The 57,671-nt window shown below is 42.5% G+C and carries 46 protein-coding genes, 2 pseudogenes and 1 riboswitch (1 of these 49 running past the window's edge); of the genes and pseudogenes, 21 read left to right on the top strand and 27 right to left on the bottom strand.

The window, feature by feature from the left end; genetic code table 11:
* Positions 1 to 30, top strand: a riboswitch (SAM riboswitch) (it extends 92 nt beyond the left edge of the window).
* Positions 31 to 197: 167 nt separating this feature from the next.
* Together E3K36_01385 and E3K36_01380 are read left to right on the top strand one after the other, a co-directional pair.
* Complete coding sequence (locus tag E3K36_01385; protein ID MCF6153911.1) at positions 198 to 1,442, top strand: threonine synthase; 1,245 nt, start codon at positions 198 to 200, stop codon at positions 1,440 to 1,442.
* Between the two features lie 180 nt (positions 1,443 to 1,622).
* A complete protein-coding gene (locus E3K36_01380) occupies positions 1,623 to 1,901 on the top strand; it encodes a MoaD/ThiS family protein (protein ID MCF6153910.1) in 279 nt (92 codons plus the stop codon).
* Between the two features lie 196 nt (positions 1,902 to 2,097).
* Here E3K36_01380 and E3K36_01375 read toward each other — a convergent pair whose 3' ends face one another.
* From E3K36_01375 to E3K36_01350, 6 genes are all read right to left on the bottom strand, one after another.
* The gene (locus E3K36_01375) at positions 2,098 to 3,378 is read right to left on the bottom strand and encodes a PDZ domain-containing protein (protein ID MCF6153909.1); all 1,281 of its coding nucleotides are present in this window, start codon (positions 3,376 to 3,378) and stop codon (positions 2,098 to 2,100) included.
* A gap of 466 nt (positions 3,379 to 3,844) precedes the next feature.
* A complete protein-coding gene (locus E3K36_01370) occupies positions 3,845 to 6,289 on the bottom strand; it encodes a DUF4340 domain-containing protein (protein MCF6153908.1) in 2,445 nt (814 codons plus the stop codon).
* Positions 6,290 to 6,365: 76 nt separating this feature from the next.
* Positions 6,366 to 8,075 (bottom strand): hypothetical protein, encoded by a 1,710-nt coding sequence (locus tag E3K36_01365; protein MCF6153907.1) that lies wholly within the window; start codon positions 8,073 to 8,075, stop codon positions 6,366 to 6,368.
* Positions 8,066 to 8,776 carry a hypothetical protein gene (locus tag E3K36_01360; GenBank protein ID MCF6153906.1) on the bottom strand — a complete coding sequence of 237 codons (711 nt, stop codon included), beginning with the start codon at positions 8,774 to 8,776 and terminating at the stop codon, positions 8,066 to 8,068. The genes E3K36_01365 and E3K36_01360 overlap by 10 nt, the downstream gene beginning before the upstream one ends.
* Positions 8,777 to 9,721 (bottom strand): ATP-binding cassette domain-containing protein, encoded by a 945-nt coding sequence (locus E3K36_01355; protein ID MCF6153905.1) that lies wholly within the window; start codon positions 9,719 to 9,721, stop codon positions 8,777 to 8,779.
* Positions 9,722 to 10,055: 334 nt separating this feature from the next.
* Positions 10,056 to 10,316 (bottom strand): hypothetical protein, encoded by a 261-nt coding sequence (locus tag E3K36_01350; protein ID MCF6153904.1) that lies wholly within the window; start codon positions 10,314 to 10,316, stop codon positions 10,056 to 10,058.
* A 304-nt stretch (positions 10,317 to 10,620) separates the two neighbouring features.
* On the opposite strand from E3K36_01350, the gene cysK reads away from it, so the two are divergent.
* From cysK to mutM, 6 genes are all read left to right on the top strand, one after another.
* Positions 10,621 to 11,550 carry a cysteine synthase A gene (gene cysK, locus E3K36_01345; GenBank protein MCF6153903.1) on the top strand — a complete coding sequence of 310 codons (930 nt, stop codon included), beginning with the start codon at positions 10,621 to 10,623 and terminating at the stop codon, positions 11,548 to 11,550.
* Positions 11,550 to 12,287 carry a serine O-acetyltransferase gene (gene cysE, locus E3K36_01340; GenBank protein MCF6153902.1) on the top strand — a complete coding sequence of 246 codons (738 nt, stop codon included), beginning with the start codon at positions 11,550 to 11,552 and terminating at the stop codon, positions 12,285 to 12,287. Before cysK ends, cysE begins: the two co-directional genes overlap by 1 nt.
* A gap of 43 nt (positions 12,288 to 12,330) precedes the next feature.
* Complete coding sequence (locus E3K36_01335; protein MCF6153901.1) at positions 12,331 to 13,104, top strand: DUF72 domain-containing protein; 774 nt, start codon at positions 12,331 to 12,333, stop codon at positions 13,102 to 13,104.
* A 224-nt stretch (positions 13,105 to 13,328) separates the two neighbouring features.
* Positions 13,329 to 14,126 (top strand): 3-hydroxy-5-phosphonooxypentane-2,4-dione thiolase, encoded by a 798-nt coding sequence (gene lsrF, locus E3K36_01330; GenBank protein MCF6153900.1) that lies wholly within the window; start codon positions 13,329 to 13,331, stop codon positions 14,124 to 14,126.
* Between the two features lie 75 nt (positions 14,127 to 14,201).
* Positions 14,202 to 15,236, top strand: coding sequence for an alcohol dehydrogenase (locus E3K36_01325; GenBank protein ID MCF6153899.1), 1,035 nt, complete (start codon positions 14,202 to 14,204; stop codon positions 15,234 to 15,236).
* A gap of 319 nt (positions 15,237 to 15,555) precedes the next feature.
* Entirely contained in the window at positions 15,556 to 16,368 is an 813-nt protein-coding gene (gene mutM, locus E3K36_01320; GenBank protein ID MCF6153898.1) for a bifunctional DNA-formamidopyrimidine glycosylase/DNA-(apurinic or apyrimidinic site) lyase, read from the top strand.
* A 164-nt stretch (positions 16,369 to 16,532) separates the two neighbouring features.
* On the opposite strand, the pseudogene E3K36_01315 reads toward mutM, so the two are convergent.
* The 5 genes and pseudogenes from E3K36_01315 to E3K36_01295 all read right to left on the bottom strand — a co-directional run bounded on the left by E3K36_01315 (position 16,533) and on the right by E3K36_01295 (position 22,781).
* A pseudogene (locus tag E3K36_01315) lies at positions 16,533 to 16,875 on the bottom strand (nucleotidyltransferase).
* A gap of 185 nt (positions 16,876 to 17,060) precedes the next feature.
* The gene (locus E3K36_01310; GenBank protein MCF6153897.1) at positions 17,061 to 20,054 is read right to left on the bottom strand and encodes a type I restriction endonuclease subunit R; all 2,994 of its coding nucleotides are present in this window, start codon (positions 20,052 to 20,054) and stop codon (positions 17,061 to 17,063) included.
* Between the two features lie 297 nt (positions 20,055 to 20,351).
* Entirely contained in the window at positions 20,352 to 20,792 is a 441-nt protein-coding gene (locus tag E3K36_01305) for a DUF559 domain-containing protein (protein ID MCF6153896.1), read from the bottom strand.
* A 197-nt stretch (positions 20,793 to 20,989) separates the two neighbouring features.
* Positions 20,990 to 22,180, bottom strand: a pseudogene (locus E3K36_01300) (hypothetical protein).
* A gap of 307 nt (positions 22,181 to 22,487) precedes the next feature.
* A complete protein-coding gene (locus E3K36_01295) occupies positions 22,488 to 22,781 on the bottom strand; it encodes a type II toxin-antitoxin system prevent-host-death family antitoxin (protein MCF6153895.1) in 294 nt (97 codons plus the stop codon).
* A 211-nt stretch (positions 22,782 to 22,992) separates the two neighbouring features.
* Here E3K36_01295 and E3K36_01290 point away from each other — a divergent pair, with 211 nt between their 5' ends.
* Entirely contained in the window at positions 22,993 to 24,183 is a 1,191-nt protein-coding gene (locus E3K36_01290; GenBank protein ID MCF6153894.1) for a M20 family peptidase, read from the top strand.
* Between the two features lie 157 nt (positions 24,184 to 24,340).
* Positions 24,341 to 25,090 carry a polyprenol monophosphomannose synthase gene (locus E3K36_01285; protein ID MCF6153893.1) on the top strand — a complete coding sequence of 250 codons (750 nt, stop codon included), beginning with the start codon at positions 24,341 to 24,343 and terminating at the stop codon, positions 25,088 to 25,090.
* A 104-nt stretch (positions 25,091 to 25,194) separates the two neighbouring features.
* Here the strand turns inward: E3K36_01285 and E3K36_01280 are convergent, their stop codons facing one another.
* The 4 genes from E3K36_01280 to E3K36_01265 all read right to left on the bottom strand — a co-directional run bounded on the left by E3K36_01280 (position 25,195) and on the right by E3K36_01265 (position 28,718).
* Positions 25,195 to 25,536: a hypothetical protein gene (locus tag E3K36_01280; GenBank protein MCF6153892.1), complete on the bottom strand. Its 342-nt coding sequence runs from the start codon at positions 25,534 to 25,536 to the stop codon at positions 25,195 to 25,197.
* Positions 25,537 to 25,779: 243 nt separating this feature from the next.
* Positions 25,780 to 25,935, bottom strand: coding sequence for a P-II family nitrogen regulator (locus tag E3K36_01275; protein ID MCF6153891.1), 156 nt, complete (start codon positions 25,933 to 25,935; stop codon positions 25,780 to 25,782).
* 486 nt (positions 25,936 to 26,421) lie between these two features.
* Entirely contained in the window at positions 26,422 to 28,281 is a 1,860-nt protein-coding gene (locus tag E3K36_01270) for a hypothetical protein (protein ID MCF6153890.1), read from the bottom strand.
* A 236-nt stretch (positions 28,282 to 28,517) separates the two neighbouring features.
* Positions 28,518 to 28,718: a hypothetical protein gene (locus E3K36_01265; GenBank protein MCF6153889.1), complete on the bottom strand. Its 201-nt coding sequence runs from the start codon at positions 28,716 to 28,718 to the stop codon at positions 28,518 to 28,520.
* A gap of 694 nt (positions 28,719 to 29,412) precedes the next feature.
* Between E3K36_01265 and E3K36_01260 the strand changes: the two genes are divergently transcribed.
* The 3 genes from E3K36_01260 to E3K36_01250 are packed head-to-tail and all read left to right on the top strand — an operon-like array spanning position 29,413 to position 31,118.
* Entirely contained in the window at positions 29,413 to 30,186 is a 774-nt protein-coding gene (locus tag E3K36_01260) for a TIGR04255 family protein (protein ID MCF6153888.1), read from the top strand.
* Positions 30,179 to 30,541, top strand: a complete 363-nt coding sequence (locus tag E3K36_01255) for a hypothetical protein (protein ID MCF6153887.1) — start codon at positions 30,179 to 30,181, stop codon at positions 30,539 to 30,541. The genes E3K36_01260 and E3K36_01255 overlap by 8 nt, the downstream gene beginning before the upstream one ends.
* Positions 30,522 to 31,118 carry a hypothetical protein gene (locus tag E3K36_01250; GenBank protein MCF6153886.1) on the top strand — a complete coding sequence of 199 codons (597 nt, stop codon included), beginning with the start codon at positions 30,522 to 30,524 and terminating at the stop codon, positions 31,116 to 31,118. Before E3K36_01255 ends, E3K36_01250 begins: the two co-directional genes overlap by 20 nt.
* 143 nt (positions 31,119 to 31,261) lie before the next feature.
* Here E3K36_01250 and smc read toward each other — a convergent pair whose 3' ends face one another.
* The 10 genes from smc to E3K36_01200 form a co-directional block, all read right to left on the bottom strand.
* A complete protein-coding gene (gene smc / locus E3K36_01245) occupies positions 31,262 to 34,885 on the bottom strand; it encodes a chromosome segregation protein SMC (protein ID MCF6153885.1) in 3,624 nt (1,207 codons plus the stop codon).
* Positions 34,886 to 35,306: 421 nt separating this feature from the next.
* On the bottom strand, positions 35,307 to 36,089 hold the full coding sequence (locus E3K36_01240; GenBank protein MCF6153884.1) for an anaerobic ribonucleoside-triphosphate reductase activating protein: 783 nt from the start codon (positions 36,087 to 36,089) through the stop codon (positions 35,307 to 35,309).
* A gap of 246 nt (positions 36,090 to 36,335) precedes the next feature.
* Complete coding sequence (gene nrdD / locus E3K36_01235; protein MCF6153883.1) at positions 36,336 to 38,783, bottom strand: anaerobic ribonucleoside-triphosphate reductase; 2,448 nt, start codon at positions 38,781 to 38,783, stop codon at positions 36,336 to 36,338.
* A gap of 18 nt (positions 38,784 to 38,801) precedes the next feature.
* A complete protein-coding gene (nrdR, locus tag E3K36_01230) occupies positions 38,802 to 39,311 on the bottom strand; it encodes a transcriptional repressor NrdR (GenBank protein ID MCF6153882.1) in 510 nt (169 codons plus the stop codon).
* Positions 39,312 to 39,576: 265 nt separating this feature from the next.
* Positions 39,577 to 40,044 (bottom strand): cytidine deaminase, encoded by a 468-nt coding sequence (locus E3K36_01225; protein MCF6153881.1) that lies wholly within the window; start codon positions 40,042 to 40,044, stop codon positions 39,577 to 39,579.
* A gap of 1 nt (position 40,045) precedes the next feature.
* The gene (gene mnmE / locus E3K36_01220) at positions 40,046 to 41,452 is read right to left on the bottom strand and encodes a tRNA uridine-5-carboxymethylaminomethyl(34) synthesis GTPase MnmE (protein MCF6153880.1); all 1,407 of its coding nucleotides are present in this window, start codon (positions 41,450 to 41,452) and stop codon (positions 40,046 to 40,048) included.
* 13 nt (positions 41,453 to 41,465) lie between these two features.
* Positions 41,466 to 43,148 carry a membrane protein insertase YidC gene (locus tag E3K36_01215; GenBank protein ID MCF6153879.1) on the bottom strand — a complete coding sequence of 561 codons (1,683 nt, stop codon included), beginning with the start codon at positions 43,146 to 43,148 and terminating at the stop codon, positions 41,466 to 41,468.
* Positions 43,148 to 43,324, bottom strand: a complete 177-nt coding sequence (locus E3K36_01210; GenBank protein MCF6153878.1) for a Trm112 family protein — start codon at positions 43,322 to 43,324, stop codon at positions 43,148 to 43,150. Before E3K36_01210 ends, E3K36_01215 begins: the two co-directional genes overlap by 1 nt.
* Positions 43,325 to 43,514: 190 nt before the next feature.
* A complete protein-coding gene (locus E3K36_01205) occupies positions 43,515 to 44,261 on the bottom strand; it encodes a chromosome segregation protein ScpA (protein MCF6153877.1) in 747 nt (248 codons plus the stop codon).
* Between the two features lie 45 nt (positions 44,262 to 44,306).
* Positions 44,307 to 44,936: a site-2 protease family protein gene (locus E3K36_01200; protein MCF6153876.1), complete on the bottom strand. Its 630-nt coding sequence runs from the start codon at positions 44,934 to 44,936 to the stop codon at positions 44,307 to 44,309.
* A gap of 215 nt (positions 44,937 to 45,151) precedes the next feature.
* On the opposite strand from E3K36_01200, the gene E3K36_01195 reads away from it, so the two are divergent.
* The 7 genes from E3K36_01195 (at position 45,152) to cobA (ending at position 52,586) form a co-directional block, all read left to right on the top strand.
* Positions 45,152 to 46,126, top strand: coding sequence for a KpsF/GutQ family sugar-phosphate isomerase (locus tag E3K36_01195; GenBank protein ID MCF6153875.1), 975 nt, complete (start codon positions 45,152 to 45,154; stop codon positions 46,124 to 46,126).
* Complete coding sequence (locus E3K36_01190; protein MCF6153874.1) at positions 46,120 to 46,665, top strand: HAD-IIIA family hydrolase; 546 nt, start codon at positions 46,120 to 46,122, stop codon at positions 46,663 to 46,665. The genes E3K36_01195 and E3K36_01190 overlap by 7 nt, the downstream gene beginning before the upstream one ends.
* 11 nt (positions 46,666 to 46,676) lie before the next feature.
* Positions 46,677 to 46,916, top strand: coding sequence for a type II toxin-antitoxin system HicB family antitoxin (locus E3K36_01185; protein ID MCF6153873.1), 240 nt, complete (start codon positions 46,677 to 46,679; stop codon positions 46,914 to 46,916).
* Entirely contained in the window at positions 46,906 to 47,154 is a 249-nt protein-coding gene (locus tag E3K36_01180) for a type II toxin-antitoxin system HicA family toxin (GenBank protein MCF6153872.1), read from the top strand. Before E3K36_01185 ends, E3K36_01180 begins: the two co-directional genes overlap by 11 nt.
* A 41-nt stretch (positions 47,155 to 47,195) precedes the next feature.
* Complete coding sequence (gene lptC, locus E3K36_01175) at positions 47,196 to 49,163, top strand: LPS export ABC transporter periplasmic protein LptC (protein MCF6153871.1); 1,968 nt, start codon at positions 47,196 to 47,198, stop codon at positions 49,161 to 49,163.
* A 4-nt stretch (positions 49,164 to 49,167) separates the two neighbouring features.
* Positions 49,168 to 50,961, top strand: coding sequence for a hypothetical protein (locus E3K36_01170; protein MCF6153870.1), 1,794 nt, complete (start codon positions 49,168 to 49,170; stop codon positions 50,959 to 50,961).
* An 83-nt stretch (positions 50,962 to 51,044) separates the two neighbouring features.
* Positions 51,045 to 52,586 carry a uroporphyrinogen-III C-methyltransferase gene (gene cobA / locus E3K36_01165; protein ID MCF6153869.1) on the top strand — a complete coding sequence of 514 codons (1,542 nt, stop codon included), beginning with the start codon at positions 51,045 to 51,047 and terminating at the stop codon, positions 52,584 to 52,586.
* A gap of 292 nt (positions 52,587 to 52,878) precedes the next feature.
* Here cobA and E3K36_01160 read toward each other — a convergent pair whose 3' ends face one another.
* Together E3K36_01160 and E3K36_01155 are read right to left on the bottom strand one after the other, a co-directional pair.
* The gene (locus E3K36_01160) at positions 52,879 to 53,973 is read right to left on the bottom strand and encodes a glycosyltransferase family 2 protein (protein ID MCF6153868.1); all 1,095 of its coding nucleotides are present in this window, start codon (positions 53,971 to 53,973) and stop codon (positions 52,879 to 52,881) included.
* A gap of 48 nt (positions 53,974 to 54,021) precedes the next feature.
* Complete coding sequence (locus E3K36_01155; protein MCF6153867.1) at positions 54,022 to 55,704, bottom strand: IS1634 family transposase; 1,683 nt, start codon at positions 55,702 to 55,704, stop codon at positions 54,022 to 54,024.
* Between the two features lie 679 nt (positions 55,705 to 56,383).
* Between E3K36_01155 and E3K36_01150 the strand changes: the two genes are divergently transcribed.
* The gene (locus E3K36_01150) at positions 56,384 to 57,301 is read left to right on the top strand and encodes a glycosyltransferase family 2 protein (GenBank protein MCF6153866.1); all 918 of its coding nucleotides are present in this window, start codon (positions 56,384 to 56,386) and stop codon (positions 57,299 to 57,301) included.
* Positions 57,302 to 57,671: the final 370 nt, after the last annotated feature.

The raw sequence follows: 57,671 nt of genomic DNA, 5'->3' as shown, positions 1-57,671 counted from the left end.
CCTGTCTCGTGTTTTGGGAAAAGATAAGATAGGTACATAAAAAGGCCTCTTCCTATCTTATTTGAATAGAAAGAGGCCTTTTTATTTGCTTGATTGGACACAGATTAACACAGTTTATCAGGATGTAACGGGAGTATTTATTATCATGTATAGTTGCGGAAATCTGCGTCCTTATCAAAAATGAATGGAGGCAACAGATGGGATTTGTAAAAGGTCTAAAGTGTCGGGAGTGTGGAAAACCATATCCAAAAGAGCCACTTCATGTCTGCAGCTTTTGTTTTGGCCCTTTGGAAGTCGATTATGATTATGACGGAATTAAGAAGGTTTTGAACAGAAAACTGATCGAATCCCGCGGCAAAACAATGTGGCGTTATCAGGAACTGCTTCCGGTGGATGGTGAACCAACGGTTGGCGCTCAGGTAGGTTTCACGCCCCTTGTCAAGGCAAACAACCTTGCCAAGGTACTTGGAGTAAAAGAACTGTATGTGAAAAACGATTCCGTGAATTATCCCACGTTCTCCTTTAAAGACCGGGTTGTTTCGACGGCCCTGACAAAGGCAAAGGAATTTGGATATAAAACAGTCGGATGTGCCACAACAGGAAATCTGGGAAATGCAGTAGCAGCACAGGCCGTGCAGGCTGGGCTGGAAAGTTATATTATTATGCCTGCCGATCTTGAACAGGGTAAGATTATTGGCACCCTGATTTATGGTACGAATGTGATAAAAGTCAGAGGAAACTATGACAACGTAAACAAGCTTTGCTCTGAGATCGCTGATAAATATGGCTGGGCAATCGTGAATGTAAATCTGAGACCGTACTATGGAGAGGGTTCAAAGACCTATGGATATGAGATCATAGAACAACTAGGATGGAAAGCACCACAACATATTGTAGTTCCCATGGCAGGCGGGTCCTTGATTACGAAGATTGAAAAGGCTATTAAAGAATTCGTAAAACTAGGTCTTATCGATAAAGCAGATACCAGGCTCCATGGCGCCCAGGCAAGCGGCAGCTCACCGATAACCACAGCTGTTAAGCAGGTAACCGACGTGATAAAACCTGTAAAGCCCAGGACTATTGCCCAGTCAATAGCAATCGGCAATCCGGCTGACGGTTATTATTCTGTGAAGTCCATTAATGTGTCCGGAGGATGGGCAGAGGATGTAACCGACGATGAACTCGTAGAGGGTATTAAATTACTTGCCAGAACGGAAGGTATCTTCACAGAAACAGCGGGCGGTGTAACTGTGGCGGTTACAAAAAAACTTATCGAACAGGGCAAAATACCACAGGATGAGTCCATTGTAATCAGTGTTACGGGAAATGGCCTAAAAACCCAGGAGGCTGTACTGGACAAATTAGAAGTACCAAAAATCATCAACCCTTCCCTCTCTGAATTTGATGCGATTATGGAAGAGAAGATGGCAGCAGTACATTAAAAGTAATCAGCCTCTTAGCAAGGTGCTACCTCAGACCTTTATAAATCAAAACGTAAAATAGAAGAAATATTCTTTTGAACATTTTTTTAACAGTATGATAACTCTCTAATTTACATACATTTTGATATTTTTTAGTTACGATTTTATGATAATTTTTGAAAACCCGAAAGGAGCATAAATATGCCAGTAACGGTACGCATTCCAACACCACTAAGAACCCTTACCAAGGGTGCAGACGAGGTAAAGGCGGAGGGAAAAAATATTAAAGACATTATTGATAATCTTGAAACAAATTATAAGGGAATTAGAGAGAGAATTTGTGACAATGACGGTCAAATCAGGAGGTTTATTAATTTTTATCTCAATGATGAAGACATTCGGTTTATGGGTAATCTAAATACGTCTGTAAAAGATGGCGACTATATTTCCATAGTGCCTGCCATTGCTGGTGGCAATTAGAAATATACTATCTTTGCAAAAAACGTAATCAGAGGGAGTTGAATTGGTTGCAAAGGATAACGTGATAGGAAAAAACCATGTTGTTGACTTTGGCATTTTATGAAAACGAGGCAGCATTGAAGAAGAGAATTATTTTCTGAAATCATCCTAAACGTTATGATTTCATTTCATGAAGATTATAGTTACAGAAAAACGGTCAACGAACCTTTAGTCGGGCATATCCCTGATGGTCGCCGTATTTATCTGACCAGACAATACCAACCTCCCAGATGTCTCCTTTTTGCATGATCTTTAGTAAGGCACCAAGTTCTTCAATATTGTTAATTCGATATTGGCCGACATACACAAGCACGTGACCTGCCACAATCCCAACGCTCGCAGACGGGCTGTTTTTTTGCACCCCCGAAATTAACACCCCGCTCTTTAACCACCATAAATTTAATTGTTTTGCAAGTTGTGGTGTCAAATCTTGTACGAACAGCCCTAACTTTTCCAGGGCAAGCTTTTCCACGGATGGAAGTGGTGCCTTTTCTAGAGTGACATCCACCTTGAAATCTCGTCCGCCTCGTTTGACGTAAATATACAGTTTATCTCCTGCATTTTTCTTGAGTATGTATTTTTCAAAGTCAAGAATATCCTGAATTTGTTTAGAGTCTATTCTAGTAATATAGTCCCCATTTTTGATTCGCGCCTTGTCGGCAGGACTACCAGGATCAACAGAGGAAACCATGATACCTCTAAAAGCATCATCATTTTTCTCTTCTACCTGTACGCCAAACCATATCTTGTTGAGTTCCCTAAAATTAAAAAGCTTAACAAGGGTTTGTCTTACTTTATCGACCGGAATCGCAAACCCGATCCCCTGAGCCTGATTTACAATTGCAGCATTAATACCAATAAGTTCCCCATCAATATTGATGAGAGGACCACCGCTGTTTCCGGGATTGATCAATGCATCAGTTTGAATAAGGCCATCATACTTAATATCGCCATATTCACTGCTGAATGTCATGATGCGGTTCTTTGCGCTCAGCACCCCAGTGGTAACAGAGTTTTCCAAGCCAAAGGGATTGCCCAACGCTATTACAGTTTCCCCGATCATGAGATCCTTGGACGTGCCCATTTTGACATAGGGAAGAGGTCCGGGAGAATTTATTTTTAACACGGCGATGTCACTAATCGGGTCGGAACTGATCATGGTTGCCTCAAAGTCTCTACCGTCAGATAGTCTTACTTTGATTTTCGATGCGCGACTAACAACATGTTCATTCGTGACAATGTAGCCATCTTCATCAATAATAACTCCGGAGCCTAAAGGCCTTTCGACCATCTGCTTTTGGCTTTGGCCAAAAAAGTCGTTAAAAAATTGATCAAACAGTTCACTTCTCGATCCAAAAAATGGGTCTACATGTCGCTGGGTAATAAGCCTCTCTGTACTGATATTGGCTACAGCAGGCCCCACCTTCTCTACTGCCATAACAATAGGAGTCCTGCGATTAGAACTAGTTTCGAGGGCAGGCGCCTTATTGTACGCTAACGGAATGCAGACAAGTGTTGCAAAAATTGATAAAAAGATAAGTATTTTTTTCAAGGCATTTGCGGAAAAAATATGTCATATGTAATTTCAAAATTTTCAACTGTCACCGTGCCAATCTTGGCCACACAACTCTGTGTCATTTCCTGTGTCACATATAGGGCAAAAACTGCTGAAGCAGGAAGCATACTGCTTTATTCCCACATTGCTCTGCGCAAGAATAACGGAACACAACACAAATCATCACACCTTCACTATAAACCACATTTTGAATAATTACGTAAAATAATTCAATAAAAATATCCAAACAAGTAATTAAAATGGAAAATTGTTTTCAATTCAGATTCCTTGTTTGGATATTTCTTGTTATTACGTCTTTTTGTGCAGTTTGCTTACCAGAAAATACTTTTCAGTGAAACCCTCCGTGGGGAGGGTTAACAGAAGGCCTCCCGTGCGGAGTGGCACCTATAGGCATTTCATTGCCAAGAGCCTTTGCCGCCTCCTCCACCATTGATGAAGTTTCATGAACAATCGTAGTAAAATCCTCTTCGTTTTTCATCAACTTAGCGATCGACTCACTACCAACGACATAAATATACTCAGAATCACTTGCTTTCACATAATAGCTGCCAGCATCCTTCTTCTTGCCGATAGAAAGCACAACATCACCACTTTCCAAACTCATGACAATGGCAAGCTGAGGTTTATCCAAAGAAAATTGCGTTAAATTGGTTGCTTTGTATTGTTCGATGTAATTGCCCTTTAACTCGTCAAGATTACGGACAAAGTAATCTACTTCTCTTCCCTGTACGTCTTTTTGCTCATTATTTTTCAACTTCCACACATTGTTGATTTTCTTCAATAATACACTTCTCTTGTCATAGTTGAGTGCAAGCTCTTTCACTTCCGTCCTGTCAAAATTAAGAATTTTGGTTGGTACAAGTTCAGCATCAAAGTTTTTAATCTTTGGCCAGGAGAGTTCAAATACATGATCGTCATCACTAAACATGCAATATGAACTTACCTTATCACCTTCCTTCACTTTCTTGCCAACAAGCAAAGTCCTTGTTTCGACAATTTTTTCGACGGACTCTTTCGGTTTCATGGCAGGATCGGATACCTCTTCTTTCCTCTTCTTATCCGAACCTTCAGGCGTTTGCTCCAGGACTTTTTCGTAAGTTACAGAAACTTTGATCCTCGGATCATTTAACCCAAAGACATTCAAGTCTTTAGGTGCTTTTGTAACATAGCAATCTGCTTTTAAAAAGGATAAGTCCCACACAATCTGGTTTACCGCATGCACATCAGCTATCGTTTGAACAGGCTTTGAGAGTGCCCACTGGAATTGTCCTTCCGCATCCTTCTTATTTGTTATTTCACAAACGAAAGTACGATTTGGTTTTTCGATAACAATCTTTTTGACCAAATCCCTGTTAAAATCGCACACCAGCCTGTCCCGGAAGCGCAGGAGCGGATTCTCAATCTTGTCGTAGAATTCAGCCGTAGGGACTGTATAAACAGGATCTTCTCCAACACGTTTCACATAGCATTTGGTGCCATCGGGTAACTTGTTACCTACGTAAAATTTAGCCAGAGTCTTATCCTCTTCTTTGGTAACGGAGATCTCAAAGACGGGATCTTTCAAACCGTACACGGACAAATCAGTTGGTTTATCAGAAACAAAATCTTCTATTTCGAGGGATTTGATCTTCTCTATAAAGTTTTTAACAGTATCCTGGTCCGCATAAATATTAATCGGTTTTGTAAGTTTCCAATCCAGATCCAGGGATTTTTCGATAGCAATTACATCGGTTGGTGTTTTAATTTCCAATTTATTTATTCCATAGGTTCCTATAGATTCAAACCTGACCACTTTCTTGTCCCGCAAGTCATTTGGTTTTTTACTCAGGTCAGCAAGAATAGTATCCTTAAGAAAGAAGATCGTAGGCTCATCGGAGCGCTTTGCATAAACCTTATTATCCAGGGAATGCCCAAAGACAACAGACTGTTCAGCGCCTTTTTCGTTAATGACAACAGTGAATCGTGGAGAATCCAGGCCATATTTAACTAAATCACCTGATTCTTCGGTAACAAAGTCTGTCCGGTCAATTTGCAGGTTTTTGAATTTTCCAAGAATATCCTTAATTTTTTCCAGGTCGGCCAAATCATTGACAGGTTCGGCAAGACGCCAGAAATTACCCTTTTTGTTACAAATAATGTTGAATTCTTTCGTTTTGATCTGTATCGTGTCTACAGCTTCCTTGTCGAAACTAAACACCCATTTACTTCTCAAATCCAAAATATTTTTGTTAACTTTATCAACGAGGGTGCCTGGCACAACAGTAACCTCATCGCTCGTATCAAGCTTGATGTATACGTTGTCACCGGCAGCAAGTTTTTGTCCAACAAATACCGTATATTTATCTTTCGGCCCGGTTACCTGTATTTTATCTGGTTTCGCTGGAATATCGGTATACATGGTGATAGAGGTCTTTGGATCATCAAGGCCATAATCATGGAGATCAAAGGGTTTATCCCCTTCTTTTTTAAAGGAGCCAACCTTGTACATAAACTCGAACTCGGAGAGTATGCTGTTCACCTCGGAATTATCCGAACGAAGTTTCAGCGGTTCAACAATGCGCCAGTAATTATCTTCTGATTTTTCCAAAATGATCTTGCCGCTTTCATTGCACAATTCAATCTTTTTGATCATCGATGCCTTGAAATCAGGGATCACCTTTTTCTGCAGCCTTTCCCATTCCTCATGAGGCAATTGCTTTCTTTCGTAAATGACGATATACGAAATGCCAATGGCTGCTACAATTAAAAGGATAATGGTTGTTTTAAGTTTCATAGCTTAACTCTTTCCTCCAGCAAAGAATATCATGAAATTGAAATGATGGGAATCTTCCCTGTGCAGTGTATTGAAATCAGCGACGCCTTTTCCACCAAACGATACTGCCAATAATAACTGGTATCACAGGAATTCCTGCAATCGACACCCAGAAGATAACCTTCATCTGGATGGGGTTAATCGTTGCCTTGCGGAAATCAGGCGGTTTGGCAGAAATACCAAGCTGCGTTTCCTTTTGTGCTAACCAGTTAACAGAATTGCGAAATAAGTCTGCATTCCCAGGATTTTCTATATATTCGTTTGTGACAAAATTTACATCTCCAAAGACGACCAATCGTGCCCCTTGCGGTTTAGCCGACGGGTCATTGGCCATAGCAGGATGCGATTGGGTAACAGCCTTGGGTAATTCCTTTACCTGAGCAGCCACAGCCAGAGACACGGGGCCCTGCACATCGGTGTCTATATTATATTCAGGTTTCTTCTGCCGCAAATTTGCGACATCAATTTCTCCCCATGACCCTTCAGGCGCACGCATAAGCACGGTTGCCTGATAAGGCATTTGGTCATTCGGTGGTGACGCATCAACAGGACATGCGCCAAAAATAATCGTGTTATAATTCTTCAGGTCATTCGTAATCGAGTGTTCTTCTGCGTATTCGTCCTTGCCCACATAAATTTCCGCAACGGTTTGTATACCAAAAAGTGGCATATTGACTTTGTTATACACAACGACATCATCGCGAACTGCAATGCCGTATTCCGGCAAAAGTGTCTTAAATCCGGTAGGAGCGTTCGGGCTAAGTGCAGGTTCCAGCATAAGTAAAAGCTTGCCCCGATTTTCCAGATAGTTGCGAATAATATTTAATTCTTCTGTCAGATAAGCCTTGGTCGGCCCTGCAATCACGAGTACCTCGCAATCGTCCGGAATCTTTTTGGCAGTCAAAATATCGAGCGGGACCACACGGCAGTTGTCTCTTTTAAGTGCATTGGCAATTCCAGAAATTCCCCCGCGGTCGAAATCTTCGAACTGCCGTTCACCGTGACCTGTAACAAAGTAGATAGCAGATTGTTTTTCTTGCGTAACGTTGAGAATTGCTTCCGTGAATGCCTCTTCTCCCTTAAACTTAAAAGGGTACTGTTTTTCTATCACTTCACTTTGCTGCACATGCTTGCTGTGCTCACCACATTCAAATACCACAGTATTGAGTTGAAGATCACTGATATTGAGGCGTTTTGCAAGTTCTTCAACCTTGGTACGGTTTCTTAACGGATCGATACTTTCCACCTTGATTTTGTCCGTATGGTAGGCATATTCTTTCAGGATATCCAGGATTTGTTCATAAAACATCTCGCCCGGATTGAAAAGGGTGGTAACAACAATAGGTTTGTCAAGATTTTTGAGTATGTTTTTTGTTTTTGGTGAAAGGGAATACTTGCCGGTAAGCGTAAGGTCAAAACGTTCATAGTGCCGATTATTGAGAAATCCGACAACCGCAAAAATGCAAGCTGCAAAGACGGACATTATTGCAACATTGGTACCGACAAGCGCTTTCCTCCTGGACGCCTCAGATGAAAACCAATTTTTTCGGACGGCCATAACAGCGCTAAATCCAATAATGACACCTCCGCCGATACCAACCGGAATCAGGGAAGACAAGCCCCATAAGTTAAAAATCCTTGATATGCCAAAACCTGCCACAACTGCAATAATTCCAGCCAGGATAATATATCCGCCAAATTGCTCAAACCAATCATTCTTTTTTGTATTCAAAGTGCTCATCTCCATCTCCTGCTCTCAACAATGCGTACTACAATAAATATGAGTAACGCAGTAAAACTAATGTAGTAAACCACATCACGAGTATCCACGATCCCCTTCGTAAACGTATCCCAATGGTCATAGGTGCCTATATATCTCAGTGCGCTGTAAAACCACCCTTCACTTCCGGAACTTGCAAGACCGATCACTAAAAGGATAAGAAGGGCTACAATCCCAATAACAGCTGCGACAATTTGATTTTTCGTGATGGCAGACACCATCAGCCCTATAGAAATAAATAGTCCCCCCATCAAGACCAGTCCAATGTAACTGGCAATAATTGCACCATAATCGGGATTGCCTACCCATGCTAAAAATATGATATAAAAAGCTGTTGGAGCAACCATGATATTGTAAAGCGCCCAAGCCGCTAAAAACTTCCCAAATACCACTTCAAAATCTGTAACAGGGGCTGTCATCAGGGGTTCAATGGTACCTGTCTTGTTCTCTTCGGCAAGCAATCTCATGGTAATAACAGGGGTGAGTATGGAGAGAATAAATTGCGTATAGGCCAAGCTATATCGCAACGTTGATTCCTGGGTGATACCAAGCATGATGGAAAAGAAATAACCCGAAAACACCGTAAATACCGCGATAACAACGTATGCAATCGGTGATAGGAAATATGCGTTAATTTCCCTTTGAAAGATGGTACCTGTGCTTATCATTTATGTCGTTACCTCCTGTTCCTGCATCGTAATCTGATGGAATATTTCTTCTAATGTAATAGAGGCCTGTTTCATCTCCCGAATAATTCCGTTATTTTTCACAACGTTCACAAAGACATCTTCACGAATATCCACACCTCTTTCTGCTTCAACGGTAAAATTACCGAATTCCCCCTTATTGTGCCATACAACTTTTTTGACACCTTTAATGGCGGAAAGGGCATTCTTGATTTTCTGGCCATCGCCACGCACTTCCAGTAAAACGTTATTTCCACTCCTCAACTGGGTAGCCAAATTGGAAGGCGTGTCCATCGCAACAATCTTGCCCTTGTTAATAATAATTACACGACCGCAGATCATTTCGACTTCGGGAAGAATATGTGTAGACAGTAAAATGGTATGTTTTTCACCTAATTCCTTTATGAGTTGTCTGACCTGCCGGATCTGATTGGGATCGAGTCCAATTGTCGGTTCATCAAGAATGAGGATCTTCGGGTCATGAACGAGGGTGTCTGCTAAACCAACCCTCTGGCGGTAACCCTTGGACAGTGTACCAATGATCTGATTCTGCACATCGGCAATCCTGCACTTCTCCAGACACTCATCGATTTTCGATTTGCGCTCACGATAGGGCAACTTCTTCAGTTTAGCACGGAACGAGAGATATTCTTTAACCCTCATTTCTGGATACAGGGGCACGTTTTCGGGCAAATACCCTATTTGCCTGCGTACCTTAATCGAATCACGGAAAACATCGTAACCAGCAACCGTGGCAGTACCAGAAGTCGCCGGCATGTAGCAGGTAAGGATGCGCATGGTAGTGGTTTTACCTGCCCCGTTCGGTCCCAAAAGCCCTAAAATCTCACCTTGTTTAACTTCAAACGAGATATCGTCTACCGCATAAACATCTGCATAACGTTTTGCTAAATGGTCAACTTTAATCATATTATTAAGAAACTCTCCTTTTAGAATTATCTTTTAAAAACTTCTTCGCCTCATGAGTTTGATCCCCTCTTCATTAAATAACACTATAACCGTGTATTTTATACCATGGCCGTACTCACCGTATTTGTATAACTCTGAAAGATACAATCGCTTTATTGTATGGATTTTTGAAATATTGAAATTAAAGAACTGATGCCGATGATTTGATGCAATATTTTGGGCAGGCAAATGAGGATGTAGCTGTACTACAACGCAACAAAACACACAACATATTCCCGTGCATCGAAAAAAACAGCAACGCAAAAACCATATCTTCAATTACAAAACTAATGGTTTATGTCTTTCCAGAACCTTCTAAGGAGTTTTCCATTTTATTAGATTCTAAAATTTTCATTTGCCGTACATCACCTTCACTTAGTCTGATCTTCGATTGCATTAATTCCAAAAAAGCAATCCTTACAGAATCATCAGAATCCGTTTCAATGAACACAGGCGCCTTTTTTATGATTTGCCTTGCTCTGTTTATAATTAAAGTTGTAAGCCGCAACGAACCACCGACCTGTTTTGCAAGCTCGTCTATATTTTTATAATCCATATTAACACCTATGATATGAAATATGTTCCGAAAAATTTATAAATTTACCGATATTTTTTAAAAAAAGATAGCCGGCTTTTCCCTAAAAGCCCTATCGTCGTTTTATAGTATCATTAAAAAACTGGTCAAAGAATTCTCAAACAATTCTAGAGTAAGCCACATATACTATATAAAAATTCTTTTTTGTCAAGGGAAATCGAGCCGTAAAAATTCCTTGAGAAACAACTTCTCACTATGATAGTATATTTGCTTTGACTTATAAAAACACTTGCTTTATATCGGAACTTAATGAAGGGAAAAAAATATGGCAAGGATATACGAGGATATCACAAAGACAATTGGCAATACACCATTAGTCAAATTAAATCATGTCACCAAAGGATTAGAGGCCACTGTGGTTGCCAAGATGGAATCTTTTAACCCCATGGCCAGTGTAAAAGACCGCATTGGAATCGCAATGATTGAAGCATCAGAAAAGGCAGGGCTGATCAACAAATCTACAGTTATTGTAGAACCCACGTCAGGCAATACGGGTATCGCACTGGCCTTTGTAGCCGCTGCAAAGGGATATAAATTGGTTTTAACAATGCCGGACACCATGAGTACAGAACGAAGGGATCTTTTGAAGGCTTTTGGCGCTGAGATCATATTAACACCAGGGGCAGAAGGAATGAAAGGCGCCATCAATAAAGCAGAAGAATTGTTAAAGAATACCCCAAACTCATTTATGCCACAGCAATTCAAGAATCCGGCTAATCCGGAAATACACCGGAAGACAACGGCCGAAGAGATCTGGAACGATACGGACGGCAGGATCGATATCTTTGTCGGGGGTGTGGGTACGGGTGGGACGATCACTGGCGTCGGAGAGATCATTAAGAATCGCAAACCATCACTGAAGGTAATTGCCGTAGAACCTACCGATTCACCGGTACTTTCCGGAGGAAAACCCGGTCCGCACAAGATTCAGGGGCTCGGTGCAGGATTTATTCCGGATATCCTCAACATGAAGGTGATTGATGAAATTATTACCGTAAAGAACGAGCAGGCATTTGCTGTTGCCCGTCAACTGGCACGACATGAAGGAATTTTGGCAGGCATCTCTTCCGGGGCTGCCGCCTATGCCGCGCTACAGGTAGCCGCAAGACCTGAAAACAAAGGAAGGCTGATTGTGGTCGTGCTTCCCGATACGGGCGAAAGATATCTGTCCACCGTTTTGTTTAAGGAATTTTGATGTTTGAACGCATGAAGGAAGACATCGATGTCGCCTTTCAAAATGACCCGGCTGCAAGGAGCAAGCTCGAAGTAATTTTATGTTATCCCGGCGTACATGCATTATGGCTGTACCGGATATCTCACTATCTCTGGAGGAAAGGGTGGATTGTATTGTCCCGCCTCATTTCCCACATAAATCGGTTTTTGACTGGAATTGAAATACACCCCGCGGCTGAAATAGGACGTGGCGTATTCATCGACCACGGTATGGGTGTTGTAATAGGTGAAACGGCAATAATTGGTGATGGGTGTCTCCTTTACAAGGGGGTTGTACTCGGTGGCACGACTGTCGAAAAGACAAAAAGGCATCCTAATCTGGGCAAAAAAGTTGTCGTAGGCTCTAATGCCTGCATCCTGGGCAACATAATGATCGGGGATTATGCACGGATCGGTTCCGGTTCTGTAGTAACGAAAGATGTGCCACCCCATGCAACCGTAGTGGGTGTGCCGGGCAGAATCATTAAGCAACGAAAAAAAGAAGAACAGGAAGTAATGTTGGATCACGGACAATTACCCGATCCTATTGCAGAAGCTATTATGATGGTGTTAAAAGAAAATTGCAAACTCAAACAGCGTGTTAAAAAACTTGAGGACGCTTTAAGCCTTTCAATCAGAGAAGACGATAACATTTCCGAAAAAGAATCAGAAGTAATGACGGTATTCATGAAAAACTATAAAGATGGGGACGGGATATAGGATGGATTAGTTAAACTACTACGAATCCTTGTCCTCCTTGTGAATCAAAGACGAAGAGGATATTTTTATAATTAGGAAAAAAGGTAGAGCATGTATTGGTACCAGTGGTTTCGGTTATGAACACTGGGGAAATGGGGTATTTTACCCTGAAGGACTATCAAAGAGTAAGTGGCTGGAATATTATGCACAATTTTTTGATAGCATAGAATTAAATGTCTCTTTTTATCGACTACCTTCAGAAAAGACCTTTAAAGCCTGGTATCGGCGAACACCAAATAATTTTTCATTTTCCGTAAAAGGGAGCCGATTTATTACCCATGTCAAGAAACTCAATGAAGTAGAGGCGCCATTAAAGTTGTTTTTAAATAGGGTAAAATTTCTCGAAGAAAAATTAGCCACAATTCTGTGGCAGTTGCCTCCTCTGTTTAATGTCCGTGTCGACAGGTTATCAGATTTTGTGATACTCTTAAAAAGGTTAAGCACAATATCACACGTCTTCGAGTTTCGAAACAAAAGTTGGCTTTGTGACGATGTATATCATCTATTAAAGGATGCAAATATGGCGATATGTATTGCCGATTGGCCAGAGTTTACGAAGAGTGTTCCCGCGATGGCCGATTTTGTATATCTCAGATATCACAAAGCGGGACAGTATCTTTACGGAGGATGCTATTCTGATGCCAGATTACACGCCGATGCGATAAAGATAAAATCATGGCTGAAAGAAAGAAAAAATGTATTCGCATATTTTAATAATGACGAGGCGGGTTATGCAGTAAAAAATGCCATTACCCTTTCAAAGTTGGTACAAAAATAAGCAGTGGATTTTCTTCAAGACAGTGACATTTTTTTGACAACAGACAATTCGTCAATATACCTGTTTCTCAGTTTTTATTAATTTAGGGCGATTTGTAAAATGAGTTGTAAATGTGCCTCACCCATCAATGCCATCATTTATTGATAGGGAAAGGATGTCTCATTGTCAGACCTGAAACGTCACAGGGAAATTGTTAACATTTTTGAAAACGGAGGAATAAAACAGTGGATTGGGGAATAAAGAATCGTTTATCTCAACTCATCAAACCAAATGGTCGTTGTATGTTTCTGCCCATCGATCATGGATATTTCCAGGGGCCTACTTCAAAACTGGAAAGGCCGGGCGAAACGATTAAACCGATTATCGATTATGCCGATGCACTCTTTTGTACCCGCGGGGTACTGCGTGCTTGCATAAACCCGGAGAATAGCAAGCCTATTATCCTTAGGGTATCCGGAGGCACCAGTATGGTGGGAAAGGATCTCGCCAATGAAGGGCTAACCACTTCAATGGAAGAGGCGATTCGTCTGAATGCATCTGGCGTTGGTATCTCCGTCTTTATCGGCAGTGATTACGAGCGCCAAACATTGTTAAATCTGTCAAACCTGGTCAACGAGGCAGAAAGATACGGCATTCCCGTAATGGCCGTTACCGCTGTGGGCAGGGAACTGGAAAAACGGGATGCCCGTTACCTCGCCCTATGCTGTCGTATTGCAGCAGAATTAGGTGCCCGTGTTGTAAAGACGTACTGGTGTGAAAATTTTGACAAGGTAACCAATGGCTGTCCCGTACCCGTGGTCATGGCCGGTGGTCCAAAAACAAATTCTGATATGGAGGTGTTTGAGTTCGTTCATGACGGAATGCAAAAAGGTGCTATTGGTGTAAATCTGGGCAGAAATATCTGGCAAAACGAACATCCGGTAGCCATGATCAAGGCCTTGCATGCCATTATCCATGAAAACGCAACTGCAAAACAGGCCAATGATCTATTTAACTCCGCAAAGAACGAAAAGAAAGAATAACTTCACATATGTGATAATCTTTTGGTCATCAGCAGGAAAACAAACTTTTCGTAAGAACTACATGAGGAAAATAGCATGCGCGTAGCAATGTATTATAATAACAGGGATGTCAGAATCGAAGAGATGCAGACCCCGCAGATCGGTCCGGGCGAGTTATTGATAAAGATACAGGCAAGCGGCATTTGCGGCAGTGACGTAATGGAGTGGTATCGTATCAAAAGGGCACCCCTGGTACTTGGACACGAGATTGCCGGAGAGATCGTTGCTACTGGTGAGGGAGTGAAACGCTTCAAGGTGGGCGACCGGGTAACGGTTGCCCATCATGTCCCGTGCAATACCTGTCACTATTGCCTGAATGGCCACTATTCAGTATGCGAAACCTTACGCACTACGAATTTTTACCCGGGAGGCTTTTCTGAGTACACCCGCATCCCTCAAATCAATGTTGACCGTGGTACCTTTATCCTGCCAGATGAGGTCTCTTTTGAAGAGGGAACCTTTGCAGAGCCTTTGGCCTGTACCCTGCTGGGTCAAAAGAAAGCAAATCTGCGTCCGGGCCAGAGTATACTCGTCATCGGCAGCGGTATCTCCGGACTCCTTCACATCCAACTGGCACGTGCCCTGGGGGCGGGACGAATATGTGCAGTGGACATCACTGACTACCGTTTAAAAATGGCCAAACAATGCGGGGCAGATATAACCATTCACGCCAGAGAGGATGTCCCCGCCTGTTTACGCAAAGCAAATGACGAACGGCTGGCAGACCTCGTCATCGTATGCACAGGGGCTCCTTCAGCTATTCAGCAGGCATTTAACTCCGTGGACCGGGGCGGAACGATTCTTTTTTTTGCCCCCACAGAACCCAATGTAACAACTCCTATGAACCTTTGGGACCTCTGGCGCAATTGCAATTCTGTCATCATGTCGTATGCCGGCCCTCCGGATGACACAGCAACGGCCATCGAATTGATCCGCGCCGGCAGGGTAAAGGTCGGAGAATTGATTACCCACCGATTACCTCTTTCTGAAACGGCTCTGGGCTTTAAGCTCGTTGCCGAGGCCAAGGATTCCATCAAGGTCATCGTTGAACCCCACAACACGCCAGCATGAACTGAAACAAAAGCAAGGAAAACCTGAACACAATGATTATGCGGTTATCGCGAATGATGCGGTAATCTGAGTCAGGGCGGGGTTCCGAAGGAAAAAATCCTGGTGGAACTTCTCCTTCTAACCCAGGGATGATAGCGAAGGGTCCTCCGGATAGCGGAGACAATGATAAGAAGAGCAGCGGACTCTTTAACTTTGAACGATCTGAATATCGTTCTCAATAGGAACCATCTTTACGGGCAGCAGTCCAGTAAATAATACCACGGTGGGCGACAACTGAGGGGATGGATTGAGTAGTGTCTAAGCGGGAGAAGAGTCGTGAATGCCCGAATTACCTGAAGTTGAAACAATCAAGAATGAGCTTGAGCCACATGTTGTCGGACGGAGAGTTACCGGCGTTAGCCTGCCCTGGAAGGGAATCGTATGGGAGCCTTCGGTCAGGCAGTTCCGCGCCCGCCTTATCGGGCAGAGAATCACCGGCTTGACCCGCAGAGGCAAGTACCTCTGCTTCAGCCTGGGCAGTGGCGAGAGCCTGGTCATTCACCTCAAGATGAGCGGCTCGCTCCTGCTGAAGCGGAACTTGACTGATGACCGGTTCGTGAGGGCCATCATCCGCCTGGATGATGGCTCGGAGCTTTACTTCCGTGACCAACGCAAGTTCGGCCGGATGTGGCTGGTGGCCGATAATAGAACAATCGTGGGCAAGCTGGGCCCGGAGCCACTTGAGGCAGGCTTTACAGTGAAACTCCTGGCCGGGCTGCTGAGCGACCGTGCTGCGTTGATAAAGGCGCTGCTTTGTGACCAGAACCTGATTGCCGGTATTGGCAACATGTATGCCGATGAGGTCCTGTTCGCTGCCGGGATTCATCCGCTGCGGCCTGGCGGTAGCCTGTCTGCGAACGAGGTGAAAAGGCTGCATAGCGCCATCAGGCAGGTGCTGAAGCAGGCTATCGGCAAGAAGGGGGCAAGCGTCATCAACTACTACCGGCCGGGTGGCGAGCTGGGCACGGCCCATTTCCAGTTCAGGGTGGCCCACCGGCGCGGCGAGGTATGCTACAACTGTGGCACGCCCATACAGCGCATTACGGTACGGAATCGCGGCACCTACTTCTGCCCCAGGTGCCAGCACCAGTAACCGGCAGGTTGCCCGGCATGCAAGACATAACGTACATAATGAAGCTGCCATCCTTCTGCTGCTGTTTTTTTCTGCCTGTATGGCTTATTCAGTATAGGATTATCAACGGCTATGACATTACTCTATATCCTTCAACATTTCCTTAAGATATAGGGAATACTCCCTCATACAGCCACTTTCTCCTTTAAAACTATACTCCTTATTTCTTCCCTAAGAGCGCTCTCAGGCACAACATCTACTTTGAATATTAAGCTTTTCCTCAAGAAAATCAGCCAGACCGGTAAGGTCTAAGAGATTCGTATCCTTCTCAAATTCCACCAGTACATCCAGGTCACTGCCTTCCTTTTGTTCACCCCTTACATAAGAGCCAAATATACCTTTTATTTCAGCCCTGAATTGCAGTTTCGCCTCAGCCTTTACACTGGCTATCGTTGAAATTATTTCACTCACAGATTTTTCCATCTTAATATTCTCTTTGTCCAAATATCCTTTCAGAAATTGTGACATGACGAAATTATTCCATGCAGCCACCTCATCTTCCAAATGATTCTTTAATACTGGTTTTTTTCCTGGCTACTCTCTCCACATCTCAGAAATAATTCTTTGAATACATCTCTCTGCTTCTTGCCGCAAAAGTCGTACGTGTCCACTGCTGCCAAGTTTGCAACGGCTTTAAAAGGGCGTATTCTTGATTATGCCTGCTTCTCATTAAACCGTTGATATATTTTCCTGGTCAACCAGTCCTTCACATCATTTTTAAATTCAGAATTTTCCATGATCTTATCAAATATTTCCTGATTAGAATCCATCCGGTCAATAAGTGTTTGGATAAATACCTCTTCAAAGGCGTACTTGAAATTTTCAATCGGATTGTTTTGCGCCCTTATCTTCAAATCTTCATTCTCAAATAACGCTTGTTCAATCTGCTCAAAGTATAAGCGGTCAGCTTCAGTAAAGTCAGTGCCAAATTTTTCATTCAATAAGTAAATAATGTTCGAGAGTTTATCCTTTTCATCTTTTGGTTTGCTGATACCAGCCTCTGTTGTTGGGTCAAGGCTATGCTCTCCCTGAACCTGCAAAACCAGATCGCCTTCGGCTACTTTTTGTAAGCGATAATATTCAAGCGCTACTTCATTATCCAGTTTCAATCGCTCCGTATAATCTGCCTTGGGCAGTTTCGTCAGCAGAAATCGGCCGTACGAATACAATTTTTCAAGCTCAACGTCCTGAAAGGGCATGATTTGCGAAAGAAATGAATACAACCTGACAAAAGCAGTCAAAGACTTTTTGAACTCATCCTGCGGCTCTTCCTGTAAGGCATTAAACCGGTCGACTGCCGGATCAATAAATGCGTACAACCTGCCCTGATCTTTCACAGATGAATGTCCCGGCTTGTAGAATACTCTGGCAAATGCATCCACTTCAGACTGGTAATAGACATTCGCGGCATCGGTCTTACCCTTCAAATCATATAAATGATTCGGGTCAGTGGTTTCTGTCATTGCTGTCAGTTCATAGTATGGCTGGAATGAATCAATGATTGTTTGTCTATCATTGGCAAAATCGAGAACAAAGGTGTCTTCCTTGCCGGGATAAGTCCTGTTGAGTCGTGAAAGCGTTTGCACGGCTTTTACTCCTGACAGCTTTTTGTCAACATACATGGTGTGCAATAAAGGCTGGTCAAAGCCATACTGATATTTATCGGCCACCAGCAAGACCTGATAATCATTCGTTGCAAACTTTTCTGGCAATTCCTTCTCGCCAAACTTGTTCAACTGTGCTTCGGTTACTCCTTCCGGATAGAGGTCGTCAATCACTGTCCCGGAAAAAGCTACCAGAAGTTTTATGCTGGTGTAGCCCTTTTCTTTAATATAATCCTTAAACTCAAGGTAATACCTCAGGGCATGTTTTCTTGATGAAGTTACAACCATTGCCTTTGCCTTGCCTCCGATTTTTTTCATCGTGATCTGTCTGAAATGCTCAACCATCACTTCGGTCTTCTGCGCAAGGTTTGTGGGATGGAGCGTTGCAAAACGGCCAATTGCCTTTACTGCTTTTCTTTTATTCAGTTCCGGGTCGTCCTCAATGGTTTTGCAAAATTTGTAATAAGTTTCATACGTAGTGTAATTCTTCAGCACATCAAGGATAAATCCCTCCTCAATGGCTTGCCGCATAGAATAAAGATGGAATGGCAGGGATTTGCCTTCGTCATTTTTGAAGCCAAACACCTCTATTGTTTTTGCCTTTGGCGTTGCAGTGAAGGCAAAAAGGCTTATATTTTTTTGAGGACCGCGCTTACGTATCGTTTCACGGATGTAATCATCCTCATCTTCCACACTGCTCTCAATTTCAGTTTCAATCTTTTCTGATTCTTCGAGCGAGACATTCTTTCCAACGAGTGCTTCAGTCATCTTTCTGCTTGCTTCACCGCCCTGGCTGCTATGCGCCTCATCAATGATTACCGCGTAGTTGCGCCCGGAATTTTCTCCCAAATGTTTAAGCGCATAGGGAAACTTCTGTAATGTAGTGATGATAATGCCCGTTCCTGATGTAATCGCTTCAGCCAGTTGCCTGGAATCCTCATCAATGCGCTGAACCACGCCCGTTTTGTGCTCAAACTGATAGATGGTATTTTGCAACTGCTGGTCAAGCACATTTCGGTCGGTAATTACAATTATTGAGTCAAATACCTTCTTGTCCTGCACATTGTATAAACTACTCAGCCGGTAGGCGAGCCATGCAATTGAATTGCTCTTGCCGCTGCCTGCTGAATGCTGAATCAAATAATTCCTGCCGGGGCCGCTGATTTTTGCGTCGGTGGTAAGTTTGCGAACCGCATCAAGCTGATGATAGCGAGGGAATAGCAATGATTCTTTTGTATATTTCTTTCCCTCAACCGTAAAGTCTTCTTTTTGCAAATGCATATACCTTCCGATAATTTCCAGCCAACCGTCCACATTCAGTGTTTCTTCCCAGAAATAGGCAGAACGGTAAGTGGAATAGTCCTTTGCCGGAGGGTTGCCTGCTCCATTCTTAAAACCCTTGTTAAATGGTGAGAATCGTGTGCCGCCTGACTCAAGCCTGGTAGTGAAATACACTTCATCTGGGTCGAGGGTAAAATGCACCAAGGCTCTCTTTTTGAATTGAAAAAGCAGTTCCCGCGGGTCACGGCTGGTGCGGTATTGCTCCATCGCTTCACTTACGGATTGACCGGTGAAATGGTTTTTTAATTCAATAGTCGCCACAGGCAAACCGTTTAAAGAAAGCAGCAGGTCTATGCTCTTGTTGTTTTTGGTAGAAAAATGAACCTGTCTGGTTACAGAGAGTTTATTGAGTTTATAAAGTTCAAGCGTTTCAGGATTCAGTTTGCTATCGGGTTTGAAATAAGCCAGTTTGAATTTAACACCGCTGTCGGTAATACCATGACGGATTACATCCAGCATGCCCCTTAAATCCAGTTCTTTAAAGAGGCGTTGAATGAATTTGTTCTCGGTGTCATCTTTATAATAAGACTTCAACTTGTCCCACTCTTTAGGCTGAGACGTCTGAATAAATGAAAGCACTGCCTTTTTATCAAATGCCAGATCTCGGCTGAAATCTGAATCATTACCTAAATGCCAACCATTGGTGGTTAAATGCTCAATGATAGCTGATTCAAAAATGGATTCTGTGTGAATAGAAGTCATGTTTGTCTGAAGTTTATCTAATTATTTTTAATTACCTTGCATAGTAATAGTATTAGAAGCATAACCACTTGTCCTTATTTGGAACATCAAATTTTCCCTCTAATAATTTATTAGAATCCATTGGGGCTTTTTATCACTCCCGACATTTTTGGCTGAAAAGGATGTGTAGGACATACATAATTAAACAAGACTCTATAAATTACCATCAACCCCGTGTTCTGGCAGAGACACTAAGCCTGGACGTCTTTCCATGTCCCCCCACGGGCTATACCACGAATTTGTCCCCCGCTGGCTATGTTATGAATCTGTCCCCCGCTGGCGGGGGTGAGGGGGTGGACCGGATATCCCAATCATGTCAACTACCCGCACAATCTTCTGTATAACACCGCTCATATTCTTCAATACATCTTCGTCAGTAAACCTGATTATGGTAAACCCGGCGCTTTCAAGTGCACGGGTCTTACGCTTATCTTTTTCACTTGTTTCTACGTCTAAATGAGTTATCCCGTCAACCTCAATGATCAGCTTCAATTCCTTACAGAGGAAGTCTGCGATATATTGCAGCGCGGGCCTTTGCCTTCTAAATTGATAGCCCTTAATCTGTCCGGCTCGCAGTGCATATTTCCAGAGGCAAGCCTCTGCTTTCGTCATTTTCTTACGCAGGCTGTTTGCAAGCGGCTGTAATCGTTTGTTGTAGCCGTAATTATTGGTTCCGTCAGCTTTTGGTTTTTTTCGCATGATTTCCGCGTTCCTTTTCCACCCCCTGCACCCCCGACAGCGGGGGACAAGTTCATGGTATAGCCACCGGGGGACATGAAGGATACAACAGTAACAAGAATTTTATGGTGATTATTGAATCCTTACCTTAAGACGTATGCCCTTTATTAAGGGGGAATTGCACTGAACCACTTCACCCCTTATCCTCATGGGGAATATCAGACAACTATCTGTTTAATCATTCCCTCGGTTTCTTTTTCCAATGCCAGTATATCCTTTCTTATTTCTTCCAAACTGCGTAGCGGCTTATATTGATAAAAATACTTTGTGAAATTTATCTCATATCCCACTTTTGTTTTACCGTGGTCAATCCATGCATCTGGCACATGCGGCAAGACTTCCCGCCTAAAGTATTCCTCAACATCCTCTTTTAGCGGTACATTTTCAAAATCACGAAGGTCTGCATCGGGCAAAGGATTGCCCTTTCGATCTTTTTCAATATTGCCTTTCGCATCACGTTTAGGGCGCTCAACGGCTATCCGCCTGTAACCAAAATCATCATTGTCAAAAATCTTGCAGTATGGGCCATCCTTGAACTCACCGTAGATTTCGGTAATGCGCTTAATGGCCTCCTCGTGTATCTCTTTCCTCTTATTGCCGAGACTGCGGAGCATCTTACTGTAAAAGGGATTGTTTTTGTCTTCCTTATCAGCGCCAGTTGCATTAATAAGCTGCACCTTGCCTTTGCGTTTCTTGCTCTTTCGGTCGGTAACGATCCAAATATATGTGGAAATGCCCGTGTTGTAGAACAACTGGTCAGGCAAGGCGATTATGGCTTCAAGCATATCATTTTCAATAATCCATTTGCGTATTTCGCTGGGACCGCTTCCGGCGCCGCCGCTGAACAAAGGCGAGCCGTTAAAAACTATTCCAATGCGGCTGCCACCAGCACTACGCTTCACAATCATATAGAGCAAATCATATTCATCCAGCTTTCGTATCTGATCTTCAAAACTGAAATATTCAATTATTTCCCGCACGCTTATGAAAAACCCATTAATGTAATTGCGAAGGTTTGCGGCAATGTTGTTGTGGTCCTTGGCCAGTTCAGCAAAGTCGAACTTGCTCCGACTGTGAAATTTTGCTTTGGCTACGTTATTGAGAATGGGTTCGAGTACTTCAGGCTTTTTGTCTTTATGTTTCTGATATGCAGCAAGCACGTCCTTCTTGGTTGGCTGTAAAACAGCGTCCAATCATCGCAAAACCGTGAATGGCAAAATCACCTTGCCATAATCAGCCTGCTTGTAATGGCCTCTTAACAGGTCTGCGATCGACCAGATGAAGTTTGCCTTTTCTCTGAAGTTATTTGTCGCTATAATTCTTTTCTCATTTTCTTTTGATAACCGCATATTATTCGGGGAATGCAGAAGGCATTAACATAAACCCCTCTTTTCTGGCTGCGTCTCTTAACCTACGGTCCAGGCATACAAAATGGTTCCCTTTGGGAGTTTTGTTGGCCCAGACAAGGGCAGCTGCCAGTTGAAGAGAATCCGCAGCGCGCAATGGATGAGTCAAAAGAAGACGAGATGCTATATCCCTGATATCGCCGCTGGGTTCAACCTCAGTCCATGCATTTGCCAGTTAAGATACCTTTAGCGACTTTGCTTTGCGGTCCATCAATACAGAGAGGGATAATGGCAGAAGCATCCCAGAATATCATCTCTCCTCCTCCCGTTCAGAGATAAGGGCCTTAAGGGCAAGCCCTTTTTCATCCTTTGGCCTCGGCAAATCCCAAAAGCTGCCTTTTATTTTGCCGCTGCCAATACGAACCAAACCGGCTTTTTCAAGCATGTGCAAATGGGCTGGCACATCTGCTTCTGCCCTATCAAGAGGTACCAACTTGGCAATCGGTTTTCCCCTGTCGGTAACAAGCACTTCCTCTCCGGCCTTTACTTTGGCAAGATATTCACTAATAGATGCCTTTAATTCAGAAACAGCCGCTGTTTTCACAGTATTATCCTCCAGTACTCTTAGAACTATTTTATATGACTACTATAGTCAGTTTTATCGGCTACGTCAACTATGCAAATGAGTTCCTGAAATTAGCTGAAAATTTAATCAATCTTTTAATTTGAAATATCTCAGACTGCACGGTAAGATTATCACCATTGTTTTAACAGTTTTCATTATCAAATTTTCCGTTACTTTTAAAATAATTCCTATGAATAATTCACCTTCGAACGATCTCATAGATCGTGTAAAAAAATACATGCAAGATGAAGAGCAAGAGATTGTCGATCTTGCGTGTAAATTAATTACTGCCAAGACCGAAAACCCACCAGGAAATGAAACCCTTGCTGCCAAAGTAGTCGAAGATTTCTTCAAATCATTACAAATCCCATATACCATTCATGAAAAGATAAAGGGGAGGACAAATATCGTTGGATACATAGGCAAAGGGACCCCTGCATTGCTGGTAGCATGCCATTTAGACGTTGTGCCGGCGGGTGATGACTGGAAACGGAACCCCTTTGAGGCATGGATAGAAAATGGCCGGATATATGGGAGAGGTTCATCAGACAACAAGGGTCAAATGGCCTCCATGATGGCCGTTGCAAGATTCCTGAAAGAGAATGAATCCCGATTAAAGGGGCAATTTCTCTTAATCGGTGTCGCTGATGAGGAACGGGGTTCCACCTTAGGTTTAGAGTATTTGCTGAATGAATGTGGGATCAAAGCCGATTACGCTATTATTCCCGACGTTGCACATAATATGCAGTTGATCGATGTAACAGAAAAAGGAGCATTATTTTTAGAAATCACGTCACACGGCAAACAGGCACACGGCTCCCGACCGGAAACAGGGATAAATGCCATATGGAATATGATACCCTTATTGGAACGTATAAAACAATTAAAGTTCCAAAAAGCCGCACATCCACTCCATACCCCGCCCACTCTGAATCTGGGATCTATCCACAGCGGAACGGCACCAAATATCGTACCTGCCCTCTGCAAGGCACAATTGGATATTCGTTATTTGCCCGATGATTCAGCCGATACCATTATCGGTACTATTAAAAATATTATCAAAGAGGTCGAAACACAATATTCGGTAAAATTTGACTTAAGGGTCATTTCCAACCAGCCTCCAACAGCCGTCGCTATCGATAATCCATTGGTGGAATTGATTTCAAAACACACCTTAACCATTCTGGGAACCAGGCCTCAGCCGAAAGGAATGTCCGGTGCGACGGTAACGAAGCAACTTATCCAAAAGGGAATAATCGCCGTTGGGTTTGGTCCGGGTGATGAGACCGAGGCACATGCAACAAATGAATCCATCAGTATTAAGGAACTGGTTGATTTTGCACAAATTATGGCTTTAATCGCTCTTGATATATTATCGTAACGATTTTAATTTTATGAAATATTCACGCCAACCATACTTCACAATAAGGCATGGAAATTTATCACCCGCGCCTTACCTCTCCCGGCAAGGGAGAGGAATAATGTGGAGAAATCCCTTCTCCCCTTGCGGGAAAGGATTAGGGTGAGGGGTATTTTAGATGAAAACCTACGTAATGATCCCGACCTATAATGAACGGGAAAACATAGGAAATTTAATACAGGAAATAGTAAATCTCAAAATCCAGGACCTCCATATTGTCGTTGTAGATGATAACTCACCTGACGGCACATCTGAGGTGGTAACAAATCTGTCAAAAAAACATCCTGAGGTGGAACTCCTTCTCAGGACAACCGAAAGAGGGCGTGGTTCGGCTGGTATCGCTGGTTTCAAATATGCGCTGAAACACGGGGCCGACTCTGTAATCGAAATGGATGCAGATTTCTCTCATCATCCCAAATACATTCCTCGCTTATTAGAAGCACTCCAGGATGCCGATATGGTCATTGGTTCCCGCTTTATAAGCGGCGGGAAAGATGTCAACAGGGGTATCATACGCAAGACAATCACAATCCTGGCAGGTATCTATGTAAGAGTTCTGCTCGGATTAAAGATTCATGACGTTTCTTCTGGTTACAGATGCTTTAAAAGGAAGGTACTGGAGGCGATTGAGCTGGACTCCATGATCTCAACCGGCCCGTCCATCGTATCTGAGGTATTTTACCGGGCACACCTGAAGGGCTTTTCGATTAAAGAAGTCCCCATCGAATTTGAAGACCGTACACACGGTCAAACAAAACTCAATTACAAAATCCTTGTAAAAACCCTCCTCATGGTCTTGAAATTCAAACGATTGTATAAAAGGGGATTGTTGTTTAAACCATCCATAGAAAACCAACCCGGAGATTAAATACAACTCTTTGTTCCCCTCCATTTTGAATGATAAAATCAGTAGCATACTTGCAATATTCTAAGGCTGCTAGGGCTTTTTCCTGAACATCTGTGGTTTCAATATCACCTTCTTTTTTGGTTTCCACCATATAAACAACATCTTTTGTTTTCCACTACAAAATCAGGGTTGTATTGCCTCGAATTGTACTTCCAGTATATGTGGAATTGATTCGATGCGGGTCTTAGCCACATAAGAACTGCCTTGTCCTGCACTAAAATGACCGCAAAATCTTTTTCTGTCTTGGAATCAAATTTATACAGATTGTGGCATGCCTTCCTGAAACCACTGAACACCTTATTGGAAATGGCATGAGTTGGTGTGATGGTCTCGGTAAAGTGATGAATGCTGTCTTTTGTGTATTTTGAAAAATTATGTTCTTCGATCCTTGTAAAAGGCCTTACCATGGATTTTTCATAGCTTGGCGCTTCAAGGTAAAAATGTTGCATGAATTGCGAATGAATATATCCTCAACACTGTTTTCCTGCTCTCGAAGCTTTTTTATCAGAATTTCTTCCGATACCGGTTGATAGTTTAAATTTTTAGTATCAGAGTCAAAATCCTTAAATCCCGATCTTATTTCATTGCTTTGTTAAATAGTAATCCTTGGAATTTCAATAATGTTCTGTACAAAATCATGTACCACTGATTCATAAGCTTCTTCCACGCCATATCTCGCTGATGCCTTTTTGCTTGCCCTGTCCGGTTACTCTTGCAATGGTCATTCCCGGATAGCCCAACTCTAATAAAGCATCCTTAACAATATCGAATTTTTCCAACCTGATTATCGCCTCTATTTTTTTCATAAAAGACCTCCATTCGTTGAATTAAGATAATGTGTCGCCCATTCAGGGCTGTCGCCCTGGGCTATACTCTGTCAGCCCTTCGGGCTTTACCCCGACGTATAAGGAATTTCAATTCTTTTTTCGTTAAGCCATGAACAACACACCCCTTGCCTCTCCCAAGAGGGGATTTAAGGGGTGGGCAAAAAAGTCTTTGGGTTTTTTGTCTTTAATATCCAACCTAATTTAAAGAGAAAATCTCGCTCTCTTAATTCCATGACACTGCCTATACATCAAACATGGGTGCTGTTTTTGCAGTCTACATTTACAAATCGAAGATATAACGGCATAACAAAAAACCCCTATCGAAGAACAACTTCAACAGGAGCTATCAGCTACAACGTAGCAGTTAAGCGAACTCCATCGCCCTAAATATTAATTAAACGTTTAGAATTTTAACCGGCAGCGCAACCGTCCCGGTTGCATCTGTCCAGTTGCAACTCCGCCGCGCTAGGCCATCGCCACACTTTTTTGTTCATGGCTTATCTCAGTCAGATTTACGATATTCCATACCTTCTCCAGATTTTCTTTGTACTCTTCCAGGGTTTTGGTCTTGTTTGCCAATAACTCTAGCTCGATCCGTACTGACTCGCTACCAGCCCTTCGCCGCTCTTGTCCCTTTTGTATGGCCTGTTCTATCTGAGCAATAAGATCGCTCCCAAGATCTTTCAGTTGCTTGGAGTAATGGTCAATGGTTTTACTGATCCTTGCTGTGAGGTCAGAACGTATCCTGCCACAGTTCCTGCCTGCATCGGAGGATACCCGCTCCATCATCTCGTTCAAGACCATCTTTCTGCTCAGGGATTTCGGCAGGAAGGTGCGCAGGATGGACTTGACCTCTTCTTCCGTGGGGGCTGTATATTCCTGGACCATGTAATAAAAACCAGTATCCCTGGCCAGTTCAACGGAAAATTCACATTGTTCCATGGATACCTCAAAGAGTATTTCTGCGGCCGTTTTAAACTCATTGATGATATTATTGGAACGTCTTGTAAAACGATTACAAGTTTCCTGGATTGTATTTAAGATTTCCTTTTCCGCATCCTTTCTGAATGCATCGAATTCTTTAACGATCTCATCCTTGATAACCTTTTGCATTCCGTCCCTTAAGACGGTTGGATTGAGATCGGCATTTTTTTCATAGAAATCCATAAGACACTGCTTTATTCCCGGGGTCTCCTTTTCTTCTAAAATCTTTAACATCCCTTCCACCTTGAAACACAGCTTGTCCGATTCGCCTTTGAGCAGATATTTCATATCTGCTCTGTCTTGCTTCAGGATCGCTACAAGCTGATGAAAGGTGTTGATCTTATTTTCTAACTCCTCCCCGGATGCTTCCATGGTCTTTCTTTCAATAGCTATCTGGGATAGTATCCGGGAGATGACCCGCTTTGTCTTGGATATGGTGGTATTGAGAACGATTTTCCCTTTTTCTAAAGAGAGAAAACTCCCTAAGGCATCTTCCAGGTTCAAAAGGCCACTCTGGGAAAGTTGAACGTCATTGTTCGCTATTTTTGCCTTTAATGCTTCCCTTGCGGAGATAGGCCAGATTTCCTGAACGGTAAACCCCATCTCCTCCAATACCTGTTTATTGAAGGCGGCTATTTCTTCTATCTCTTTCGGAGTCAGATTATCGATCTTATTCAACACAAAGAATATCTTTTGGGTAGAACCTTTGATGGTAACGAGGAGTTCTTTTTCCACCTGCGAGATGGGGACATCGGCGCTCATGAGGAACAATGCCGCATCCAGATGGTCTAAAAATTCATAGGTCGTTTCTGTGTTGTGCAGGAAGGTGGACCCTACGCCCGGCGTGTCTACCAGCAGTATCCCTTTTTCAAGGAAAGGGGATGGATACCCGATGCGTGCGCATCGTACGCCCCGTATATTTTTGGGATTACCTTTCTCCGTTACATAATCAGGAAGTTCCTCTATGCAAATCTTCTTTTCACTGCCGTCCTCCATAGAGACCACACAGCTAACCTCTTCGCCATACTTCAGGATCGTCACAATAGACGTCAGTGGTACTACGGAAGAAGGGAGTATTTCCTTACCGATCATACTGTTAATAAGCGTCGTCTTGCCCCTTTTAAATTGTCCTAAAATTACCAGATTAAAACAATTCGATATCAACTGTTCCTTGACCATAAGTAGCCTGTTATCCACGGCCCTCGTATCATCCTTTATCAAATCAACAGTATTTTCAATGGTGCCCAGTATTTCTGTTTTATGCCTTATAAATTCTTCCAACATAGTAGAATTCCTCCACATAATAAAAGCATCAAGTGTAACGTCCTTCGGATCTGACAAGTCAACGCCTCAGCGACTCCGCTGGCTCAATCGTCTTTGATTGAGCAGAAACATTTGATATAATTTCGTTTCACAGCACGAGTTCCGGTTATAACTAGGGCGGACTTCGTCGTGAGCGCTCAGTCGAACGATTAAGGCGTTGGTTTTTCCGCCGAATCCACCTTCACAAAACCCACCCCTCAATCCCTTCCTGGGAAGGGACTCAGCGGTGGGTTTTGATTTTTACACTCTTCTGCTTAAACCATCCAATTACACGACTCAAAATAACTACGGATATCAAGCATAAAGTCACCGTCACGCAAAACAACATGGTCTTTATTTAACTTATTATGGGAAATCCAGTACATCAAAAAGGCATCACACAAATCTGACTCCGTATATTCAACGCCCAACAAACCTGCATCCTGGAGATCCTTAATGCCAATGATCTTTTCCATAAATCCCTCCTATGAATTAGGACAGGGATTTATTTTACGCTGTATAACGGTATAACAAAAAACCCCTGTCGAGACCGTGTCTTCGACAGGGGTTCTTATAAATAAAAAACTCCTATCGAAGTATCTGGCTTCAATAGGAGTTATCAGCTATCACATAGCGTTGGGCGAACTCCATCGCCTGAATTTCAATTATGTACAAAAATATACTACGTGTTCAATTATTTGTCAAGCAGATTTGTGCAATTGATTTGTGGAAATTCTATTTCCGACGATCAAGGTGGTACATAACATTCAAAGACAGAAGAAGTGTGACAGCGTGCAGAACAATGTTATTAGTGCGTATCTCCCTTTTCCATATAATAGGATCTCCAATGAACTTTCCTTCTTGGACTAATTTCGCAACTTTTTACTGAGTAAAGAAGCATCTATCTTTCAGGATCAATGTAAAGTTTGCCATTAAGTATTTTAGGTAAGAATCAATGTTTCAACAAATATACAACATTTTTTAGTTGCAAATAAATTGGAAAAGTAGCATTATAGTTGACAATTCTATTTTTATTAGGAGAAACTTGCAATAAGCATCTAATAATCATTGAACAAATCACAAAATATCCTCAGAAAAATTTTAATACAATTCATAATTTTAAAAAAATATTTTTAAAGTAGGGTTTTAACGTAAATTCTTAATGACATTATGGGGAAACATTTACCAAATAGCCCATTGATTGAAGCAATATTTGAATTTAGATGGTTACTACATAAAGACACTTCGAAAAATATTGAATACGATGAAAATTATAATTTTTTAATTGGTTTATTTTATAATGGAATAAGAGATGTATTTCCAATTAGAGAAAATTTGCCTTCATCGCAAATGCCAGCAGAAATGATTCCTTACGTACCACAATTTCGGTTTAGTAAGAAGGAAAGGACTTGGCCATTGGTACAATTAGGCCCTGGGATATTAACAGTGAATGATACTGACTCTTATGCTTGGGATAATAATTTCGAAGATTTATGCTGTAAGGCAATTAAAAACATTTATAAATGTTATCCAGATACTAATAATTTGAAATTAAAGGGATTAACGTTACGTTACATAAATGCATTAAAAATAAATAATGTTAATATATTAGAATATATGCATAATTTACTTAAGTTAAAGATTAATTTTCCGCAGAGTCTTTTTGAAGGAACAGAAATACTTCCAATGCCTAATTCTTTAAGTACAGTATTTTCATTTCCAATATCAAAGCCTGAAGGAATGGTAATGTATAAATTTGCAAAAGGGAAAAAAGATAACAACGATGCTTTAATTTGGGAAATTTCAATAATTTCAAAAGACGAAGAAAAAATAGATTTACCCACAGACATTAGCATATGGCTCCCAGATGCTCATCATATAGCAGAAAAAAGTTTTTTTGCTTTTTCTGAAGGAGAACTTTATAGGAGTTTTGAAAATGTTTGAATACGATGATCTAGGAGAAAAGAACATTAGCGATTCTAGTAGCAAGCATCTCAAACCAGCTATTCATAGTATTAAGATTCCTCATAATAAGCGTCTAATGGCAGGAATATTTGCTTGTACTTTGTTTACAGCAAATATAACTATGGATGAAGTGTCAAAATTAGAAATAACAAAGGATATGACTTCTCCAAATATCACCATATTAGATGAACAAATTTACGATTATGATTTTGAAATATTTAAAACCGATACAGCATTACTTGAATTACCCAAAATACGTTCTCTAAAAGTGAAAATTGGAAAAATTACGCCTATGCAATTTTCTTCGCCAGAAGATGAAAACGGATTTATTTGATGGATCACGGATGTATCCCTGGTATGAAATTATTGAACAAAGTGATGATATTACTCAAGGGGATATTATAAAGGATTGCTATATTCCATTGCCGGGGAAATCATTTTATGAAGCAATTCTTGAAAACACAAGTGAGCCAAATGGGCCAATAGATGTTAGTACAGGAGACTTAATTGTTTTAACACAAGCATGTGATATTTTGAATGATAAAATTGATTCTATAGTTTTATGCCCCGTATGGCCACTTACAGTTTTAATGAAAAATAATCAATATTATAACTCGAAAGATGGGAGAGAAGGTTTACGACAGGGAAAAGAACCTGCCTACCATCTTCTTAATTCTTATCATTTAGATGGCAATGGTATTGATTTTCCTTATTCAGTAGTTGATTTTCATAGAATATACTCACTTCCTAAACAATATTTAAAAAGTATAGCAGAAAAAAATTCACCTAGAATTAGATTGTTACCTCCATATCGTGAACATCTATCACAAGCATTTGCACGGTATTTCATGCGGGTTGGATTGCCGATAGACATTCCTAAAGATGAAATAAGGAATGTCACTATTAGTTAATCACCATTGCGCTTTGGTATTTACAATAAGAAGGAACGTATCGATTTATTATCGTTTATTCTATTGTAGAATAGTGGTCTTGGAAGGACATCTTTGTAGAATTCAGTTTTTAACAAATTTGGTTTGGGAAAAGAAAACGCTTTTCAAGCAACCTTCCTCTCGATCTCCTCAAATTTTACGGCCACCTTCATGGATACGCCGGGCTCTTGCATGGTGATGCCATACATCACATCGGCAACGCTCATGGTGACCTTGTTGTGGGTAATAACGAGAAATTGTGTGTCTTTGGTAAATTCCTTCAGAATATGGGTAAACCTGTTGATATTGCTTTCGTCCAGGGCGGCATCTGCCTCATCCAGGATGCAGAATGGACTGGGCTTTGATTGGAATACTGCAAAAAGGAGCGCTACGGTGGTCATGACCTTTTCGCCACCGGAGAGGAGGGTAATTGAACGAAGTTCTTTACTGGGTGGCTGTGCCATAATCTCAATGCCCGCCTCCAGAATATCCACATTTTCCTCCAGGATTACATCGGCCTTGCCACCGCCAAACAGTTTCCGGAACATCACCTGAAAATTCTGGCGGATATCATTGAAGACTTTCTCAAATAATTCCCGGCTGGTATGGTTGATCTTTTTTATCAGGTTCTGCAAGGCATCCTGGGATTTTTCGAGGTCTTCCTTCTGGTTTACCAGGAATGTCTCGCGGATCTCCAGTTCGTCCTGTTCCTTGATGGCCTCCAGGTTCACATTCCCCAGTCTTCCGATCTTCCCCTGCAGTTCCTCAATTTCCCGGGAAACTGCCTCCCAGAAATCAATCTGAGGCTGGGTGGGATCAGTAGTTTCTGCCTGTGACGTAGTAAGTTCCAATTTGATTTCTTCGGTTGTAGCATCTAAGTTTGACAGGTCGAGTTGATATTCCTCGCGGACACGCTCTTCCAGATTAGATAAGCGAATTTGATATTCGTTTTCCTTGAGTTTTAGTCCTTGTAGTTGTTGTTCGAAATGTTTCTGCTCTGTCCGTTTTTCATCAAAGTGTTCCTTTAATTCTTTCGCTTTAAGATTGTGACTGTCCTGCTCGGCTTTGAGCGACGCCATTGACCCTTCCAATGCAATCCTTTTTGTGTCGAGTTCACTTACCAGAAGTTCCAGGTGTTTGATCTCTTCTTCTGCTTCCAGCTTTTTCTGCTGGCAGTTTTGCTGCTCCTGCACAATATGCTTAATTTGTTCCTGGGTCTCCCGCAACTCTGCATCGAGTTTATTCAAGGTTTTACTCAGTCCATCCTTCTTTTCCTGTCTTTGAGCAAGACCAACCTTTACTGCAGTTATTTCATCCTGAACACTCTTTTTCAGATGCTCTTTTTCTTCCACAAGCATGGAGGATTCTTCGACCTCCTGTTCCAATTGCTTGTGTTGCTGGTTGAGCTGCATTAACTCTTCTTGCAAACCTTTTTCACGTTCACAGGTATTTCCCACTTCCACATCGATCTCTTCCATCTCGTTCTCATTGATCTTTTTCTCTGCGGTAAGCTCATCCCGCTTCTGTTCATTCTGTGCAAGCTCATTGTCTTTGGAAATTTTCAGGATATTTACCTGCTCTATTCTCTTCGCCAGTTGAGCCGTCTCTGCTTCGAGTCCCGAGAGTTCATCGATATGGTATTGTTTATCCAGTTCCAATTTCTCAAGGGTTTGCTGTATTTGAACCAGTTCTTCTTCGATCTTCTTCAGTTCACTTTTACGGGATATGATCCCTACCTGTCCCTGCTTCTTACCGCCACTGAGTGTGCCTTCGGGTTCCAATAACTCGCCATCGAGTGTAACATACCGAATAGTACGATTATCATTGCTCATGGCAAGCGCGGTAGTAAGATCTTTTACAACAACGGTATTATTCAGGAAACCATCAACAACCTTGCAAACGTCTTCTGTGCTGTTGACAAGTTTCCGTGCGATGCCGACAACATCTGGTTTTTGCAGGATTTTCTCAGGAATGGAAGACTGACCGTCCGTTCTGTCCAATGGGAAAAAAATTGCGTGACCCTTTTGGCTCTTTTGTAAGAATGCAATGGCCTGAACGGCATCATCGGTGGTATCGGTAACTATACCCTGCACCCTTTCACCCAGGGCAGTTTCGATGGCCAATGCATACTGGAGATCGACTTTTAGCAGGTCGGCAATCATGCCCCGTATACCCTTTACTGCCGCAGGGTCCTTTCTGGACTCCTCTAAGATGGCCTTTGCACCAGACTCTACACCCTCCGCCCGCATTTCAAAATCCATAAGGACTTCATGTCGGGAGGTTTTACTGCTCTGTAATTGCTTTTGCTGATTGATTTGCTCATCCAAAGACCGTATCATACTTACCAGTTCTTGGATACGTCCCTTTGAGGCAGATATTTTCTGATCCAAACCATTGGATTCTTCCATGAGTGAATCTTTTTCTTTCGCGGTCTCCTGATATTTAGACATCAAGGTATCTATGAATGAAGTAATTTCCTCTTGCCTCTTTGAAAGACGCATTTTCCTGGTTTTCAGGGCATCTTTCTCTGTTGTAAGGCTACCAATCTCATTCTGGAGGCTGGACTCCTGTTGAAGGATAGAGATAACCTCAGACTTCTTTTCATCAATACCCTGGTACAGCAGATCGCACTCGAGATTGATCTGCTTCAGGGTAGTCTCTTTTATCCTCTGGATATCTGCAAACTTTACAATTTCTTGTTCTACCGTATTTAACTGTTCCTTCGTCTCTGTAATCTTGTTGTTTGTCTCATGTATCTTATTTTCCAGACCCTTTTGTTGCTCAGTATACTTTTCCCGGAGAATTTCTAGTTCTTTAATACGTTCGTGATCGTATTTTACTTTATCCTGATTTTTGGATATTTGCGCATCCAGATTTACCCTTTCGGTCTGCATCTGTGCCAATTGCTTCTCTAACTGCCCCATCATGCCATCAATTGCATTGATTTGCACTTCAAGTTCGTTAATTTCGGCGACTGCCCTTTTGCTTTGTTCTTCTGTCTGGTTAACCTGTTCTGAAACAGCCTCCTTTTTCCCTTTTAGCTCACGATAGTTTTTTAGCGAAAGTCCAATCTTTAATTTTTTCAATTGTTCCACATATTCCTGATACTTTCTCGCCTTGGATGCCTGGAGTTTTACCGAACGGAGTTGTTTTTGCAACTCCTCGATAATGTCACCAACCCGAAGCAGGTTCTGCTCCACATGTTCCAGCTTGCTCAAGGCAGCCTTCTTCCGTGATTTAAACTTGCTAATTCCAGCGGCCTCTTCAAATAAAAGCCGCCTCTCACGGGAATCAGCCTGCAGCATGGCTTCCACGTTGCCCTGCTCTATTACAGAATAGGCATTTGCGCCAAAACCCGTATCGAGAAAAAGCTCCCGAATGTCCTTTAATCTGCTTGCCTGTTTATTGATAAGATATTCCGATTCACCCGAAGTATATAAACGACGGGTTATGCAGACCTCGGTGTATTCAAGTGGCAGAAGCCCTTTGTTGTTTTGTACAGTCAGTGATACCTCAGCATAACCTAATGATGGGCGCTTATCCGTTCCGTTAAAGATCACGTCCGCCATTTCGTTGCCCCGTAATGATTTCACGCTTTGTTCGCCGAGTACCCATTTTATGGCATCAATGACATTGCTCTTTCCACACCCATTGGGCCCTACAACGACGGTTATTCCATCCTCAAAGACAATTTCAGTTTTTTCAGCAAAAGATTTGAATCCGAATAATTCTAATTTTTTCAGTTTCATGGTTCTAATTTCAAAATTACCGATGATGTACTAAATCACGAAAGGGGGTATTTCGTTAGAGCGAAACACCCCCTTTTCATTATACACACTGCATTTGGTCTCTTACATGAAATATACGGATCGCTTTATACAGTAACCATTAATATCCTCGATACCTAACACTCAGCATACAGAATTTAATTATAACTAAAATATCAATTAAGTAAACCTTTTGCCCGTAAAATTATCTTAAAAGTCTTTTAAGATGCTTTTCGGTTGATAAATACCATTCATTATTTCTTTGTTGTCTTTTTTGCTGTCTTCTTTGCTGTCTTCTTTGTTGCTACCTTTGCTGTCTTTCCAGAACTTCCACACTTCTTCATCGCCATATACAATCACCCCCTTTCTCTGGCTATAAACGAGACCAAACGGTATAATGAAGTTACCAATTCCTTTGTAAAACTTTTCCCTCTTCGCCGCGCACGCAGCAGTAACCGACATATTTGCCGGCGCTTGCTGCAAAACCCCTGAGTATTTCTGCAGGGTACGGTTCAATGTTTAACATCGATGTGTCCAGGCAATGATTCGGCCTGAAAGACTGGAGTGTATAGCGCCCGGCACCCTGAATGGTTCTGGCGATATCCTCAATGTCATCTCCAGCTAATTGTGATGGACATACGGTGGTGCGGAATTCATACTCAATACCGCTCTCCATAATAATCCGGATACTCTCTTTAATATCTTCAATAGTGCAAGGCACACCAGAAACCAGCTCATACTTTTCTTTCTGAAGAGGCGCCTTGATGTCCATGGCAACACAATCCAGAAGTCTTCTGTTAATTAAATCTTTTAGCACACCAGGATTTGTGCCGTTTGTATCCAGGCGAACCAGAATCCCGGTATCTTTTAATGACTTAAGGAATACGTCGAGATGTTTATGTGCGGTTGGCTCGCCACCCGTGACTACAACACCGTCCACCCAGCCAAGAGTTTGTCGTATCTTGTCAATAACGGCATCGACCGGGATGGATTCCAGTTCATTCGGTGTTTGAACCAGATGGGGGGCATGGCAATAAGGGCAACGGAGATTACAGGTTGGCAGGAAGATTATAGAGACAATCTTCCCTTCCCATTCGATAAGGCTATTTTCTATGAATCCCTTGATTGGTACAATCACGCTATAATCCAATTTTCCTTTCGCCCGTTCAGGGCTGATGATTGTGATGTTTTTCTCCTACAGGGACTTCACCCCTGGCTATATCCTTTCGTCCCTTTGGGACTCGTTGTTGTTTGATCTGTATTTTTTTATCCCGGAGTTATAATCCTTGTGTATTGTAATTAAAGTAGGATGGGTTAAGCGAAGCGAACCCATCCCAAACAGTTTAAACGGCTTAAACAGTTTAAACTGTTTGTTTGATGCGCTCCGCTTTGCCCTGCTGACTAAAAACTAAATTTTTGCTTTTTGGGAAATTTAACACTTTGTTGCACACGATTCTACAGATAACGGGTCCTTTTGGGGCAAGAAATCATTTACACTGTAATTACCCCTGTGCCTGTCTGCCAGTTCACCAATCTTGGACTTGTTCCAGTTATTAATGCGGCTAAAATACCCTACAATCCTTGAAATACCATACACATTCCTTGAACCACAGTGTCCGCAGATATCGGTAAGTCTCTGGGTAACCTTCTTGCAATCGTTGCAAATAGTAAATTCCGGGGAGATGGTAACCTGGGCGGCCTGCGTATTTTTAAAGGTCTTTTTGACCAGATTCATGATACTGGATGCCGGCGGCCTTTCTTCACCGACAAATGCATGGATAATGGCGCCCGATTCAATCATCGTATGGAACTTGCTCTGAAGGAAGATTCTCGTAATCATATCCACCGGGGCATCGGGACGCAGATGAACGCTATTGGTATAGTAGAATTCATCCCTTTCAGTGTTTCCCTTGACCATATCAGCAGCTTCGGGATAATTCCTTACATCAACCTTGGCAAGCCGCCTGCTGGCACTTTCTGCCGGTGATTCCTCCAGGGAAAATTTCAGCTTGTATTTCCTCCCTGCCTCCTTTACACGCATATACATGTGGGAAATGACCCTCAGTCCTTGCTTAATCATATCCTCACCTTCATGCAATTCCCTTCCGGTCATAAATTGGAGGCATTCATTCAATCCTAAGATACCCACAATATACGTTGATGTCTCCAGATCTACATAAGGGCGACCGTCCTTTGCCTTCTTGCCAATCTCCCAGAGAGGCATCTCCGGACTGGACATTAATTTTCCTACAAACGCCTTTTTCTGGAGATGCGCCTTTACGGCAATTTCTATGCCCCTGTCAATCTCTTTAAACAGCCCATCCCAATTGCCTCTCCCTGCCCGGTATGATGCCTGCGGAAGGTTGATCGTAATGTTTTGAAATCCGCAGAAACGCATACTTTCAGGATGTTTGATCATATAATTATCATCTATCGTGGTACGCAAACGACAGCAGGCCGACAGGGTAATCTCATCCCTGTCAAAGATGAAATAAGGAACTCCATTCTCGCTGGCAATCTGACAAGCATATTCCAGGATTTCGTATTGTTTAGGATCATTGAGGGTATCTTCGTTAATATGAAAATCACACTTCGGAAAGGCAAAGACGTGTCCATAGCAATCCCCTTCACGCCATACGTCCAGCATGGCTAAGGTAAATTGACGGGCTGTCTCCTCATAATCCCCATAGGTCTTCCCGGTTGGTTTTCCGCCGGGTCCGATAGCGGGAATATTTCTTAAATAGCGTGGAATACCAGTGTGGACATTAAAATCCAGAAACAAGGTCTGCCCGCCGCGAGAAAAAGCACTCTGGGAACAACTGAAGATAAGGTGTTGCGCCTCCTGTTTCATTTCTTTATAGCTCATCCCTTCCAGGTAAGGGGCATACATAATATTGACATATCCTACACCGAGGGCACCCGCATAATAGGCCTGCATGGAGGCCAGAAACGTATTTAAATGTCCCGTGAGGGTACGTGCATGCTTTGCAGGTGCTGATTCTGTATCCAGATTTTGGAGTGACAATCCATATTTTTTTAAATATTCAAGGGAGTGTGAAGAGCAATACACCCTTGTCGGATAACCCAGGTCGTGGATGTGTACCATGCCGCTCAAATGGGCATCTGCAACATCTCTCGAAAATACCTCCTGGAGGGCAAACTGCTTTAGCGTATTCTCGGCAATCGCAAGATTAATTGCCTCAGGATTATTTGTGGCAATATTGCTGTTTTCCTTATTCTTTGACAGGATCAGCTCTTCGAGGTCGTACTTCGGCATACCAATCACGACCTGCTTTTCAAGCTTTTTGCTGTACCCTCTTTCAAAGAGTTCGTTGTCTACCAGTTCGCGTATTAGTGTCGTAGAAATACGGTTTAATCCGGATGAAAAAACCCGCTGCTCCACAATACCGGCAATTTCAGAGGCGGCCTCTTCAGAAAGATCGGCTTCCTTTTCCAAGGCATCCGCAATCTTTCTCTTATCCCATGGAAATGTTTCGTCCTTTGTCTCGGTATTTACCATAAGGGAGACGTCGGTTGTATCAGCACGTTTCTTTGTGTGCTTCCGGACACGAAGGGATTCCCGAATCCTTGCTCTTTTATCACGATAGAGTATGTAAGCCTTGGCCGTTTTGGCATGTCCTGTCTCAATAAGTACCTTTTCTACGATGTCCTGTATGTCCTCGATACCAGGCGTCTGTCCGACATATTTTTTTTCCAGAAACATGGTAACAACAACCGCCAGTTCATCTGCCAGGGCGCGATCCTCGCCCCCTACCGCCTGTGCCGCCTTAAAGATAGCATCTGCGATCTTTTTCTCGTTAAAAGGCACTAATCTTCCATCGCGTTTTACTACACACTCTAATGTTGTTGCTGTGTTCATTTTCCCTTCCCCTGCGGTCTAATGTTGAAGAGATATACTGCGGGAGTCATTACTCCCATCCTTTTTTTTCTTCTTTTCACCCGTCATTAACGGCTTCAGTTCATCAATAAATTCGGAGATATCCTTGAATTCTCTATACACTGATGCGAATCGTACATAAGCCACTGCATCAAGAATCTTCAATTTTTGCATCACCAACGACCCGATGAAATTCGTAGTCACTTCCCGATCGAATTTGTCGTAAATTTCCCGCTCAATTTCATTTACAATATTCTCCAACGTATCAGTCGAAACCGGCCTTTTTTCACACGCCCTCTCCAGCCCTTTCAATATTTTTTTGCGATCAAACGCTTCACGCGTCCCGTCTTTCTTGACTACACGCAAAGGACTCTCTTCAATCCGCTCATATGTCGTATATCGGCGACCGCAACTCAAGCACTCCCGCCTGCGCTTAATGCTCAAACCGTCAACCGATGTGCGGGAGTTAATAACCTTGTCATTGTCTACTTTGCAAAACAGACATTGCATAAAATTTCAGTGGGAAACGCCTGTTAAATGAAACAATTTTTGAGATCGCGTGTTTATCTGAGAATATCTATATATGACAGGTTCAAATATATATCATACAACATATAGGCTGTCAAGGGGATTTTTGAAAAAAGGGGAAAAACCCCTTAAAATTCAACAGTTTTTGATGAATATGGCGATACCCGGATATCTTCATCAAGATACAATCGAAACGTGAGACACGGTTGTTAGCCGTTACATTTATTATTATAGCGAATTTTTAAGACTATTCTTTGTTGAGATTATCCAGCTTTATAATTTCCACTTTAATATTCGCCATGGAAAGCATCTCTTTGGCGAGGGCATCGGGATAATCGGTGAGGGTGACAATGCGTTTGATGCCTGCATTGACCAGCATTTTGGCGCACAGGGAGCAGGGGTACGTAGTGCTGTATAATGTTGCCCCGGAAATTTTTATGCCATAGTATGCCGCCTGGAGCAGGGCATTCATCTCGGCATGGAGACCACGGCAGAGTTCATGTCGTTCCCCAGGAGGTACCTTGAGCTGTTCCCGTAAACAGCCAATCTCTAAACAGTGTTGAAGTCCACTCGGTGCGCCGTTATAACCCGTCGTCAGAATGTGTTTATCCATTACCAGAAGTGCCCCCACCTGTCTTCGCAAGCATGTGGAGCGCTGTGCTACCTCCCGGGTGATCCGCAAAAAATATTCATCCCACGAGGGTCTTTTGGACATCTTATTTCCCAATACAAAATCCAGAGAATATGTTATCCAAAATATCTTCTGTGGTAGCCTTTCCCACAATCTCGCCAAGGGTATCTATTGCCGTACGCAGGTCCAATGCTACGAATTCGTAACTTTCATTATTTCTTGCTGACTCCATGGCTTGTTGTACTGATTGAAGGCAGCGCTGGAGTGCCTCTCTTTGGCGCGCGTTCAGCATAGGGGGAGCAACAGATGAGTTTATCCTGCCTCCCATGACAGTCTCTAACAGTAGTTCTTTGAGTCTCTCCAAACCTTCACCAGTCAGTGTGGAAGTATGTACTATGGGATATTCTTTAAACTCTTCCGGCAATTCGTAATAAGGAATTTTTTGGGGGAGATCACATTTGTTGATTATAATAATTACGTTGTTTGTCAAATCATCTGATTTCATTTCCAGGAATTGCCCGCTCAAATTGGTGCTGCCATCAAAAACAAGCAACAATATCTGTGCCCTCTTTAACAGGGATTGAGCCTTTTCCATCGCTCTTGATATAATCGTGCCTTTTGTGTCATCTACTCCTGCCGTATCCGCCAATTTATAACGAATCCCGCCTATTTCTAAAATATCGGTGACTACGTCCCGCGTCGTTCCTGGTACATCACTGACAAGAGCCCTTCTTTTTCCCAGGAGGGCATTAATCAGACTCGATTTTCCCACATTGGGCTTACCATACAAAACGGTATCAATCCCTTCCGTGAGAACCTTGGTGGTCTCCGGCTGGTTTAAAAAATGAGAAATGTTTGTTGTGATTGCCTCCAAACGGTTCATAATTTCTGTCGCTGGTATCAGTTCAATATCCTGGTCTGAAAAATCAATAGCTGCCTCTATATGTGCGCAAAGGGAAATCGCATCGTCTTGGATACGCCTGATCTCCCGTGAAACGTCTCCGGTCAAGTGTGCAATTGCTGCCTTCAATTCGAGGTCTGTTTGTGCGCGGATGATGCGCATGGTAGCCTCGGCCTGTGTAAGGTCTATCCGGCCGTGCAAAAAAGCTCGTTTTGTAAATTCGCCCGGTTGTGAAAGCCGGATACTCCTTTTTGTTTGAATTCCCCTTGATAAAAGAGCGTCCAGAAGCATATCCAGGAGGGGTGGAGAACCAATGGTATGGATTTCCACCACGTCTTCCTTTGTATACGAATAGGGTTTTCTCATAACATACAAAACGACAGGAATAGTGATATATTCCCCAGGGATAGAAAGGTGTCCCTGCACAGAGGAATAGGAAGGAGTAATCTCTAAGTCAATATGAGAGGCCGAAACGAAAAAATCTTTGATACAATGAATGGCTTCCTGTCCACTGATCTTGATGATTGCGTGCAGCGACCTCCCCGACGGCGTGGAAACAGCAACGATCGTATCCTGGATTTCGGAGCACATAACAAGGGATTGTTTATTTTATCTTCTTGATTGTTTTCCGGATTACTATGCCTTCAATAATGCTAAATATAGTACTCGTTGTCCAGTATACCGTAAGTCCCGAAGGCATGTGATATAATATGAAGGCAAACATGATCGGCATAAATGACATCATCTTTTGCTGAGCCTGTGCCTGTGGATCTACAGCAGGGGCTTTTGGTGTAACCTTCATCTGGGCAAAGGAAGCGCCTGTCATGATTAACGGTAGTATATTGAGGGCATTCCCGAGAAAAGGTATACTAAAGGGAAGTAACAACAAGGTATCTGGTCTGGAAAGGTCGCTAATCCAAAACATGAAGGGGGCCTGCCTCATTTCAAAAGAAAGCTGTAAGGTACGGAAGAGTGCAAAAAAAACCGGGAGTTGCAATATCATAGGCAAGCAGCCACTCATGGGGTTGACTCCATATTTTTTAAACAACAACATCTGTTCTCTCCCCATCCTTTGCTTGTCATGTTTATACTTTTCCTTGAGTTGGTTTATCATTGGTTGCAGTTGCTGCATTCTGAACATAGAGACCTGGCTTTTTCTTGTAAGCGGGAAAAGGATGGCCTTAATAATGATGGTTAATATAATGATAGAGATACCATAGTTTGGAATTACACGATGGACGGCGTTCAGGAAAGTCAAAAGTACTTTGCTTATTGCGGTAAACCAACCATAGCTGAGAAGGATATCTAATGTTTCGTATTGTTCCAGTACCTGTTCTTTTTTGGGCCCCACAAAATAAATGTAACTATGTTTAACAGCTTCATGGGGTAGTATGCGAAACTTGTTCGTTTGTAAAGTAACCATAAAGTCGCCATGTTCTGCCTTCTCATTGGTAATCATTCCCTGGGCATCAAATGCCTGTGCATGAATAAATGCAACTAAATCGTCTGATGTGGGTTTCAAGATCGTTGAGAAATACTTATTCATTGACCCGGCCCAAACAATGCCTACTGATTCATTCTTAGAAGGCAATTCCTTGGGTGCCATACGTATGAGTTTAGTCCTTTTATTTCCCAAATCTACGCCTGCTACGGCTGCCATGTCAGCCGAAGGCTCACCTTCATGGGTAATCATGGAGGATGCAATAATACTGTATGATGTTGAAACTTCAGTATCAGTGTTATTTTCTAAGGTAATGTCCACGTTTGCATGGTATTTATCCGGTAATAAGCTGATCGTTTTGATAAGATTTACTCCCTCCTCCAATGCGGTAGTAAACACAACCTTGTTCCCGCTTTGTTCGGAGACAGTATATCGCTGCCTCTGGAGGTTCGTTTTTTGAAGGGTACTTTCTATAGCAAGGGGATGATATTCTGTATTCGCATCCTTTAATAAATCCAGGATATTTTTAGTCTCTGCATCTTTAAATTGCTTCAGCTTAACGGATTTGAGTGCCGCCCCTTCATTTGTCCACACCATTCTTACTAGTGCGTTTTCAAGAACGACTACTTGTGGTGGAATGTCCGTTTGAGGTTTAGCAGGTTGCGTTGGCAAAGGCTTGGGGACTTCTGCAATCTTTATCTCACGTGGTTTTTCCGAAATAGCCTCTTCTGTTGTTTCCTCTACGACCACAGCCTTTTTCGGTGAGAACAGGGGTAATATAAAGGGATAATACAACAGCATAATTATCCCGCAAACAATCATAGCAATAAGTGCCTTTTTATCCATTAATCTTTTTTTGGTTCCTCCGGTATTTCTGCCTCTTCAATAAGCATAATTGGAATATCGTCTCTTATCGGATATCGCCGTCCGCACTTTGTGCATACAATACTTTCACCTTCCAGCCTGACATCTGTCTTGCAAAACGGGCAGGCGAGAATGTCCAGCAATTCCTTGTTAATCATATGCATGCTACCTTTACTATTTGATAACCGTTGATTGTCTGACAGCCGTTGGCCACAGTTTGGTATCCAGGAACCGCATTATATTATGGCATCCGAACTGAACGCCCACGAAAAATTATTACAAGCTCAAGATGCTAACAAACTAGCCCAACAATTTCAAATCAAAAGTACGATTCATTGTAATTTGTGTTTAACAAGGTGCCGTTTGAGAATATAAGGATATCTGGATGTCTGCATAATTTACGGGTTGCTCGATCTTTATCCGGTTAAGACGTACTAGTTCCAATAGCGCCAGGAAAAAACCAATAATCCGTCTCCTTTCGTTTATTCCCCTGAAAAGATTTGTAAAAGAGAGAGAGGTGTTAAGATGTACCCTTTCTAAGACCTCGTTCATGTATTCCTGTATTGGCGTATCATCGTAGGTTACTTTGGTGGACACATCAAACAATGTCTGTTTCATGATTTGGGAAAACCGTAGCAAAAGATCCCATGCACTTATACCGTCCAGCGGTAATTCCGCATCTTTCTTGTCTGTTGTTTCTGCGGGAAACCCCGTGTGTATCCGCGTACACTTTTTTTCCCACTCAGCAGCCCTTGCAGATAAAATAAAGGTACTTTCTTTATATCGTTTATATTCCAGCAATTGTTTCACCAGAGATGCCCGCGGGTCTTCTATCTCTTCTTCGTCATCTTTTATCTCCGAGCGGGGAAGGAGCATGTATGACTTAATATACATAAGGGTAGCCGCCATCACCAGAAAATCCCCCACGATGTTCATGTCCAGGGCTTGTAGCGCTTCTATATATTGCAGGTACTGATCGGTAATCCGTGCAATGGGAATGTCATAAACATTAACCTCTTCCCTTCGGATCAAATAAAGAAGCAAATCAAGGGGACCGTTATAAATGTCCAGATCTACTTTATATTCGCTTGTCATTTCTTTTGCACTGCAAAAAGATGGAAAAAGTAATTTCCGGTTAAATTATAAACCCGTAAATAATCTGAGAAAGTATTGTATGGGTGGACCGAGTATTACCCCTAAAACCGAGATACCTCCATAATTTCCCAGAATGATTAGTCCCAACAGGATAAACGGGCCGTAACGCTCGATCTCTTTGTATTTTTGTGCCATCGGATAGGGCAACAGACCTTCCAGAATGTGGGAGCCGTCCAAAGGGAATAAAGGTATCATATTGAAAAACGCCAGCGAGAGATTGATGATGATCCCCGATATCAACAGATTAAAGAAGAGGGCGGATACATTCACCGGGATGAACGGCATATTCCGCAATAGTTGAAAGATTACGCCAAAGAGAAATGCAGAAACAAAATTAGCGGCAGGTCCTGCAAAGGATACAATCATATTGTCCCGGCGGGGATTTCGAAAGTTGTAAGGATTTACCGGGACAGGTTTACCCCACCCAAAATGGGCAAAGACAAAACATATGGCCCCAAGAATATCGATGTGCGCCAGTGGATTTAATGTCAGACGGCCCTGCAGCCTTGCCGTGGGGTCGCCAAACTTATTAGCCGTCCAGCCATGGAAATACTCATGAATGGTTAATGCATACAGTATCGCTGGAATTGTTATGAGTAAATTGTTTAGATTCATAGATATACAGGTTCTCCGGTTTTATGCCATGAGCATATTAACACAACCGAAATAAGTTGTCAAGTTTAGAGCACTTAATTATTCTTCCGCCCTCAACGATACTGTTCTTTTCTCTTGAATGTTCAAGAATTGACCACTATAATAAATCAGATAATGCATCAAAATTCATCGATTCGGTTTCAACGATACGTGTTTGTGGAATACAAAATAACCTGATGAAAGAAGGCCCTTTATCCGATATTGACTTTGCAAGAGAAGTACTATTCCTCGAATCGGAAGCAATAAAAAATCTGATCAATCGTCTGGACCATAATTTTCAAGAGGCGGTTGATTTAGTCTTTCACTGTGAAGGCCGGGTGGTAGTTACCGGCATTGGGAAGGCAGGAATTATTGGCCAAAAGATTTCTGCGACGCTGGCCAGTACGGGAACTCCTTCATACTGGATACATTCGTCAGAGGCAAGGCATGGTGACCTTGGGCGCATTGTTACAAACGACATCGTTTTGGCGCTTTCTAATAGCGGCGAAACAGAGGTTGTTACGCTCTTGCCCTGGGTGAAACAGATTGGGGCAAAGGTGATTGCTATGACGGGAAACAATAAGTCTTCTTTAGCCCAGCACAGTGACGTTGTTCTTGACATCGGGAAGATTGAGGAACCATGCCCTTTAGGCCTTGCCCCATCGGCAAGTTCAACTGCAATGCTCGCTCTCGGTGATGCATTGGCCCTTACGATTTTTAAAAAGCGAAACCTCGGAAAAGAAGATTATGCATTTTATCATCCGGGCGGGGAGCTTGGCAGGAAATTGCTTACCGTAGAAATGGTCATGCGCAAGGATGAAGAGAACCCCGTGGCCGACGAGGACATGCCTTTGTTGGATGTTCTTGCAATTATGACGGAAACAGCAGGTAAGCCAGGTGCTGTGAGTGTTGTTGATAAGCAAAAAAAACTCGTAGGATTTTTTACTGATGGTGACCTGCGAAGACATTTAAAAGACGGTATATCATTTTTGCATTGCAGTGTGAAGGAGGTTATGACCCGGTCGCCCAAAGTTATTCATGCCAGTTGCTTGGCTGCCGAGGCATACAAGATACTAAAAGATCATAAAATCGACCAACTTCCCGTAGTTGATAATTCCAATATACCTATCGGAATCATAGATGTGCAAGATTTACTGGAGGTTGGATTTTAAAAGTTAACTTGATAAAAAATATAAAGCTTGTCATTGCTGATGTTGATGGTGTTTTAACGGATGGCACCATTTATATTGATTCTCAGGGATGCGAAACAAAGGCGTTCAGTGTGTTGGATGGTACTGGCATTTCATACCTCCATCGTGCTGGTATCAAAACCGCAATTATCAGCGGGAGGAACTGTGATGCTGTCATACATCGGGCAAAAGAATTGGGTATCGGGGATGTATATCAGGGAATCAAAAACAAATTAGATGCCTATCAAGAGATTCTCAGAAAACACGCACTCCGGGATGAAGAGATATGTTATATAGGTGATGACCTTATAGACCTCCCCATATTCAGCCGTGTGGGATTTTCCGTTGCAGTCGCCAATGCCTCACCTATCGTTAAACGCCAATCTGACTATGTTACAAGGGCAAAGGGAGGATTCGGTGCAGTAAGAGAGGTTGCAGAAAAGATACTCAAATTCCAGGAAAAATGGCATTTCATTATGGAGCGCTATAAGAAACCTGATACACAAGGAGAAAAAACGTGAATGCTCAAAATATCGAAAACCTTCAACATACTATTAAGGCATTTATTAGAAAAGGAGAAAAATGCTATATTGCAGAGTGTTATGAAATTGCTGTTGTTACACAGGGGAAAACCCTAGATGAAACAATTGATAATCTTGAAGAAGCAATAAGGCTTCATTTAGAAAATGAAGATTTATCTGAGTTCGGTTTAGCCCCTAATCCGACTTTATTAGTAACTATGGAGTTGGAAGCTATAGCTGATGTCGCCTAAATTAAAAAGGCTTTCTGGAAAAGAAATTATTTCAACTTTAAACAAATTTGGTTTTGTTATTTTTACTCAAAGGGGTAGCCACATAAAACTCAAACGTATTGGTTCTGCCGGAGATAAGCAGACATTAACAATTCCTTCCCATGATGAGCTTGACGTAGGAACATTGCGTGCAATAGTAAGACAAGCCAGTCGTTATATTCCAGAAGAACAATTAAAACCTTATTTTTATAGTAAATGATTAAATCATAATAAAGGGTGTTTTTTTATTTTCACACTACCATGACCATCCGAAGATATATACTCATTGGCATTCCCGCTGCCTGCATACTCTCTATCATCGTATCACTTGTTATCTCCAAGCCAAAAAAAGAGATTGGGAATCAAAAGGAAAATCCTTCCCCACGGAAACAGGCTCGTAATATAAGTAATATAACTGGCACAGACACAGTAACACAAGCGGTTCGGGGTTTGACTATGCCAAATTACGATGAACAGGGGAAAGAAGTTGTAATTATGCGTGGAGAAAATACCCTCCTTCTAAATGATAATGTCTATAAAATCATTGCCCCGGAAATTGAAGTCCTGGACTCTGCAAAACCTGAAAGTGAAACGTATTCTTTTTTGATTACATCCAACACGGGGGAGATGGATAAGACCTCCGATGAAGGCTATCTCTCCGATAATGTGGTTGTCCATATCGACCCGGAAACCCAGCTTAATACCGACTATCTGAGATATTTACCCGAGAAAAAGTTTGTATATACCGACGATCCTGTTGCCATCAATGGAAAGGGTGTAAAAATTGTAGGACAGGGCTGCGAAATAGATCTTATTAATAAGAAGATGTGGATTAAAAAAGACGCAGAGATGGAAATGGATGGTATTAAAAACGACCTCTTTTTTTTGTCACAGAACAGTACTCAGCAAACTGTGCAGAATCAGTCAGAGGAAAATAGTACGAAAGAAACACCGCTCGAAAAAACCTTCATCCGGTCGAGCGGACAACTTGTTTTTGACAGACGTCCTGATGCAAATATCATGACTTTTAACGACAATGTTGAGATTAAAAAGGGTAGTTCGACTGTTTTTTCCGACAAGCTGGTCGTTTTTTTAGACCCAGAAACCAAGAAAACAAAACAGGCCATTGCCAGCGGGAATGTACTTGCATCACAAGGAACAAAAATTGCCAAGGGAAGCTTTTTAACCTGGGATGTCAATACTCAAAGCGCAATTCTTGAAGATGCTCAGAAGGCAGAATTTGTCGAAGACAATCTGAATATTGACGCGCAGAAAATGATTTTCTATAAGGATACGGGTAAAATAGACGTTCCGAGTTCCGGCAGCTTAAAAGCCACGATGAAAGAAAAAGAGGGTAAAAAAAAGACCCTTGCTAAAGCAGAGGGTGACGACAAAAACATTCGTGTAAAATGGGATGGGAAAATGAATTTTTTGGACGATGTACGAGAGGCAAATTTTGAAAAGAACGTTGAGGTAAGGAAAGAAAATTCAACCTTGTTATGCGATAATCTTACCGTGACATTTAATGATTATGATTATAACCTGCAGACTCTGAAGGCGACAGAAAAAATACACATCATCGATAAAAAGGGCAGCTTATTCAACGAGGCCGTTGGAGATCATGCCACCTGGGATGCAAAAAATAAAGTTACCGTCTTGAGAGGACAACCCTTCGCTTTGCTGAGAGAAGGAAACAAAAGACAAATTCTTGCCCCCAGGGTTTTATTTTATGGGGATGGAAAGAAAATATTGTGTGAGGGCAAGGGCAGTTTATATGAAAAGGGGGAAGAAAAACTTTCCAATGAAGATCCTGAGGAAACGGACATAAAGGTCAACTGGGCTAAAAAAATGATCTATAACGATACATTAAAAAAAACGAGCTTTTATGAAGCGGTGGAGGTTACGAAAGGTGAACAAAAGTTGAACGGAGACCAAATTGATGCCTATCTGGACCGTGACAATAAGATAACGCAAATCATTGCTACGGGCAATGTCTATTTTTTTGGCAAGAGTTTGGGTGGCAGTGAAGGATTGGGATCACTCTTCACCTGGGATTTAATAAAAAATGTAGCCATACTGACAGGCAATCCAAAGGCGGAATTACGAAAGGAAGGCTCACGAACATTTTCAGAAAAGGTATATTTTGATATGGCAGAAAACCGGGTTACCTGGGAAGGCAGACCACACTGGCAACTCATCAGCAAAGAAACAAAAAGTTCGGAGAAATAAAGAGATGCGTTATATTCCAATTATTATTTCTCTTTTACTAACCCTTCCGTTAGTGTCCGTTTTTGCACAGAACACCAGGCAGGTCGAAATCTTTGCGCGTCATGGTGTATTAGAAGATGTCCCGGAAAATACGTTTGCAGCATTAGAAAGGGTTGCCGAGTTAGGCATCGATGGGATTGAAGTTGATATCCGGCAAACAAAAGATAATCAGCTTATATTGATGTGCGACGAAACGATCGATAGAACAACCGATGGGAAAGGGCGCGTTGACCAGTTGTTATATGCCGAGATACAACAGTATGATGCCGGCTCGTGGCGAGGCATTGCGTTCAGGAAAGAACGGGTGCCCTTACTTTCCGATGTCCTGAAATTTTGCAAAGTTAATGATCTCAAATTGATCCTGAATGCCAAACAAGCTTGTTTGGAAAAACAAGTGTTGAATCTTGTTAATGAGTCCGGGATGTCTTCGCAGGTATATTTATGGGGGACACTGAGGAATCTTAACACAGAAGATGCAGAATCCTATGGGAAAGAACTCGTTTTTGTATCGCCAGAGGAAATGACAGAAGAAAAAATTAATCGGATACACGAGGAAAAGAAATATGCACTCTCGGTCATACTTGAAAATGATGACAGAAAAGCGATAAAGGAGCGTATCAAGGTAGGAGTGGATGTTATCCTGGCAGATTATCCCTGTGTTGCCATGGATATCCTGAATATGAGAAGCCGGATAAATGTCAGGGAAAGACCGAGAAAAAGAGGTATTGCAGGTTCACCGCAAGACACAAACAATAATGCAGTATACCTTCAGGGACAAGTAAAAAATCTGGTAAAAACAATGGAGGATGCTGACTATGATAAAGCAAAGACTGCTGCTATGGCACTGATGGTGTTGCCGCAGAAGTATACGATACCCCCTCTTTTAAAACTTCTTGAAGATAGAAGACCACAGGTAAAACAAAACGCTGCCTGGGCACTCGGATTTTGCGGTGATGAGAGTGCAGCGGCATACACACAATCTCTCCTCAGAGACAAAAACACTGCGGTACGGAGAGAAGCAGTTCTTGCGTTGAAACGGCTAGGTGCTGCACAATCGGTTCCAGCGCTTGTAGAAACATTAAAGACCGAAACCGATCAGGATGTAAAATATGATATTGCACGGGCTTTAGGAACACTTGGAGACCAAAGTATTGTTTTCACATTAAGTACTCTACTTACGAAAGAAAAAAGCTGGCATGTGAAAAGTGGTTGTGTGGAGGCATTGGGTCATATTGGCAGCGATAAGGCTATGAATATCCTGGCTAAGATTTTGGTTACCGATGCCGGGGAAGATGCTGCATGGACACGAACGAAGGCGGCGTGGGCATTGGCTGCAATTGGTGAAAAATCCATCCCTTTGCTGACGCGCGCCCTGAACGACAATGAGGAAGTGACAAGACGCAGGGCGGGATGGGCGCTGGTAAAGATTGGCAGTCCGTCGGTAAAGGCATTAATCAGTTCATTGCGCGAAATTAACAAGCATACAAGGGAACGTGTGGCACAAACCCTTGGTTGGATTGATGACGAAAAGGCAGTTACTTCACTCATATGGGCACTCAAGGATAAAGAACCGTCTGTTGTGAGTGCCGCGGCATGGGCATTGGGCAGGATTGGCAATCCCAAAGCACTTTCTGCGCTCCAGGGTCTGGTCAACAACAAAAATGAAGATGTCCGGGAGAATGCGGTTGAGGCCATGGAAAGAATCGCGGCAAAAAAAGAAAAAACGGCCTATTATACAGAACCTGCACAAAAACCATAAAACATGGTTGATTAATGCGTAATTTTTCAATATTATAGTATTTTTTATTTGCATTAAAAATACTTAAGAAAGGTTTTGTTTTGATGAAACGCAGCCTTGTATATCTTGTGGGTGCAGGTCCGGGTGACCCACGGCTTATTACGGTAAAAGGCCTGGAATGTATAAAAAAAGCCGATGTAATTATATACGATTATCTGGTAAACGTAGACCTCCTCAAAGTCGCCAGGCCCGATGCAGAATTTATCTATGTCGGTAAACAGGGAGGTGCACATACCCTCGAACAAGACGAGATTAATCAACTGCTCGTGAAAAAGGCGCAGGAAGACAAAATAGTTACCCGGCTAAAGGGTGGCGATCCGTACGTCTTTGGACGCGGCGGAGAAGAGGCATTGGTACTCTATGAAAATCACGTACCTTTTGAGGTAGTTCCTGGCATTACTGCGGCTATTGCAACTCCTAATTATGCAGGTATCCCTGTTACCCATCGTGACTTTACCTCCACCTTTGGACTAATCACCGGGCATGAAGATCCCACAAAAGACGAAAGCTCGATCGATTGGGCAAAGATAAGCACCGGAATCGGTACGCTTGCATTTTATATGGGAATCAAAAACCTTCCGTATATTACCGGACAGCTCATGAAACACGGCCGTTCCAAAGATACCCCTGTTGCCGTAATCCGGTGGGGAACCACACCACAGCAAAAGACCGTGATAGGGACGCTGGGTACGATTGTCCAGAAGGCTAAGGACATCCGTCCGCCGGCAATTACCATAGTTGGTGAAGTGGTAAAACTGCGGGAACAACTCAACTGGTTTGAGACGAAACCATTATTCGGGAAGACGATTGTCGTGACGCGTTCGAGGGAGCAGGCGAGTGAGTTTGCAGATCAATTATACGAACATGGTGCACAGGTCATCGAATTTCCTACCATTGAGATTGCGAAACCGGATGCTGTTCAACCCCTGGATGAAGCTATTAATAACATCCAATCCTATGATTGGCTGGTCTTTACCAGTATCAACGGTGTTGATGCCTTTTTCCAGCGTCTGCTCGAACTGGGAAAGGATGTCCGTGATCTTAAGGGCATTAAGGTTTGTGCTATTGGTCCGGCAACGGAAGGTGGTATTGAAAAGTACCACATAAAGGTTGATTGCAAACCACCAAAGTTTGTTGCAGAGTCCGTTGTTGAAGAGTTAAAAAAGGTTACCGGTATAAGAGGCCAAAGATTTTTGCTGCCAAGGGCAGATATTGCCAGAAGCTTTCTCCCCGAAGAACTTCAAAAGTTGGGGGGAGAGGTGACCGATTTAGTAGCTTATAAGACCATCATGGCACAACCCAAAAATATCAATCTTGTTGACAAAATTAAAAACGGAGAAATTCATATTATTACGTTCACAAGCTCTTCAACCGTCAGGAATTTTGTGCAAATTGTTGGCGAGAAAAACATTGCTGAATTGAATGGGCACGTGCAGTTTGCCAGCATCGGCCCAATTACCACACAAACCGCAGAGGAGATGGGACTTCGCGTTACGATCAGGGCTGATGAATATACCATTCCTGGATTAGTCAGTGCTATCCTGGAAAGTACCACTTCTGCGGGGAAGAGACTTACAGAGACTTGATTAAAATCCACAATCGCAAATCCGAGGTCGTAGAAGCGGCAAGACCATTACATCCCTCACGATCCGCGACAGCATCAACCGAAAAAGAATTATGGGGGATAACGCATATACTCGTTTTAGGGTATAGATAACCCCCTTAAATCCCCCTAGCCCAACTTTCGCAGAAAGTTGGGCTAAATCATTCTGGGGCGAATCAGCAACTCCTGGGCCTGTCAAAACTGAACGCGTTAGAAGCAATACCTAAAATTGGTACACTCTCATTCGCCATCATCCCCTTCTTAACGTATCATTTTCACTTTGTACACAAACGTTGAACAAGGTGCAGTCTGATTTCACGCAATTTAGCCAAACCGGATGGTGGTCGACTACTTCTGATTACGACGTCTGAAATCGTAACCGCTTCTCGGGTGAGACTAGCCTTTTCAAAGATCCCTGCCGAAGGACAATGTACTACCCGGGCGGTGAAGATAACTGCCTGTTTTATCAGTTGCAAAGCATTAGAGCACAGACACCGATGGAAATCCGTATATAAGAGAAAAACAAGATCCATCCGTGCCGCTTTATACAGGTAGAGAATGCTTGGCCAATAGTGACCACATAATCGGCTTTGATGGCTGAGGTACAGGTAATAATGACTCCTGGACCAGCGATAGACGAACGATGGGATATCAGGATATCGCTTTTTTACATCCCCTATTACTATAAAGTTTGACCTTTCCATGGATCTATAATTAAAAGACATACTACCATTTACTTTGCGATATCCTATAAGAAACTCTTTTACTGCACGAAACTTATAGGATTCGGCAATACGAAGATAGAGATCGCGGTCTTCGCAACCTTGAGCATTTTGCTTGAAAAGTCGGGTGCTATAGCCACCAACTTTTTCAAAACACACGCGGCGAATCAAGGGCGCGCTAGAATTACCAATAATATTGATAAATATCAACGCCACAAAAACATCACCCTCTAGACGGGAAGCGATGTATCTACCTGTCAGTAGACCTCTTTCATCGATAGACACAGACCATGCGTAGACGAGCCCTGTACTTGGCTCTGCATGTAACATACAATCTACCTGTTTTTCAATTTTCCGAGGATACCAAATATCATCGGCATCAATAGGCGCTATAAACTCACCCCGGGACTTTTTAATAGCCAGGTTACGTGCTGCTGCGACTCCGGAATTTGATTGGCGCAAGAGTATAACGCGGTCATCATGCCGCATAATTGATTCCACAGTCTGTGCAGTTTTATCATGTGAGCCGTCATCAACTACAACAACCTCAATATTTTTGTAAGTTTGAGAGAGTACCGAATTCAAAGTTTGCAGAATATAAGCTTCCGCATTATACGCAGGAATAATAACCGATACCAGTGGCTTCATAGAACGGATGTTCACCCCAAGGTGAAAAATAAAAAGGCAGTAAAAGCCTTATATTTGTTGGTTTTTACGGCGAACAGGAAGTTTTTTTCTCGTGACTACCCGTATGTTCCGGCATGGCAAGACCTCCGGCAACTTTATCTGCAATGCCTCTAATAATTCACGTGATTGTTGTCGTGGACGCGGTATCTTCTGACAACGCGCATTTTGGCCCTTCACCTTCACTTCCATCGAACAAATGGTCGCCAATTGTTTGAGACCTTCCTCTACCGTCAGATCAAAACCCGCCCACGCATCGCGTAACCTTCGGATTACCATATATGCAAGCATTACCACAAACACATGCCCTCGCGTACTCTCCTCCTTTCTCACGTACACGGGACGAACCTCAAGATTCACCGTCTTGCACTCCCGAAACACCTTCTCTACCTCCGACAAGTCCTTGTATCGGTCGTGTACCAGATAGGTGTCCGCCTCGTTCTCCTTCAAGTCCGTCTTGATTGCATAGCATCCGTCAAGATACGATTCTTCCTTTACTGCCTCCTCGTCCCTCTCTATCTTCAGCGTCCCGGCTTCGTCTTTTATCTGTACCCACGTCTCATGCTTCAGTTTCTTGAGCCTTTCCTTTGCTGCGTCCAGCGCCTTCGCTACCGATGCCCTCGGATGCTCTCTCAAATATCCATTCTTCCTCTCGATGTATCTCTCCATACTCTGCAATTTTGATATGCGTGTCTTCGCCATCTCTTCCATCCTCGTCGGATTGCGCCTCAGAATATATCGAATCCCCCCATCCTTTATCTCGCAGAGCTTTTCTTCAAACAACCCTAATTGCAGAATCCCTTTTTTTATCAACGCCTCTATCTGCGGCTTGGTTATTGCCGTTATGTAATGAAATCCTTCCGGTAAACGTTCGATCTGCATCGTCTTGATCATCCCACGATCGCCTACGATCGTCACTTCTGCGCACCCAAACCGCTCTAATACCTTCCTTGCCTGAGACTCAAAGGTCTTTGTGTCCTGGGTATTACCACTAAAAACCTCCGTTGATACCGGCTCCCCAGATTCATCGCACAACATACCAATCACGATCTGTTTTTTCCCCTTCTTGCCGTCACGATTATACCCATATTCACCAAAATGATTCATCTCCCCCTCTAAATAACTGCTCGTCACGTTATATAAAAACAGCTTCGGCTTCTTGCCTCCCCGTCTTAACTTAAACAGCTTTCGCTCTATCTTTGCCTGATTCTCCGACAACCACAACAAATTATCGTACAGATTATTCTCGTCAAATCCATGCTTCATATCCAATACATCACCCGCTGCATGTACCTGCGCCAGCCTTACCGCCGAGAGTCTTGATCCCTGATCTATCACCCGCGCCATTACCTGCCACAGCGCCAGCTTCCCCTCAAAGTCCTTCCCCAATGCCTCCTCTATCCCTAATTCCTTTGCCACCTGGTACACACTCCAGACCGCCCCGACGGACAACCCCTCCTGGAGTTCCACCGATTCTGACAATGCACCCAATGCACTGAGATCCTCTTTGTGGCTGAGCGCAAGCCTTATCGCTTCTATCTCCTGGGGTGCGCAATTCGACAGATTTGCAATGGTGCGTTTCCTGACCTTTCCTTCCTCCCGATACGATTCTCGCAGAAGAATGGAACGATAGATTTTTTTGCCGGATTTTGATTTGTTTTCTACAATATGCATGTCCACCATTATATAGAGCATAACCGCTATTATCAAGTATAATATTTATTAATAGCAATATATTAGTGACTACATATTGTCAACCACTAACTGGCTACATATTTCATACTTGTGTATTTTGGCTGGGGTGAACATCCGATAGAAGGTATTACGTTTTGAAATAAAAATTCAAGTGATGGGTCGAATTGTCCTTTCTGAAATGGCTGGAAGCAGAAAATTGATTTTGACCAAAATTGTTTAGCATATTTAAGGTTTTTATTTTTATTACAATAGAGCGATCGGTTAATACTAACATAATTATTGGCTGTTAAATGAGTTTATGCATAATTTTTTTATTCATGTTCAAATATTTTCATAACTTGTGTTTTATCAATATATTATGATAGAATTTTCCTTGACTTCTATCCTTAAAACTGTTATCAATTGGACTCATAAGTAGGCCAAAACAAAGAAATGCCTTCTGGCGTTTACTCCGTGCTTACGAAGGGGATATGTTATTGAAGAGCTGTGTATGGCAACCCCCGTATAGTTTTGTGATAAAAGTCTGATCTATTTTGACAAAATCATTTTTCTATTTTACTAAAAATTTTAGGCAAAGCTGGTTTCGCTGCATTAGAACAATCATTCTGTTTGTTTGCCAGAAAATTTGAAATGAAAACAGATGCGGAAATTTTAGATTTAATTGACCAAAAGCTGCTTAATGAATAATCATAAAAAAACGCAACCATTAGTGTCCTCAATCATTATCTTTCTGAATGGTGAACAATTTATCGAAGAAGCGATTGCCAGCATCTTTGCCCAATCCTATGATAATTGGGAACTCCTGCTGGTGGATGACGGTTCTACGGATAGCAGTACCCTTATCGCCCAGAAACATGCCCAAAAATATCCTAAAAAGGTGTTCTATCTGGAACACGAGGGACATCAGAATAAGGGCATGAGCGCCTCCCGCAATTTAGGGATCAGTCAGGCAAAAGGTAAATATATTGGCTTTTTAGATGTCGATGATATTTGGCTACCTAAAAAACTGGAAGAGCAAGTGGCGTTACTGACATCATACAAAGAAGCAGCAATGGTTTATGGACGCACCCAAATATGGTACAGTTGGACTGGCAAGCCTGAAGATCATCAACGCGATTATTTTTATAATTTGGGTGTGCAGCCCAATTCTTTGGTCAATCCGCCAAAGTTGTTATTACTCCTGATACTAAATAAATGTCAAACCCCTACTACCTGCAATGCTTTAATACGACGTGAGGTATTTGAGCAAATTGGCAAATTTGAAGATGTCTTTCACACCATGTATGAAGACCAGGTCTTTTTTTCCAAGGTGCTATTACAAAAACCTGTGTTTGTTGCAGGTCAATGTTGGGCAAGATATCGCCAACATTTTCAGAGTTGCAGCGAACAAACAGAAAATCAAAAATATTATCTGACCAGAAGGCCCTTTTTAAACTGGCTGGGCAATTATTTATCAAAACAACAGGTGAAAGACCAGGAGATTTGGCAGGTTTTCCAGCGGGAAATGTGGCAATGCAAACATCCGCTATTATTCTCTTTGTTGGACAGGGTAAAATATCGTTTAAATTCCATTCGTAAAAGATATTTGATGCTATAAGTTCATACCTGATATGGGCGATCGGCTCGTTGTTTAGACGCTGATTTGATAAATCGAAACAGTTTAGTTTTTTGAAAGATGAGTTGTGCTTTTTAAGTCCCTATAGGGACGTGAGGCAATAGGCAGGCAATTTATTGCCTGTGTTAAGAGAAAGATAAAAATAAGCCCTGTAGGGGCGAATGAAGATTATGGATACAAAATCGTCTCAATCGTCCCTACGGGACTGTATTTCTCTTTGATAAAAATACAGGCAATAAATTGCCTGCCTATGAGCAATTTGCCCCTCCGGGGCGAAATCAGCACAAGGCTTTGCCTTGATAGTTTTTCAAAAAACGAAAGTGTTACGATAAATCTTACCGCTCACACGGGA

Origin of the sequence: Candidatus Brocadia sp. (assembly GCA_021646415.1) — a bacterium.
Taxonomy (GTDB): domain Bacteria; phylum Planctomycetota; class Brocadiia; order Brocadiales; family Brocadiaceae; genus Brocadia.
Note: the sequence above shows the minus strand (reverse complement) of the source record. Positions and strands in the feature narration are given on the sequence as shown.

Excerpts from the sequence above, each read along its gene's own strand:
- mutM (MCF6153898.1), top strand. The coding sequence starts at position 15,556 with ATGCCCGAATTACCTGAAGTTGAAACAATCAAGAATGAGCTTGAGCCA.
- nrdD (MCF6153883.1), bottom strand. The coding sequence starts at position 38,783 with ATGAACACAGCAACAACATTAGAGTGTGTAGTAAAACGCGATGGAAGA.
- E3K36_01225 (MCF6153881.1), bottom strand. The coding sequence starts at position 40,044 with ATGTCCAAAAGACCCTCGTGGGATGAATATTTTTTGCGGATCACCCGG.
- E3K36_01150 (MCF6153866.1), top strand. The coding sequence starts at position 56,384 with ATGAATAATCATAAAAAAACGCAACCATTAGTGTCCTCAATCATTATC.
- cobA (MCF6153869.1), top strand. The coding sequence starts at position 51,045 with ATGAAACGCAGCCTTGTATATCTTGTGGGTGCAGGTCCGGGTGACCCA.
- E3K36_01360 (MCF6153906.1), bottom strand. The coding sequence starts at position 8,776 with ATGATAAGCACAGGTACCATCTTTCAAAGGGAAATTAACGCATATTTC.
- E3K36_01250 (MCF6153886.1), top strand. The coding sequence starts at position 30,522 with ATGAAAACGGATTTATTTGATGGATCACGGATGTATCCCTGGTATGAA.
- E3K36_01375 (MCF6153909.1), bottom strand. The coding sequence starts at position 3,378 with ATGGCAGTAGAGAAGGTGGGGCCTGCTGTAGCCAATATCAGTACAGAG.
- E3K36_01350 (MCF6153904.1), bottom strand. The coding sequence starts at position 10,316 with ATGGATTATAAAAATATAGACGAGCTTGCAAAACAGGTCGGTGGTTCG.
- E3K36_01310 (MCF6153897.1), bottom strand. The coding sequence starts at position 20,054 with ATGACTTCTATTCACACAGAATCCATTTTTGAATCAGCTATCATTGAG.
- E3K36_01155 (MCF6153867.1), bottom strand. The coding sequence starts at position 55,704 with ATGCTCTATATAATGGTGGACATGCATATTGTAGAAAACAAATCAAAA.
- E3K36_01205 (MCF6153877.1), bottom strand. The coding sequence starts at position 44,261 with ATGACAAGCGAATATAAAGTAGATCTGGACATTTATAACGGTCCCCTT.
- E3K36_01280 (MCF6153892.1), bottom strand. The coding sequence starts at position 25,536 with ATGGTAAGGCCTTTTACAAGGATCGAAGAACATAATTTTTCAAAATAC.
- E3K36_01210 (MCF6153878.1), bottom strand. The coding sequence starts at position 43,324 with ATGATTAACAAGGAATTGCTGGACATTCTCGCCTGCCCGTTTTGCAAG.
- E3K36_01370 (MCF6153908.1), bottom strand. The coding sequence starts at position 6,289 with ATGAAACTTAAAACAACCATTATCCTTTTAATTGTAGCAGCCATTGGC.
- E3K36_01215 (MCF6153879.1), bottom strand. The coding sequence starts at position 43,148 with ATGGATAAAAAGGCACTTATTGCTATGATTGTTTGCGGGATAATTATG.
- E3K36_01380 (MCF6153910.1), top strand. The coding sequence starts at position 1,623 with ATGCCAGTAACGGTACGCATTCCAACACCACTAAGAACCCTTACCAAG.
- cysE (MCF6153902.1), top strand. The coding sequence starts at position 11,550 with ATGTTTGAACGCATGAAGGAAGACATCGATGTCGCCTTTCAAAATGAC.
- E3K36_01255 (MCF6153887.1), top strand. The coding sequence starts at position 30,179 with ATGTTTGAATACGATGATCTAGGAGAAAAGAACATTAGCGATTCTAGT.
- E3K36_01200 (MCF6153876.1), bottom strand. The coding sequence starts at position 44,936 with ATGAATCTAAACAATTTACTCATAACAATTCCAGCGATACTGTATGCA.
- E3K36_01325 (MCF6153899.1), top strand. The coding sequence starts at position 14,202 with ATGCGCGTAGCAATGTATTATAATAACAGGGATGTCAGAATCGAAGAG.
- E3K36_01265 (MCF6153889.1), bottom strand. The coding sequence starts at position 28,718 with ATGGAAAAGATCATTGGCATTAAGGATCTCCAGGATGCAGGTTTGTTG.
- E3K36_01195 (MCF6153875.1), top strand. The coding sequence starts at position 45,152 with ATGAAAGAAGGCCCTTTATCCGATATTGACTTTGCAAGAGAAGTACTA.
- lptC (MCF6153871.1), top strand. The coding sequence starts at position 47,196 with ATGACCATCCGAAGATATATACTCATTGGCATTCCCGCTGCCTGCATA.
- smc (MCF6153885.1), bottom strand. The coding sequence starts at position 34,885 with ATGAAACTGAAAAAATTAGAATTATTCGGATTCAAATCTTTTGCTGAA.
- mnmE (MCF6153880.1), bottom strand. The coding sequence starts at position 41,452 with ATGTGCTCCGAAATCCAGGATACGATCGTTGCTGTTTCCACGCCGTCG.
- E3K36_01160 (MCF6153868.1), bottom strand. The coding sequence starts at position 53,973 with ATGAAGCCACTGGTATCGGTTATTATTCCTGCGTATAATGCGGAAGCT.
- E3K36_01385 (MCF6153911.1), top strand. The coding sequence starts at position 198 with ATGGGATTTGTAAAAGGTCTAAAGTGTCGGGAGTGTGGAAAACCATAT.
- E3K36_01170 (MCF6153870.1), top strand. The coding sequence starts at position 49,168 with ATGCGTTATATTCCAATTATTATTTCTCTTTTACTAACCCTTCCGTTA.
- E3K36_01180 (MCF6153872.1), top strand. The coding sequence starts at position 46,906 with ATGTCGCCTAAATTAAAAAGGCTTTCTGGAAAAGAAATTATTTCAACT.
- cysK (MCF6153903.1), top strand. The coding sequence starts at position 10,621 with ATGGCAAGGATATACGAGGATATCACAAAGACAATTGGCAATACACCA.
- E3K36_01275 (MCF6153891.1), bottom strand. The coding sequence starts at position 25,935 with ATGAAAAAAATAGAGGCGATAATCAGGTTGGAAAAATTCGATATTGTT.
- nrdR (MCF6153882.1), bottom strand. The coding sequence starts at position 39,311 with ATGCAATGTCTGTTTTGCAAAGTAGACAATGACAAGGTTATTAACTCC.
- E3K36_01260 (MCF6153888.1), top strand. The coding sequence starts at position 29,413 with ATGGGGAAACATTTACCAAATAGCCCATTGATTGAAGCAATATTTGAA.
- E3K36_01285 (MCF6153893.1), top strand. The coding sequence starts at position 24,341 with ATGAAAACCTACGTAATGATCCCGACCTATAATGAACGGGAAAACATA.
- E3K36_01305 (MCF6153896.1), bottom strand. The coding sequence starts at position 20,792 with ATGCGAAAAAAACCAAAAGCTGACGGAACCAATAATTACGGCTACAAC.
- E3K36_01365 (MCF6153907.1), bottom strand. The coding sequence starts at position 8,075 with ATGGAGATGAGCACTTTGAATACAAAAAAGAATGATTGGTTTGAGCAA.
- E3K36_01290 (MCF6153894.1), top strand. The coding sequence starts at position 22,993 with ATGAATAATTCACCTTCGAACGATCTCATAGATCGTGTAAAAAAATAC.
- E3K36_01355 (MCF6153905.1), bottom strand. The coding sequence starts at position 9,721 with ATGATTAAAGTTGACCATTTAGCAAAACGTTATGCAGATGTTTATGCG.